This window comes from Priestia sp. 53B2 (assembly GCF_056099005.1).
The window spans coordinates 1-57,671 of record NZ_JBLZXA010000015.1 but is presented as its reverse complement, the minus strand read 5'-3'; the positions used below and the strand labels follow the sequence as shown (position 1 = coordinate 57,671).

Below are 57,671 nucleotides of genomic sequence, written 5' to 3'. Positions count from 1 at the left end.
ATTCGTGAGCTCTCAAACGCGTATATTTTATTCATAACAGCCAAAGTATCCGACTTGGATGTACTAACGGGTTTCGCCATGGGAGGAGACGACTACGTAACTAAGCCGTTTAATCCTTTAGAAATTGCAGCACGAATTAAAGCACGACTGCGCAGAAAGCAAGCGCTGACTGAAGGAACTTCTATAAGAACGGAACCACAATCGTCAAATCACTATGAGTTTGATCGTTTTACTGTAGATGAATCGGCTGGAGAACTCATTGTGAACGGTCAAACGGTTTCTTGCCCCGCACAAGTGTTTTTATTGCTTCTTCATTTTTGTAAAAATATGAATATTGTTCTTTCTAAATCACAGCTGCTTGAAGCCGTCTGGGGATATAATCAGTTTGTAGACGACAATACAGTAACCGTACATATTCGAAGAATTCGAGAACGAATTGAAGATAATCCTAGCAGTCCAAAGCATTTAGTTACGGTGCGCGGACTTGGATATAAATTAGTGAACGGCAAAGCGCTATGAAATCAATTAAAAGAAGGTTGACTTTTCATTTTTCATTTCAGTTTATTATGACTTCTATTTGCATTTGCTGTGTTATTTTTTGTTGCTTCATATTTATAGCTGTATATCTTACAAATCAAGATATAAGAAGAGACTTCCCTACAGGATCTCTAAGCATGTTAACGACTGATACAGTTATTGAAAATGGAAAAGCTACTATACCAAAAGATTTAACGAAACAAATTAAAAGTGAAAACTTATGGTATCAAGTAGTAAACAAGAAAGGAGATGTAATTGGAGAAGTCAATACTCCCAAGAATATCCCTAAGCATTATACAATCACTCAACTACTCGATATTGAAAAGCAGAAAAAATTTCGAGATTATCATATCGTCACAGAACTGGATACGTTTCTTGTACAACCTACATACTACATACTAGGCTATAAAAATGAATTAAAAGACCAGTTACACGATTTATATAAAAATTACAGCCAAGGCGGCCTTCCAATAAAAGAAAAAGTACCTCAATTGGAAAAGCAGTTATTAAGTAAGGATGCTTCTCTGCAAGTTATTAACAACCAAGGCGAAGTTGTTGCTTCCTTTCGAATGTCCAAAACAAAACAGCAGTATGAGCCTTTAGACATTATTTCCCGAAAAATTGAACAAGATAAATATGAATCTACAGCTACAATTTTTCATGATTCAAAGAAAAATTATTCATGGATTTTTCATACCCCTAACAAACATCAAACTATTTCTGACTACTCAATTATTAAAAAAATAGTAATTGGCGCAATTATCGTTACTGTTTCAGTTCTTTTAGCAACTATATCTATTTCAATTTGGAATGCTTTTAGATACGGGGGCCCTCTTCTCCTTTTCACAAGTTGGCTTGAACGTATGGGCAAAGGAAACTATTCAGAGGCCCTAACAGAAAAAGAGCGGAAACGGGTCTTTCGAAAGAATGGAAAAGTACGTTTTCAATATCGCCTGTATTCAGAAGTAATCACAGCTTTTTATGAGATGGCGGAGCAGCTTAGCTTAGCTGAAAAAGAACGAAAGCAGCTAGAAATCACTCGCGAAGAATGGATGACGGGAATATCACATGATTTGCGGACACCTCTTTCAACGATTCAAGGATATGGGCATATGCTGGAAAGCGGCCATTACAATTGGAACGAAGAAGAGCTAAAAGAAATTGGCCAAACGCTGCGTGACAAAAGTGAATACATGGTGGAGCTTGTGGAAGATTTTTCACTGGCCTTTAAGCTTAAAAATAATGTGGTTGTCTTAGAAACAAAAAAAGTGGACGTTCATCAATTGCTTCAGCATATTGTTTTAAAATTCGTTAACGATAGAACCATTGAAAATGTTCAATTCTCTTATGTGCCCGTTCACCTTCAACCTTTTATTCAAGCTGATCCGCGCTGGTTTGAACGAATGCTTGATAATTTAATTTTTAATGCCATTAAACATAACCCTGAGAATACTACTATTACAATTTCGACCGCGATAAAAAGTGACCGTGTCTTAATTAAGATTCAAGATGATGGGATTGGAATGGATAAAGAAACGCAGAAAAATTTATTTGACCGCTATTACCGCGGCACAAATACAACGGAAAAAACAGAAGGTGCTGGGCTTGGCATGAGCATCGCAAAAGCTATTTGTGAACTTCATAAAGGCCATATCGAAGTAAGATCTATTCTTCACGAAGGCACTGCCATTATCTTGCACCTTCCTCTTTCAGCAGATCAGCAGCCGGACTAACCTCCGGCTGTTTTTATACACCCCCAATCTCTTCGTGCTATAATGTACGCAACTATACATAGACACAAGGGGGAATTTTTGTTGAGTAAAGGCAGAATTTTAATAGTAGAAGATGAGCGCAAAATTGCTCGTTTAATTGAGCTCGAGCTTGAACATGAAGGGTACGAAACAGGCATGGCTTATACGGGGACAGAAGGATTGGCAGAGTTTCAAGAACACGATTGGGATTTGCTGCTTTTAGATGTGATGCTTCCTGAACTGAGCGGACTCGAAGTACTTCGTCGCATTCGAGCAAATGATGATCAAACGCCCGTTATCTTATTAACAGCTCGGGACGCCCTTCCTGATAAGGTAAGCGGACTAGATTTAGGAGCAAACGACTATATTACAAAGCCTTTTCAAATTGAAGAGCTTTTTGCACGCATTCGCGTATGGCTTCGCCATCCTGCATCAACATCGCCTGCTGAACAAGAAACGGCCACTCTGCAACTAGGCAATTTAGTCGTTAACGAAAAAACGCGAGAAGTCACGCGTGAAAATGAAGCTATTGAGCTGACTCCTAAAGAATATGATTTGCTTGTCTATATGCTTCAAAACAAAAATCAAGTGCTGAGCTTTGAACAGCTTCTTACAAACGTTTGGGGATTTGATTACTACGGAGACACAAATATTGTATACGTATACATTCGTTATTTACGTAAAAAGATTGATGCTTCATTCTCAACTCCTTACATTCAAACAGTGCGCGGCGTTGGCTACATGCTGAAGGAGTAGCTTATGAAACTACAAACAAAGATTATTCTTACATCAACTGCGCTGCTTTTTATTTTATTAGTGATTGCAAACAGTTCGATTTACTTCATTTTCAAGAAGACCATGGAAGACAATGCAATTGAACGTTTGCAAGCAGAAACAAGCAACGTAACAAACGGCTTAAAACAAACGAGTACGACGGTCAAACAAACCAATTTGCTTCGTGCCTATTTGCCTCCTAACGGAATGATTCGTATTTTACCTAAATCCGGCAGTCCTTTAGTTGTATCCGTTACGGATCAAACGAAAGAGCTTCAGGACTTACCTTATTCCTATTATTCAAATGAACAAACAAGCATCAAAGAAGATGACGGCCACCTATACGCGATTTCACACACCCCCGTCATTTGGACGAACGGTGAAGTTGTTTCTTTAGAAGTCACGGAACAACTGGCAGATGTGGAACAATCATTACAGACATTAAAATTTATCTTGCTAATTGCCTCTCTTGTTATATTAATTCCGACTATATTTGCTGGACGGCTTTTAAGTAAAATTATTTTGCGGCCTATCAAATCTCTTATTCATACTATGGAAGAAATTCAAGTGTCTCGCACATTCAAAAAAATTGACCTCTCTTCTCCTTCTAAAGATGAGTTAGATCAAATGGCCAACACCTTCAATAATATGATGGATTTATTAGAGGAAAACTATAAAAAACAAGAGCAGTTCGTATCCGATGCTTCTCATGAATTAAAAACACCCCTTACCGTTGTAGAAAGCTATGCCAATATGCTAAAACGATGGGGAATGAAGCGGCCGGATATTTTAGAAGAAGCCATCGAAGCTATTCACTCTGAGTCGTTACGCATGAAACAGCTTACGTCTCAAATGCTTGTGCTTGCGAAAGATGAGTCGCAGTGGAAGCTTCACATGGAACACGTAGATGTGGCGGCCGTCTGTAACCAAACAATCAAGCATCTAGAACAAGCCTTTGAACGAACCATTTATTTAAATATAAAAACGGATCATCCCGTCGTAACAGCGGATGAAAAACGCTTAAAGCAGCTGCTGTACATCCTCTTAGATAATGCCATTAAATATAGTGAAAAAGCAGTGGAAGTAACTATCACAAGAAGCAAAAGCTTTATGATTACGGTCACAGATCAAGGAATTGGTATTCCAAAAGAAGACTTATCAAACGTGTATGAACGCTTTTTTCGCGTAGATAAAGCAAGAAATCGAGAAACCGGTGGTTCTGGACTTGGATTATCCATTGCTCGAAAGATTGTAGAGGCTCATAGCGGGCGTATTGAGATTAGCAGCCAAGAAGGAAAAGGGACATCAGTAACCGTTTGCTTTCCTCTTTGATTTCTCGCCTTTTCTTAGAGATTTTTAAGAATTGCCTGCTATACTACTTTTTAAGATACTGGAGGTGAATGTATGAAGAAAACGGTGCTTTTTATACTTACTTTTCTTGCTGTTGGTTCAGCTTGCTTTTACGGAATAGCAAAAGCAGTGAATCGGCCTGATACAATTTTATCGGAATCGGACGTCAGCAGTATGATTCAGCAAAAATATGGCGGCACTATTGAAAATGCAAGCTTTTCCCAAAAAGATGATGAACCGATTTATCGAATCACTTTGCTTAATGATGATATTCCATACCACATCACAGTAAATGGAGAAAATGGAGAAGTCCAGTCATTAATCAAACAAAAAGTAGAGAAACAAACGTCTACTCAAACTAAAAATAATACAGAAGAAGAACAAAAAAAGAGCGAGCAGCCACCAGTTTCTCCTACATCCGACGAGCCTCTCATTTCAATGGAACAAGCAAGAGACATTGCTTTACAAAAAGTAAAAGGAACGTTTTCCTCAGTTGAAATAGAAGAGGAAGAAGACCAAACCTTCTACGAAGTCGAAATTGATCAGTCTAAAACAAGAGAAGCTAAAGTGATGATAAATGCTTACTCTGGACATGTAGATTCCATCACCTATGAAAATGACGATGATTAAAAGTGCAGCGGAAAGCTGTGCTTTTTTTATCCATTTTTATTTATTTCTAAGAAAATTTTAAACTTCTTCTTCTTTTCCTTTAAAGTTCATTGGCTAAGATAGTCTTAACAACAAATCGAGGAGGCCATAACATATGAAAGTTATTACAACCGTTTTAGCCAGTGCAGTACTAGTCGGTGGATTAGGTGCAAGCGCATATGCAATGACAGACCAGTCCAAAAGCAATGATAAGAAGCAAACCACAACGATTGAAGAAGCAAAGGCAAAAGACATTGCCCTTCAAAAAACAGACGGCGGCGACATTACAAATATCCAATTAGCCATAGATGACGGCGTTAAACAATATGAAGTAGACATCACAAAAGGTAATAAAGAATACGATGTAGACATTGACAGCAGCAGCGGTAAAATCGTTGAATTTGATGAAGAGCAAAAAGACGATGAAGATGAGAAAGAAGAGGAACTTCAAAACGTTTCCCCTGCTATTTCATTAGATCAAGCGATAAAAACAGCTTTAAAGAGTGCTAAAGGAACCGTCAATGAAACGGATCTAGACCAAGAAAATAACCGTTTAGTATATGAAATTGAAATTGACACAGCCGATAAACGTGAAGCAACTGTTTCAGTAGATGCCAAAAACGGCGGCGTGATCAGTGTAGAAATAGATGATTAATAGAAAAAGCACACTCCAAAAGGAGCGTGCTTCTTTTTTTATACCGCTAATTTAATAACCGTTAATACAATACCAATCAAGAATCCACATAGAGCTCCGTTCACTCGAATCCACTGCAAATCTTTTCCGACATTGTTTTCCATCATATCCACAAGTGTTTCATCATCTAATTTATCTAAGTTTTCTTGAACAAGCTGTCCAATTTTCGAATGATTCTCGTCTACAAAGCTCATGATTTGCTTTTGAATAGCCGTATCAATTGCTTCTTGACGCTGTGCATCCCCTTCAAGAGCATTCAGCCAGCTCTCTACGTAAGGAACGGCGTAGCTTTCCATAAATTCAGGGCTTTCAATGAATGCTGTCACTTTAGCTTTCATTTTATCGACGATTTTTGTTAATTTATTCGTTACATTTAATTCATTAATCGTTTTTTGTTTCCATGCTTCTAATTTTTCAAGAAGTTCTTCATTCTGCTCCAAGCCTTGCAGCTCTTTTCTAATTCCATTTACCAAAGCAAGGCGGTATTCATCCTCTTCGTTACGAAGACGCCCTGTAATAGAAAGCAATAAATTTTGCAAAATAGACCCTAGCTTCTCTTCATTAATCATGCTTTGAAATGATTTGAGAGCAAATTGTAAAATACCATCAAGCTCAATATTATCAAGAGCATTTTTAGCAATACTTCCGAGCTGATACTGTGTTTCTTCTTTTTTAATCCAGCTCTCCCCTTTATTTAAAAGAACATCAAGCGCTTTTTCATCATACTGATTTTTTACCACTTCTCCAACAATCGAATGCACAATAGGCTTTAACTCTATTGCTGAAAGCGATGATTTGAGCTCTTTTTCAATAATAGGAACGACTTTCTCTGTATCCACACGATTAATCGCATCAACAAGCAGTGCTGTTCCTTTTTGTTGAATCGTTTCCGAATGAACACCTTTTCGAACAATCGGAAGCAAACGCTTTGTAAACGCGATTCTTTTTACTTTTTCTTGAATACTTTCTTTTGACAGCCAGTCGTTTTCAAGCGTTGAGACTAGCCCTCTTGTAATACGCTGTCTGTTTTTAGGAAGCAGCGCAGTGTGTGGAATAGGAATGCCTAAAGGGTGACGAAAAAGAGCCGTAACGGCAAACCAATCCGCTAATCCGCCGACTAATCCAGCTTCGAATCCACCTTGAAGCAACCGACCCCAAATTGAATCACCAAAAGGCATTGTGGCAGCGAAGCCCACTCCCATAATCGCCAAAGAAATCATGGCTAAGTGCTTTGATTTCTTCTTTGGGTTTGTTGTAAATACATTATTTGATTCCATTGTAGTCCTCATCCTTTATTTATTTAACTAAACATTTTATCTAGAAATATGTAACGTGATACAGAAATTTCCGCAAAAAAAGAAAGACAAGCTTTTATCCTCGTCTTTCTAGTATATTGCCTTTTTGCTATACTTCAAACTTTTTTTCTTTTCGACTTTTATTAATAAATGAAAAAATGAGGAGTACGACCAAGATAACCGCACATACACTGGATCCAATCACATTGTTTTTGTTAAACATAAATGATACAAAAATAACAAGCAGTGCTGCTGTTGCAAAGAGCGTTGTATAAGGAAACCACTTTAATGCGAAAAACGGCTTTTCTTTGTACCCTTTACGCAGCTTTAATTGAGCTAAACAAATGCTTACCCAAATAAGAATAATCGTGAAGCCCGGAATGGTCATTAAATAACTAATTACATTATCCGGTGTTTTATAAGCTAAAAACACACCCATTAAAATACAAACAGCCGTAATCATTAAACCATTAATCGGAATACCGTTTTTTGAAACTTTCAAGAAGCGCTTAGATGCTTCTCCGCTTTGAGCCATAGCATAGAGCGTACGCGAAGTTGCATACATCCCTGAATTCGCTGCTGATAAAACGGCCGTTAATAAAACGAAGTTCATAATATGAGCCGCACCCGGCAATCCGGTGATACTAAACACTTGCACAAATGGACTGTCTTGTCCTGATACAGAATTCCAGGGCATAAGGCCGCAAATAATTAAAATAGGCAAAATATAAAAGCCAATCACTCGCCATACTGTGCCTTTGATCACTTTCGGTAACACGTTTTTCACATCTTTTGTTTCCGTTACGGCCACACCAATTAATTCAGCTCCGCCGTAAGAGAACATCACAATTAAAAAGGCACTCAGCACACCGCTCATGCCGTGAGGGAAAAAGCCTCCATGAGCCGTATAATTTGCCCAGGGGTTTTGCACATCACTTGGAATCACACCGAATAAAATGAAAGCTCCCAAAATGATAAAAGCGGTAAGAGCAATTACTTTAATACCGGCAAACCAAAACTCAATTTCTCCGTAATACTTAACTTGAAATAAATTCATCCCTACAATCAGCACTGCACATAGAAAGCTTAAGAGCCAAAGAGGTACAGAAGGGAACCAAAACTTCAAAAAGCTTCCTCCCGCAAGCAGTTCAACAACTGTCACGACAATCCAGTTCACCCAGTACAGCCACCCTACAATAAAAGAGGTTTGCGTACCGAATGCCTTATGCACTAAATTTTGTACGTTCATATTCGGATAGACAATTGCCATCTCCGCCAATGCTGTCATTACAATAAATAAGATAAGACCGCCAAATAAATATGCTAGTACAACACTTGGTCCTGCAATACCTAGCGTATCAGCGCTACCTTTAAAAATGCCTGTCCCAATCATGCCGGCAAGTGCAATGAGCTGCACATGACGAGGCAACAGACCTTTTTTTAAATTTTGATCTTGTTTTTCCATGATGCCCGTCCCTTCTGTTTATTTTACGCGTTAGTGTAACCAAATCATTTCTTGCTCAAAAACCCCTACCGGATATTCAGTAGGGGTTAGGCCAACACTGTTTTTTCTTCTATATAATGAATGAAAATGATCTGATTTAACCACTGTTACTTTAGTCATTTTATGCGTTGAATCAATGCATTGTCAATGTTATTTATTTTCCAAAAATAAAGTCAAAAGAGTCTCTATACCCTTTTGACTTCTAGTTTTCGCGCAATGATTGATAAAGCATAATTCACAATAAAATACATCATTGCGATGATTAAAAACATCGGCACCACATAACTTTGTTTCTGTCCGTAAATAATTTGAGCGTTATGCAGCAAATCAGGAAGTGCGATGACTACGGCAAGCGACGTATCTTTCAATAAGGAAATGAATTGACTAACCAAAGGAGGTACCATTCTTCGCAAAGCTTGTGGCAGTACAATAAAACGAAGCGTTTGGTAATAGTTTAAACCTGATGAACGCGCCGCTTCAATTTGTCCTTTTTCAACTGATTTTAATCCGCTTCGGATAATCTCTGAAATCATAGCAGATTCAAATACAGTGAGGGCCACAATCGCTGCTGACGTAATTTCCATATCAATTCCGATTTCAGGTAAAGCAAAGTATGTAAAAAAGATGATCAAAAGCAGCGGCAAATTCCGGATAATCTCTACGATAAAAGCAAGTGCATGAGACAGAACTGGAATGCGGGCATATCTAAAAATACCTACTATACTTCCAATAAGAAAACTTAATACAATCGAAATGAATGCTACTTTTAAAGTGACCCAAAATCCTTCCATTAAGAAGGAAAGATGATCAGGAGAATAAGCACCCATAAAATCCATCACTTTCACTCCTTTCAGCTCGTTTTACCAAGACGTTTCTCAAGATAACCAACTCCTAAACTCAACGGAATGGTTAGAACTAAATAGAACAAAGCCACAAAAATATACACATCAAAAACTACGTAAGTTCGAGAGGAAACAAGATCTGCCTGATACATTAAATCGAAGCCAGCAACAATCCCTAACACGGATGAGTTTTTTACTAAATTAATAAATTGATTCCCAAGAGGAGGAATGACGATTTTAATCGCTTGAGGCAATACAATGAATCGCATCGCCTGACCGTACGTAAGGCCAGATGAACGTGCCGCTTCAAGCTGCCCTTTTGGAACAGCCATAATTCCTGCCCGTATAGCTTCGGCTATAAAAGCTGCCGTATAAATAGTTAATCCCAGCACTCCGGCCGCTGTACCACTGATTCCTGCCACAATAAAAATAAAAAAGACGATAACCACAAGTGGAATATTACGAATGAACTCTACATAGACCGTACCAATTACATTCACGATTTTAAGAGGTGCTATTCGCATAACCGCAATGATTGTACCAAGTACAAAGCTGGCCACTAAAGCGATCAGACTGGCGATAATGGTGTACTTAAAACCTTCTAAATAAAGATCCATATTGTTCGTCAAAATTGAAAAATCCAATAATTTTCTTCCTCCTTTCAACTAAACAAGCAGGATGAGCATAATGCTGCTCATCCTGAGAAAAGAAAACTGTACGCTTATTGTTTGATCCACTTGTCGTGAATTTCATCATATTTTCCAGAGTCTTTTATCTTTTTAAGCGCATCGTTTAATGCATCTACAAGCTCTTTGTTTCCTTTTTTCACAGCAATGCCATAAGGCTCTTCTGTGAACGGCTTTCCTACCAATTCATAAGAAGGGTCTTCATCAGCCATTCCATAAAGAATAGCATCATCAGTTGTTAAAGCATCTCCTTGCTTAGATTTTAAAGCTGTAAATGCTTCCGCATAGTTTTCAAATTCTAATACCATTGTCTCTGGTGCTTTTTCGCGAATATTAATAGCTGAAGTTGATCCTTTAACAGCCAACACTTTAGTACCTTTCTTCAAATCATCAACGCTTTTAATTTTACTGCCTTTTTTCACAAGAAGAGACTGGCCAGCTTGGAAATACACATCCGTAAAATCCACTTCTTTTTTACGTTCGTCTGTAATAGTCATTGTCGCAACAACAGCGTCAATATCTCCTTTTTGAAGAAGAGGAACCCTTGTTTTAGACGTAACTTCTTTAAATTCTACCTTGTTTTCATCCCCTAAAATTTCTTTAGCCAGCTGCTTAGAAATATCAACATCAAAACCTTCCACTTCACCCGTCTTCGGATTTTTTAATCCGAACAAACGTGTATCATTTTTAACCCCAATGACGATTTTCCCTCGGTCTTTAATTTCAGTGAGCGCATCTTTTTTAGCTGAGGATCCACTCGTTTCTTCACTTTTCCCTCCGCAAGCTGCTAACATCATAGCCGCTGCTAATGAAAGCACAGCTGCCTTTAAAAACGTTTTTGATTTCTTCATATTACTCCCCCTAGTAAACAATTAATGATTTAAAATACGGCTAAGAAATAAACGTGCCCTTTCTTCTTGCGGGTTTTCGTAAAACTCAGCCGGAGTTGCCTCTTCCAAGATTTTTCCTTGATCCATAAATACAATGCGGTCCGCTACTTCTTTTGCAAACCCCATTTCATGAGTTACAACTACCATGGTCATTCCTTCTTTAGCCAATGTTTTCATGACATCCAGCACTTCTCCAATCATTTCTGGATCAAGAGCAGAGGTAGGCTCATCAAAAAGCATAATCTCTGGTTTCATCGCAAGTCCCCTCGCAATAGCTACACGCTGCTGCTGGCCGCCTGACAGCTGGGACGGGTAGGCGTTAGCTTTTTCACCGATTCCTACTTTATTTAAATAGTATAGGGCTGTTTTCTTAGCTTCTTTTGACGACTGTCCCAATACTTTCATAGGTGCTAAAGTGATATTTTCTAAAACCGTTTTATGCGGATATAAATAAAAATGCTGAAACACCATACCTATATTGCGGCGCAGTTTGTTAATATTTGTTTTTTTATCCGCGACCAATATATTATTTACGGTTAACTGTCCGTTAGATATTGTTTCTAAATAATTTATGCATCGCAGCATCGTGCTTTTACCTGAACCCGAAGGTCCAATTACGACGACAACTTCACCTTTTTCAATTGTTAAATTGATATCTTTTAATACGTGAAAATCACCGTAATATTTATTCACTCTGTCAAAAACAATCATTTTCCCCCTCCTAATCTGCGAACAATAATAAATATTTAAATTTTTAAAATATTTAAAATATGTTAAAAATTATATTCTTACCCTTAAAGCAAAGTCAACAGTTGACAAATTATCTCTTTTTTGTAATCTAAATGAACTATCTTCAAATAAAATATGCTAGAAAAATAAAAGGCTTTGTTGGCATTTGCCGATATGTAAGCATACGTTCGCTAGGCTGAAGGTACTTGTATAAGCTTAATCAATAGATTATATTAGTTAACGCATATCTTTATACGAATTGTCTTTCATTTTTAGGGGGCAGTTCTCTCTAATCACCCCTCTTTCTAATTATCTGTCTATATTTTTATTATATTAATATATATAATTCTCTTAACGGTAAATTAATAAAAAAAGAAACTACAAGCTTCTATTCGTGTTAGAGGTTCTGACATAAATATAGTAAAATTATATTATCCCTCTAAAAAAACACACGCTTTGTTAGCGTGTGTGGTCTTTTATATTTTCCGGACTCATTTGAAAATGAGGATAGTCTTTAAAACCTTGCCAATCTCCTCCCCATTCAAACCCTAAACTTTTTGCGATGTCTACAACTTCCATCCAATCAGACTGATTGTTGTTATTACCGTCATATTTCATGTCCCAAATAACTCGTCCGTCTTTTAACTGAATAGCAAAATCAATAGCTAGTCCATAGTTATGATAAGACTGACCGCCCTTTGAATAGGTAACAATGTTACCTTCTTCCGTCCTGCCTTTTGCATAAAGCTTATCTTGTTCTTCTTTTGAACGGAAACCTTCCGTAATTACAATCGAGATTCCTTGGTCACTTGCTTGTTGAACAAGTTTATTTTTCTTTTCTTCTACGACAGGATGCAACTCAGTTGCTCCTGAAAAATCTTCTAGCGTTGGACCTTGCTTTAACTCATCGAGAAACAAAAATACCAGGCTTACAGCTATCACAACTATCAAAGCTATTGCCAATTTTTTAAGAACGTTCATCTATATAAAGTCTCCATTCTTTTTTGCTGTTGCTTAGATAAAATCATATCGATTTTCATTTTGTTATCCAATAAAAGAGCTGTATAGTTCAACAAACGTCTATATTTTTTCGTTTTTTATCTATTTTCACCATTTTTTCACTATTGGTGGTTACATTAACAATTGTGGACGGCTCTGTACCACACCCCTATAACTTTTAAGGAGTGACAACAGCATGAAAAAGAAACTATTCGGTTATATCATGGCAAGCGGTTTAACACTAGGAGTTATGGCCGCTGCAAATTCCACGGCATTTGCAGCAAGCAAAGATGAAACAAGCTCTTCAACGGTTGTAGAGCGAACAAATGACAGTACAACAAATACAGATGATGCAACACAGCAAAAAGTGGATGATATTATGAAAAAAGCACGGGAAAAATTACAGAAACTCGGCGTAAGCTTGCCTCAGCACAAAGACGGCTCCTTCAGCAATCTAGATGCGGCTACGAAGAAAAAAGCGAAAGCTATTATGGATCAGCTCCGCGACGGCACGCTGACTAAGGAACAAGCGGAAGCCAAATTAAAGGAACTTGGCGTGAATTTTCCTGAACATAGAGGCGGTCCTTTTAACAATCTAGATGCGGCTACGAAGAAAAAAGCGAAAGCTATTATGGATCAGCTTCGCGACGGCACGCTGACTAAAGAACAAGCGGAAGCCAAATTAAAAGAACTTGGCGTGAATTTTCCTGCTAAAAAGAAAGATTTTCTAAGCGGGCTAGATGCTGAAACAAAAGCGAAAGCTGAAACCATTTTGGAAAATGCAAAAAAAGAAATTCAAAACCTTGGCGTTACAATGCCGTTTGAAAATCACGAGCACAAAGCTCAATAACTAAAAAAGCTACTTGGCTGTTGAAAAGCCAAGTAGCTTTTTTATGATGCAGTTTTCCTTCTCACTAACGTCATGTACACACCTAATGCTAATAAATCACAGACCATAATCACAATGCCCATCGGCAGAGCATTTTGCCCTCCTCCAAGACCAACAAGAGGAGCTACGGCTGCTCCGAGCAAGAACGGAAGCAACCCTAGAAGCGCTGAAGCACTTCCCGCGTTCGAAGCTTGATTTTCCATAGCGAGTGAAAAAACGGTTGTGTTCACAATTCCTACGCTCGATACTACAAAGAAAAGCAAGATGCAGACCAAAATAACGGACATGTGAGTAGCAATCACGGCCACTAAAAGCACGCTTCCAACGGCTGCTTGAAGCAATCCATACATAAGAAGAGTAGCTTCTTTTATTTTACCCGCTAAACGTCCTGTCACTTGAGTAGCTATAATGAGTCCAAAACCGTTAATCGCAAAAACAAAGCTGAACATCTGCGGAGACAGGCCATAAATGTCTTGAAGGACAAATGTAGAACCTGAAATATAAGCAAACATGGCACTCATAATAAAACCTTGCGCCAGCGCATATCCCACAAAGACACCATCTTTTAGCAATACGCCAAACGTGCGCAGTACTTCTGTTAATCCACCTTCTTTACGGCGTTCGGGCGGAAGCGTTTCTTTTAAACCAAATAAAACAGCAAAAAACATTAGTGCACCAATCACTGCTAGCACACTAAATACTCCTCGCCACGACATAATCGTCAGCAGCTGTCCACCAGCAACCGGAGCTAAAATAGGAGCTAATCCATTTACAAGCATAAGCATGGAGAAAAACTTTGTTAAATCCGAACCTGAAAACAAGTCTCGCACGCTCGCTCTTGAAATAACCATTCCTGCTGCTCCTGCCATACCTTGAATAAATCGCAAAACGATAAAAATCCAAATAGACGGTGCAAACACGCATAAAACAGATGCAACTGCATAGGTGATTAATGCTGCTACAAGCGGCTTTTTCCTGCCGCGAATATCACTGAATGGCCCCATGACCACTTGCCCAAATGCTAAGCCCAATAAGCAAGCTGTCAGACTGACCTGCGCTAAAGAAGCTGAAGTATGTAATTCTTTCGCAAGCGTCGGCAGCGCTGGCAAATACATATCGATTGATAACGGTCCAAATGCGCTCAGTGAACCCAAAATTAAAATAAATAAAATGCGATTTCCTCGGCTTAAAGACATTCCTTGGGAAATACTTTGCTGATTCATCTATTGTTGTCTCTCCCTTCAGCAGTTTTACAATAGTCTTATCTTAAACCCTCCAGCTACTGGATAGTCAAGACGTAATTCGAATTTGAATTTCCGTCAGTCGCTCTTCTTCATGATGAGAAATAAAGGAATCTACAATCCGCCGAATTAAGAAAGGACCTTCTGCTTTGTATCCTTCCGCTTTAATAAAGTTCAGTAACGCATCGTAATAGACTCCTGTGGTATCTCTCTTTTCTCTCATATAAATAGATGCGTAATCGCCTTCAGGTATTAACGTAACGAGTTCATGCTTAAAAGAAACATCACTTTCGACCAATAAAAAAATGCCATCGTAATCTGTAAATTGTTGTTTTTTCGTGTTTTCTACCGATAGCATAAACCCTACTTTCCCAATCATAATCGGGGTAATATGGCTAATTTTCTTTTTTAAATCACGCAGAACACTTTCAGTCCCGTCTAACGTGCCTACCTCCGCTTTTACTTGAACAACCTCACGAGAAGAAAGGTGTTTGATGAACGGGACTCCTATTTGGTTAATATGTCTCGTCTGTTCTAATTCCTTCATTCGAGTTGTTAACTGCGCATTCACTCTTTGAAGGTGACGAATTTTTTCTTTTGTTACCTTCTGATATTCCGCTAAAGTTTCAATAAATTCATCCAAGCTGCTGTGCTCCATCTTTCTTTTAATTTCTTTTAACGGAACTCCCATCAGCTTTAAATAAACAATGATATCTAATTTCTTAAATTGTTCTAACGTATAATATCGATAACCGGTTTGTGGATCAACTTCGTAAGGCTCGAACAGGCCAATTTCATCATAATAGCGAAGTGTTTTAACCGGAATATCATGCAGTCTGGCCATTTGTCCAATCGTAAATTTGTTTTGCACTATAAGTTCACCTTCTTTATGTAAAGCGGCTTGCGCTTAAAGCAAGCAACACCTTAATTCTCATCATTCATTTAGTTCTTGTACAAGCTCTTCCACAATAAGATGTGCAGGCAGTTCTTTTGCCAGCGTAAATCCAGTTCCTGCCCACAAAGAAGCATACTCTGAATTATTCATTTGTGTAGCTTTTGCTCGAATAGGCTTTGTCATGTAATGAATATGAGGGTAGGCGGATGGTGCTGATTTATCATAGGAAATAAAAAAGGCATTCACAAATCCTCTAGCACGTTTCCCTGTAAAAGCTCGTGTGACACCTGTTTCATTAAAACGCTTTTGAAGAATGCTTTCTTTATGAAGAGCACTCGCTCCGCTTTCTGGACAACAAATAAAAGCCGTACCTAACTGGGCAGCAGAAGCCCCTTCTTGGAACACACGTTTTATGGCAGACCCCGTCATCAATCCTCCCGCAGCAATCAATGGCTTTTTGGTGATTGAGCGAACTTCTTTCAGCAATTTCATAAGCGGGTAATCCACCGAACTCTCTAAAAAAGTAGATCGATGGCCGCCGGCTTCAATGCCTTGCAAACATAGCGCATCCGCTCCTGCTCTCAAAGCCACTTCGGCTTCTTGAGGTGTTGTAACCGTAACGAAAACACGGCTTCCATTTTCTTTTAATCGTTCTATAATCTCTCGATCTGGACACCCAAATGTAAAGCTCACAGCAGATATCTGATGTTTTTGAATGATGTCGAGCTTAGCACTCCATTCATCATCATCATTCTTTGGTATACCAACTTGACACTCCAAATATTCAGCTGCTTTTGACAGTTCTTTTTGGTAACATTCAAGTGCATCAACTGCTATTTTTTCATTTGTCGGAACGAACAGATTCACTCCAAAAGGTTTTTTCGTAAGAGAGTGCATCTCTATAATTTCCTGCTCCAATTCACGCGCGCTTTTATATCCCGCAGCTAAAAACCCTAGCCCTCCGCTATTAGATACTGCTGCAGCTAGTTTAGGCGTCGAAACTCCTCCTGCCATGGGAGCTTGTACAATTGGATACTCACATATATTTTCCACACTTATCACCTCAGCCTTTCATGCGTTCTCTCTTCATTCTACTATAATCCCAGAAAAAAAAAGCCCTCCAAAAGGGCTTTTCTTCCATATATAGATAGATTATAAATGATGCTAAGGAACGCGCACTACCTGACTATTCCCTCAAAGGTTCACCTATGCGGATGGCACTAACCCCGCAAGGGGAGTGACAGCCGCTTAGGTTTGAAAGCCAGACCTGATTGTTCTTTGATCAGATCTGGCTTTCTACATCGATTACTTATAGTAGAGGAACTTTACGCACACAGCTTCTGGAACCGTAACGTTAGATTGAAGAAGCGTTAGCTTTCCACTTTCTTGGTCTCTTTCAAACAGTACCAAGTTTCCTGTTTCTTGATTAGACGCTACAATAAATTGTTCCGTTGGATCCAAAACAAAATCGCGCGGCCAGTCGCCTTCAGTGCCTGTCCATTCTACGAATGTTAACTGTCCAGAATCCTGATCTACTTTGAATGTTGCAATCGAGTTATGTCCGCGGTTTCCTGCATAGACAAAGCGGCCATCTGAAGAAATGTGGATCGCACTCCCTTGATTATTTTCTGTAAAATCAGCCGGGATCGCTAAAGTAGCTTGTTGTTGAGTAAAGCTTCCTTTGGTTTCGTCATAAGTTAAAAATAAAACTTCAGAGCTGAATTCTGTCATTGCATAGGCATAGCGGCCATTTGGATGGAACGTTAAATGTCTAGGGCCCGAACCAACAGATGTAGAAAGACTGTTGACTTCCTTCAATTTATTCTCTTCCACTTCATATGTCACGATTTCATCAATACCTAAGTCCACAACAGCCACGTGCTTTTCTCCAGGAGTAAAATCGGCATAGTGTACGTGTGGTTTTCCTTTTTGTCCTTTTTTGAGGTCTGAATGAGGATGTTCCACTACGGATGCTACATATTCAATTTCTCCTGTTTCTTCATTAACAGAATACGTCTCAACGCTCCCTTTATGAAAATTAGCAGATAAAACAAGCGTATTATCTTCATTCACTGAAACATAGCAAGGAGGCGCGCCGTCTAGCAGCTGTTTGTTTACAAATTTCAATTGCCCTGTGTTTGGGTCAATCTTAAAAGCAGCTACTCCGCCTTTTTCTCCTTCTTTAATAACTGTATAAAGATGTTCGTTGTCTTTGCTTGCATTTAAGTATGTAGGATTTTCAATTTTAGCCACGGCTTTTACTTCTACAATTTTTTTAGCCTTCGTATCTAACGTAAATGTATAGACACCTTCACTGCCTGCTTTTGTATATGTACCTGCAAATCCAATAAATTTTCCATGTTCACTCATTTTCCTATACCCCTCCTAAAGAATTGTTTTGTTTCATTTATTTTACTATATCATACCGCATTTGTTATAGAGAATGCTCCAATTCAACGTTCATTTATCAGTTTTCCCTACATGCCTATCGTCAAACCCTTCCTTTTTAAGCCTGCATCTTGCATTTTCCTACCATTGGGCGTTATGATTAAGGATGATTTTATATCGCCCCATAGCAGACGGCTTCTGTATTTCTTGGATTTTCAAATAAAGAAGAATGAACTGATGAATAGTCGACTTTCATCCCTATAACCGCTGCTTAACTTTTTTCGTAAAGTTACATCAAAAAAGGAGTGAACAACAATGATCACATTAAAAAGTGAACGCGAAATTAATTTAATGCACGAAGCAGGTAAATTATTAGCTTCTTGTCATAAAGAAATCGCTAAAATGATCAAACCAGGCATAACAACAATGCAAATTGATAAATTTGTTGAAGAATACTTAGCAAAGCACGGAGCAACGCCGGAACAAAAAGGATACAAAGGATATCAATATGCAACGTGCGCTTCTTTAAATGATGAAATTTGCCATGGTTTCCCAACAACTAAACCCTTAAAAGACGGTGATATCGTAACCATTGATATGGTTGTAAATTTAAACGGAGGCTTAGCAGATTCCGCATGGACTCATACCGTTGGAGACATTTCAGACGAAGCACAGCGTCTAGTAGATGTTACATACGAAGCGCTTTTAAAAGGAATCGAGCAAGCACAGCCAGGAAATCGTACAGGTGACATTGGCCACGCTATTCAAAGCTATGTAGAAGGCGAAAAATTCTCTGTGGTACGCGACTTCACAGGACACGGAATTGGAAATACCATGCACGAAGCACCTACAATTCTTCACTATGGAAAAGCTGGCAAAGGTACACGTTTAAAAGAAGGTATGGTTATTACAATTGAGCCAATGGTAAACGCTGGTACATGGCATTCTAAAATGGATAAAAACGGTTGGACGGCTCGTACAACAGACGGTAAATTATCCGCTCAATTTGAACATACACTTGCGATTACGAAAAACGGTCCTCTTATTTTAACAGCACATTAAAAAACAGCCCTTTTGAGGCTGTTTTCTTAATGCAGAGGGAATTTAATAACAAAAACTGTGCCGCGGGAAGAAGTAGATAATAATTTAATCTGTCCTCCGTGGCTTTCTAGAATACGCTGAGCAATTGGCAGACCAAGACCTGTTCCGCTATCTTTTGAAGTGTAAAACGGCTGGTACAGAGACTGCTGCATATGCAAAGGAATTCCTTTTCCAGTATCTTCAATGTATAGACAGTAGCTATCTTCATGAACCTGCGAGGAGATTGTAATGACTCCTTCTCCATCCATGGCTTCCATACTGTTTCGAATTAAATTATGAAGAACTTGTTTGATTTGTTTTTCATCTACTTTTAATATATACGGCTGCAGTTTCACATCGAAGATAAGCTTATCTTTTTCTGTAAATTTGCTTGAGTGAGTAATCAAAGGCAATAGCTCATTAATAATCTCCTGCATGCTGACTTTTTTCATCACCGGAGTCCCTGGTTTTGATAACAACAGCATTTCTTCAATGATGTAGTTAATCCTCTCTAGCTCTTTCATAAGCAGAGGCAGGTATAAACGCTTTTTCTCCTCATCAGAAAGAGACTGATTCATAAGAGATATAAATCCATGAATCACGGCAAGAGGATTACGAATCTCATGAGCGGCTCCGGCTGCCACTTCTCCAACTAGAGCGAGTTTCTCAGACTGATGCATTCGCTTTTCTAATTCTTCGGTATCGGATATATCAATGAAATAAAAAATTCTTCCGATGCTTTCGTTCTGCTCGTTAAACAGCTGGGTTTGAGAGGCTAAAAAGCAATAGCACGTCTCTTTCGTTTCAAAAAATACTTTTTTATTTTCGTGAATTTCTCCCGAATTCAACATGCTCCAAAATTCAGTATTATATTCAGGACATTCCTCCATATACCTGCAAATATCCTTTTCTTCGAGATCTAAAAACTGCTTTGCTGAGGTATTGGCAAATATACTATTTGTCTCATCTTCCATTGTAATAATTCCAACGGGCAGTGAATTTAAGATCTGCTGGCGATAAGCTTTATCTTTAATGATTTTCCAAAATGAATCTTCTAAACTAACCGACATTTGATTGATAGAAGCCGAAAGCTGCTTCAGCTCGATTTGCTTTGTGTCTTGAAGAACAAGACCGTATTCTCCGTCTGCAATGTCATTCACTTTTTCAATCATTTGTTCAATTGGTTTCGTAAGGCTCGCACTCATGCGATAAGAAACATAAAGAGAAGCCACAATAGCACTTACTGTTAAAATTAATAATAAAATTAATGAATCTTTAATAATGACAGACAGTGTATCTGATAGTGTATCAAGTGAATCAACTGTCTCTTCTTTTGAACTATTAATATCTTTTTTTATCTGATGCAAATCCGGCAAATAATTTTCATTAAGATACTCTTTTGCTCCCTCTATATCCCCATACTTCAGCAGGCCTTGCACGTTATTAGAAATCTTAAAATCCAGCAGCTCAATTTTTTCCTTCAGTGGAATCAACGATTTTGGCACAGGCTGCTTATATCTTTCATTATTTTCGATAACTCGTTTATCATATGATTGATATTCTTCTATCAAAGAGACAGTGGGGTTCTTTAGATTATTTTTCACAATGTATTCTTTTATGTTCAGCTGCTCTTCCCAATAAGAAAGCCACACCATTTGAGGAACATCTTCATCTTTAATTTCGTTGCTTACATGATTCATTTTATCAACGGCATGCACTAAAACTAAAGAGAACCCGCTTAACATGAATGTAATCAAAAGAAGAATCGTTAATATTTGGCTACGGAATGACATGTTGCGAAATAATTGATTCATAATCATCTCTTTCTTTTTCATAGTTACTTCGGCTGTGTAGACATTCTAACTTTCGAATATAAAATTTGTTTTTCCCGTTTACTGTACATCGGTCCAAAAGGTGCTAGTTTATAAACACTGTCCTTGGCGTCAAGTTTGACTTCTCCAGTTGGAAGACCCTTTTTACTGAAATAGTCTTTCATAATCACGTTGTAAGCTTGGGGAACATCATTGATCACACTTGTTAAAATAACAGACCTACCCATGTACGCCTGATCATCTAAATATCCTATTACGTATATTCCTTGTGCTTTCGCTTCTTGAATAACTTCTTGATTATACGAATTCCCTTTAGCATAGACGACATCGACGCCTTCATCTTTTAACTCACGGAGCAGCTTTACTGCTTTTGCTCCATCGTCTCGGCTGTTTACAACTCGATAATAAAAAGCAATCGATGGATTATACGCTTTAATTCCTTGTTCAAATCCTAGATTCTTTTCTTTGGCAAATGTATCAATTAATCCAATTTTTTTCGTTTGTGTCTTCATGGCAGCTGCCGTACCTGCCAGATACTCTATTTTGGTTTGATCAAATGTATATACCGTTTGGTTTTTATAAGTTGAAGTACCGTGAATGGTGACGAAATGAACATGAGGATACTTAGGAGCGAGTTCTGTAAAAACGGTAGAAAATTCTCTTCCATGTCCAATTACCACTTTTGTTCCACTTTGAATAACTTTTTCAGCAGCTTCCTTCATTTTTTGGTTCGTATTTACTTCGCTAATAACTTGAGCCGAAACAGGGTACTGCTGCTCGATGTTGATTTTTCCTTTATAAGCTAGACTGCCCCAGCTTTGATCTGTAAGTACATCAGAAGTGAGAATTGCAACGCTTGTGTTTTCTACTTTTTTTGTCGTTTGCTGACTTATAATCCCTTGTGTTTTCGAAATAATAATAATTAAAAACGCAGCCACAACAATCAGGGCAAGCAATAAAATCAGCCTTAACTGTCTTGATCGTTGCATAGACCTTCTCCTTTTTGTTTAGCATACTTTCATTATATAAAAAAAGCATCTAAAAAGACTACATCTTTAACGAAATTCCAACTTTTTTCGACATTTCTTTCATATCTTACCTTTTTTAACACTTTCATTCCAAAAGAAAAAAGCAGAAAACATCTGTTTTCTACTTCTGCCTTCAATCTTCATCTTTTACGTCCATATCTTCAGGGATAGGCTCATTTAGGTATTCTTCAATTTGTTTTTTGTACTTTTCCATTTGCTCTAAATGGGTGTTGAACTGCTCTTTATTTAATAAGTAGTTTTCACCATCAAATATAGCTCGTACTTTTCCTTCTTGAATCAATTTCTGCACATATTCTTCAGGAAAAGATAGATACTCTGCTGCTTCTTTTATCGTTAAATACATCCTGCTCCACCTTTTATACGTTGTAGTGTACTTCTTCTGTAGCTTTAACCATTAGCTCATACTGACGCAAGCTCAGCTGGAATAATGTTAAAGGATCATAGTAAGCTTCAGGATTGGCTTTCATATGACTTAACACGTCTTGATTTTCATTAATATGCGCCTGTGTTTCTTCAATCGTCTCTTTTAAAACCTCTTTTGGCTTTTCAAAGAATAGTTCAATATCAACTTCTAAATTTTTCTCAAATAAATTAAATTGCATAAAAAACTTTGCCAGCATTGATTCTGTAATATCTTGATAGTCTTGACTTTCAATGTACTTTTTATATTGGTTATAAAGCAGCGTTTGGTTTTGAAGAATGGAAGAAAACAGTTTTCCTGCTCCTTTTAACAAGAGCTGCGTTGGATTAACGCGAAGTAAAATATTTTCTTCATCCAGCTGAACCCGATTAGCCATACGATTAACGTCGCGTCGCCAGTCGTCCAGCACTTTAAAATCGCAGTCTAACGTTAATTTTTGCTCATTGTACATCTTATTTAATGACTCTGCTACTTCTTCAATATCTACTTGACTCGCAATCAGCTCTTCATTTGATGTAGCAATCCAGTCCTTTAAAGAAATGCGGAACTTGGGCAGGACATCTTGCTGCAAGTGCTCTTCCACGCGCATATTCATTTGTTTATTCAGCTCAATATGAACCGTACTAAAATCACTGTCTTCCTTCACTAATTCTGAAGACTTTTTGAGTAAACGAGGAATTTTATTTTTTAGCTTTTTGCTAATATCCTCTTTGATGCCGTGATAAGCCGAAACAATACTACTCGCTTTTTCTTGTTCTAAGTCATCCACTCGATGCAAGAAGCCATTTAATCGCACAAGCATATCTTCGTTCCATTTAATGCTTTCAATCAAATGATTTTCTGTTTGATTTCTCTTCTCCACTAAGCTCTTTAGCATGCTTTGAATGAAGAACAGCAGTCTGCGCGCACGCTCTTCTACTCCAACGTCGTTTGGATCGTAATAGAAATTAGCTTTAATAAACTGAGCCAAGTCTCCGTGGTGCTGACTCGATACGTAGTGAGGCGTATAGGCTAATACATGTGCCTGCGGGAAATCAGCTCCAATGCTTGCTTCAAATTCTTTTGTAATTCGCTCAATCGTTGCTTGATTATAAAGACTGTCCATATTGTTGATGACAAAATGAACTGGCGTATTTGGCGCATGCTCTTTAATCTCCAGCAATAATTCTCTTTCTTCATCAAGCAGCGATTCTTTTGCATCAAGCACAAACAGTAAACCATCTGCTAAAGGAGCATATTTAAATGCATCCTGCTCACGTGCCTCTTGTTCTGTAAAGCTTGGCGTAACAATGCATGAACAATTATGCTTATCAAGGAACACAAAAGGTTTTTTCACTTCTACAAGCGCCTGGTGAGGAGATTGCTCCGCTCCGTCAATCGTTTCCATCGGAATGATTTCTTGATCAGCGATTTGCTGGATAGATTCTTCCTCATCATGAATGAACACAAAGGTTGTTTCGTGATTTTGCGGTACCTTTTCTTCTGTAATCGATCCCACAAATGAAGACGTTGCAGCATTTGTTCCTGTAATTAATAAGTGTGTCGTATGAGCATCTAATAAAAAATCTACCCACCATTTAAAGGTGTGCCCCACTTCTAAACCATTTTCATTAGCCCATTTAATAATGCCATGGCAAAGCTTGTAGTGATATTCAAGACCATCAATGTCGTTACGCGCCTCAAAAATTAATCTGCCTGCATTTTCGATTGTAATGGTATCAATAGTTGACGGAAACTTTTCATTCCATGAAAGCACGGCCGCAGACGGAAATAACGCACGTGACTTATTGGTAATTTTAAGCCAGTTTGTTAATACGTTTGGAATGACTTCATGCAATTCCTTTACAGAATGATCACTTTCCATTAGGTCGGTGTACGTCTCTTGATATAGAGTGGAAATCTCCTGCCAATAATCATAGAGGCCCACTTCAATATTCAAGAAAATATCATTGATGGTTTTAATCCAAGCAAGATAAGGAGGCTGGCTCTTATATTGTTTCCATAAAGCTGAGACAAGCTGTTTGAAATACACTTGATCCACTTTGTAAAATGCAATCATCACTTGATAAAAATAGTTAGGGATAAAGTTTGCTGTATATCCTTTATCTACGTAAGTCTTTAATACCGCAAACCAATTTAACGATTCTGTCCGAATACACTCATCTACCGCAAGCTCCACTGCGCTGTTAAAGTCCTCTTGCTCTTCATAAAATCTGCGTGCAATCGCCGTGACGTTTGGATAATCCGGCTGAGAAGCAACCAACTCGTTAATGACTTCATAAGCTCGTTCAATATTGTTATGGTCCGTATAAAGCGAAAACAGCTTTAGCGCTATTTCAGCTTTTAATACTTTTGAATCCGTTTCGATGGATAGGTAAAGCTCTTCAGCTAGCGTAGACAACCCCAATTCATAATGCGCGTCGGCTGTATTTTTCTTCGCCCACAGCTTAAATTCACCATTTACATTCTCCCACTTAAAAATCGCGGACTCAAAATCTTGATTATGGAAGTACACTTCTCCCTGGGCTAAGCGAACGAGAGATAAGTCGTACCACTCTTTTTGCTGCTCTTCGTAATAAGCTTGTCCAAGGACCTTTACAGGCGGCTGATTTTCATTTTCTTGCATAAACGTTTCGTAATATTTCTTTTTCGTTAACTGATATTCTACCGTCATATAGTCTCTCCTTTTTGATGTCAATATTTTATGTACTCTATCAAATTCCCGTTTTTATACTTTTTATACACGATATTTTCTTACTCATATTTTACGCAAAAAAAGCCTCAAGAACTACTCTTAAGGCTTTTTTTATAACTTTTATACTATAAAAATGGCTATTTATCATAAATCAGCGCTGAAATAACAGATAAATTAATAAGCATCCCGTCGAAACAGCCCCATTACTTCTACCGTTTCTGTAATATTTACGAAAGCTTCAGGATCCACCGATTGAATTAACTGCTTGAGGTTTGCAAGCTCATAGCGTGAAATAACCGTCATTAATATTTTACGGTCTTCTCTTGAATAAGCTCCTTCACCGTTCATTAACGTCACGCCGCGCACCAAATTCGTAAGAAGCTGCTGCTTCATTTCTTCGCCTTTTCTCGTAATAATGGTTAACGTGAGCTTAATATGGCGAGTATGAATCGCATCCACTACTTTTCCTGTGACGAAAATCGAAAGCATCGTATATAAAGCCGCGTCCCAATTCACAAAAAAACCTGAAACAAATACAACCACGGCATTCATCGCTGATAATATAGCGCCAAGCGGAAATTCTTTTTTATGCGTAAGAAGCATCGCAATAATATCAAATCCACCTGTCGAAGCCGACTGACGAAAAACAAACCCTACGCCAATTCCAGTTAAAACTCCTCCAAAAACAGCTGACAGAATAGGATCTGTACTAACAGCTCTCAAGGGAATCACGTATAAAGCAATTGATAAAGCCACAACGGACAGCAGCGTATGTAAAACAAACCGCTTTCCTAACTTCATAAAACCAATAATTAAAAGGGGTAAATTCAACAAAAAATTCATTGTTCCCGTACTTGCAGGCGTTAAAATTCCTATAATCATAGCAATACCGCTAATACCGCTGCTTAGTACTTTATGGGGGATTAAAAACCAATTGTATGCAAATCCAATTAACACAGAACCTGCTATAATAGCAATTGCTCTATACATGATGTCCCTTCACCTCTTACCACAAATATAATGTTTTCATTTATTGCTTCTTTATTATAATTCCTAAAATATTGAAAACCTTAAAAAAAGTATATTCAGAAATTTGCTGTGTTGGTGAGGTGGACAAATGGCAAAATAAAACGGACATATAAGCAGTTAATGCTTTTAGTATAGAAATTCTGACTTTACTTTTTTCATACTTGTTTAAGCAAAAAAAAGCTGCTACCTTTACTAAGATAGCAGCTTTGATGAAGAGTTATTTTAATTTTAATACCGCCACATTCTCCACATGCGTCGTATGCGGAAACATATCAACAGGCTGAACTTCAACCGTCTCATATCCGCCTTTTTCTAAAATAGCTAGGTCACGTGCAAGAGTTGCTGGTCCGCATGAAACATAGACAACTTTTTTCGGTTTCATGTCAATGATGGTATTCAAAAGAGCTTCGTCGCATCCTTTTCGCGGCGGATCTACGACGATGACGTCCGCTTTGATGCCTTGTTTGTACCAGTTTGGAATGACGACTTCTGCTTCGCCTACTTCAAATTCAGCGTTGTGAATACCGTTTAGCTCAGCGTTGCGCTTTGCATCCTCAATCGCTTCAGGCACGATTTCAACGCCATATACTTTTTTCGCTTTTTGAGCGAGAAATAATGAGATTGTTCCGATTCCACAGTAGGCGTCAATTACCGTTTCTTCTCCTGTTAAATCTGCATACTCAAGCGCTTTGTCATAAAGCACTTTCGTTTGCTCAGGGTTTACTTGGTAGAATGATTTTGCTGAAATGGCAAATTTAATGTCGCCGATATAGTCGTAAATATATTCTTCTCCCCAAAGTACGTTCGTTTGGTTCCCTAAAATGACGTTAGTGCGCTTGCTGTTTACGTTTTGAACAATTGATTTCACGCTGGGTACGGCTTCGATAATGTCTTCTATAATACGCTTTTTGTTTGGCAGCTCAGCTGTACGAGTCACAATGACAACCATAATTTCACCCGTTACAAGTCCGTAGCGCGCCATGATATGACGAAGCGAGCCTTTATGTTTTTGTTCTTGATAAGCAGAAACGCCATGCTTTTCACAGATTGATTTGACAGCTTGAACAACATCATCATTTGCCTGCTGCTGAATCAAACAGGCATCCATGTTAATGATGTCGTGGCTTCGCTGCTGATAAAACCCAGCGACCAAACCGCCTTCTCGTTCTGCTACGGGAACTTGAGCTTTGTTTCGATAGCGCCAAGGATCGTTCATTCCTAGCGTCGAATGTACCGGAACGTCAGGTAAATGACCAATTCGCGCCATGACGTCTTTTACTTGCTTTTGTTTAAATTGCAGCTGTCCTTCATAGCTTACATGCTGCAGCTGACAGCCTCCGCACTGCTTGTAGACCGGACAGGGTGCTTCAACACGCTGTTCACTAATTGTATGGTGTTTGATAAGCTTGCCAAACGCATAGCCTTTTTTTACTTTAATGACTTTTACTTGGCCGCTTTCGCCGGGCAACGCATTTTGAACGAAAACAGGAAATCCGTTCACTTTCGCTACACCCGCTCCGTCATGCGTTAAATCTTCAAACGCAACATCTATATATTCATTTTTTTCTACAGGTGGTTTTAATTTTTCCATTTATCGTTACATCCTTTTAGTCATTTGAAAATGCTGAACTGATTGTACCATAAGAGCGAAAGCCAAACAAAGAAAAGCATGAAAAAAGATCGCAATTAGGCGATCTCATTTTTTTCCATCAATTCAGCTGTTGCTTTTGGAACAAAGATTTCTACATGGCGATATAAGTTTACAAATTCCCCAGGCAATAACCCTCCGTACTCGCCATCTAGATTTAGCTGCATTTTATCATTCGTATGAATTTTAACACGGTTCGCTTTTGTATAAATAATATGAGGATCATTGATATGTTCTCCTCGCAGCGCAAGTGTCGCAATTCGAATAAATTCAGCTAAATTTGCTTTCTTTAAAATAATCAAATCAAACATACCGTCATCTAAAGAAGAATCTGGTGCCAGCTTTTCAAAGCCGCCGACTGAGTTCGTTAAGGAAACGAGGAAGAACATAATCTCGCCGCCAAAGAATTTTCCGTCATACTCAATTTCAACAGATGTTGGTTTAATAGAAGGAAGCATTTCCATGCCTTTTAAATAGTAAGCTAGCTGTCCAAGCATTGTTTTTAACTTGCTTGGCACTTCATATGTTAATTCAGTTAAACGGCCGCCTCCGGCGATATTTACAAAGTAATGCGTTTCTCCGTCGTTTGTTACACAGCCCAAGTCAATTGGCTTTGTTACGCCTTCTACAATGACATCAATAGCGCCTTCAATCGTGCGCGGCACATTAATGGCACGAGCAAAGTCATTGGTTGTTCCAACAGGAATAATACCTAGCTGCGGGCGATAGTCTTGTCCGGCAATACCGTTTACGACTTCATTGATGGTACCGTCTCCACCGGCTGCAATTACAACGTCAAAACGACGTTCTACCGCTACTTTAGCAGCTTCTGTTGCATCACCAGCACAAGTTGTAGCATGACAAGATGTTTCGTAGCCTGCTTGCTCTAGCTTTTGCAAGACTTCCGGTAAGTTTTTCTTAAAAATTTCACGGCCCGATGTCGGGTTATAAATAATTCTCGCTCTTTTCATATTCATCATCCTAATAATGATAATTTGTCACAAATCTTTGCCTACTTTTATCAGTGAAAGAATGCCCCCTCACATTACATCATCAACAAGAGGGGGCATGAACAAACATATTATAAAGAAATTAACCTTGATATACAATATTCACGTTTCGGTTTTTATTCATACCTTCAGCGCGATCGCCCTTACTCATAATAAATGTGAGATGGATATCCACCTCACATTTAGTTATCAAATTTAGCGTTTATTAATTTCTTCTAAAAGAATTTTATTAACCATCGGTGGGTTCGCTTGGCCTTTTGAAGCTTTCATAATTTGACCAACTAAGAAGCCAATTGCACGATCCTTACCGTTTTTGAAATCTTCAATAGATTGAGGGTTTGCATCTAATGCATCTGTTACAAATTTACGTAAAGTTGCATCATCTGAAATTTGTACAAGACCTTTTTCTTTTACAATTTTCTTTGCATCTCCGCCATTTTCAATTAATTCTTTGAATACTTTTTTCGCAATTTTAGACGAAATTGTACCTTCTTGAATTAATTGAATCATACCAGCTAGACCTTCAGGTGTTAAGGCTACATCTGAAAGTTCTTTTTGGTTTGAGTTTAAGTAAGCAGAAACTTCACCCATTAACCAGTTAGAAGATAGCTTCGCGTCTCCGCCCGCAGCAAGCGTTGCTTCAAAGAAATCAGACATTTCTTTTGTTAGCGTTAATACCATTGCATCATAAGCAGGTAAACCAAGCTCTTCTACATAGCGCTTTTTACGAGCATCTGGAAGTTCAGGAATCGAAGCACGAACGCGTTCTTTCCACTCTTCGTCAATGTGTAATTCTAATAAGTCAGGCTCTGGGAAGTAGCGGTAGTCGTCAGATCCTTCTTTTACACGCATTAGAATTGTTTCGCCCGTAGACTCGTCAAAACGGCGTGTTTCTTGCTCGATTAAACCACCAGACAATAACACTTTTTCTTGACGAATTTCTTCGTGTTCAAGACCGCGGCGCACATAGTTAAATGAGTTTAAGTTCTTTAACTCAGCTTTTGTACCGAACTCTTCTTGTCCAACTGGACGTAAAGAAATATTGGCATCACAGCGAAGTGAACCTTCTTCCATTTTACAGTCAGATACGCCTGTATATTGAATAATTGATTTTAATTTTTCTAAATAAGCATATGCTTCTTCAGGAGAACGCATATCTGCTTCTGATACAATCTCAATTAGAGGTGTACCTTGACGGTTGAAGTCTACTAGTGAATAGCCATCGCCTGTATGCGTTAACTTACCAGCATCTTCTTCTAAATGAAGTCGGTTGATACGAATACGCTTCGTTTCACCTTTAACTTCTACTTCAATCCAACCGTTCTCGCCAATTGGTTTATCAAATTGAGAGATTTGATAAGCTTTTGGGTTATCCGGATAGAAATAGTTTTTACGGTCAAACTTTGTATCTGTTGCGATTTCACAGTTTAGCGCAAGCGCTGCTTTCATTGCAAAATCAACTGCTTCTTTGTTTAACACAGGTAATACGCCAGGATAACCTAAGTCAATTACACTTGTGTTAGCATTTGGAGCCGCACCAAATGCGTTTGGACTTGCTGAGAAAATTTTAGATTTTGTCTTAAGCTCAACGTGTACTTCAAGACCAATAATCGTTTCAAAGTTCATCTTTATCTCACCCCTTACAGTGCTGGTTTCGCTTTATGATGCTCAGTTGCTTGTTCGAATGCATGAGCAACACGATAGATTGTGCTTTCGTCGAAATGCTTACCGATAATTTGTAACCCTAATGGCAATCCATTTGATAAGCCGCAAGGCACAGAAATACCAGGTACTCCAGCAAGGTTTACTGGGATTGTTAAAATATCGTTTGCATACATTGTTAATGGATCGTCTGTTTTCTCACCAATTTTGAATGATGGAGTTGGTGTAGTCGGTCCAATGATAACGTCATAGTTTTCAAATACAGACTCAAAGTCTTGCTTAATTAACGTACGTACTTGCTGTGCTTTTTTGTAGTAAGCATCATAATAACCAGAGCTTAACGCAAATGTTCCAAGCATGATACGGCGTTTTACTTCGTTTCCAAAGCCTTCGCTTCGAGACTGCTTGTACATTTCGATTAAGTTCTCAGCATTATCTGTACGATATCCGTAGCGAACGCCGTCAAAACGAGATAAGTTAGCAGAAGCTTCAGAAGAAGATAATAGATAATACGTAGCTAATGCGTATTTAGAGTGTGGAAGCGATACTTCTTCCCAAGTTGCGCCTAGTCCTTCTAACACTTTTAGTGCATCTAGAACAGACTGGCGAGCTTCTTCGCCCACACCTTCGCCTAAGTATTCTTTTGGAACAGCAATTTTAAGACCTTTTACGTCACCTGTTAAAGCAGATACATAATCCGGTACATCAACATTAGCAGAAGTAGAATCCATTGGGTCTACGCCTGAAATTGCTTGAAGTAAGTATGCATTATCTTCAACAGAATTTGTGATTGGTCCGATTTGATCTAAAGAAGATGCAAATGCCACTAATCCGTAACGAGATACGCGACCATACGTTGGTTTTAATCCGACAACACCGCAATAAGCAGCCGGCTGACGAATTGAACCACCTGTATCAGAACCTAAAGAAAACGGAACTTCGCCTGCTGCTACAGCTGCAGCTGAACCACCGCTAGATCCACCTGGTACGTAATCTAAATTCCATGGGTTGCGCGTTAACTGAAGACCTGAGTTTTCAGTTGAAGAACCCATTGCGAATTCATCCATATTTAATTTACCGATGGTTACCGCTTCAGCTGCCTGCAATTTTTGAACAACTGTTGCATCATAAATCGGATCAAAGTTTGCTAGAATTTTACTAGAACAAGTTGTACGTAAATCTTTTGTGACAATATTATCTTTTACACCGATTGGCATACCAAATAATAGGCCAAATTCATCTTTTGTTTGTAGTGCTTCATCTAGCTCTTTTGCATAAGCACGAGCATTGTCTTCATTAAGCGCTAAGAACGCACCTACTTTATCATCTACTTCATTAATACGTTTATATGATTCGTCTACTAAATCTTGTACACGTACTTCTTTCTTGTGTAAAAGGCTATGTAGTTCTGAAAGTTTACGATCGAATAAAGACATCGTAAAGCCTCCTTCCTTATTCTAAAATAGTTGGTACTCGAATGTAGCCATCCTTATGGTCTGGCGCATTTTTTACTACGTCTTCAATTGGTAAACCTTTAGCTGGCTTATCTTCACGCATTACGTTTTTCATATCCAATACGTGAGAAGTTGGTTTTACATTTGTAGTATCTAACTCATCTAATTGTTCTGCATATGTAATAATAGCATCTAATTGTTTTGTAAATAGTTCTGCTTCGTCATCCGTCACCGCAAGTCTCGCTAAGTTTGCAACGTGTTTTACTTGATCAACAGAAATTCTTGACATGTTCCTTCACCTCCGAATATTCGTCCCACTACAATATACTGATAATACCAAACTTCACTAGCAACAGGCAACATTTCTGAGACTAGTTCCTAAAATATTAAAAACCCCGCCAGGCAAGACAGGGCTTACATTTATCACTTCTATTTTATACCAAATCTATTTCATTCAAACAACATTCCATACTTTTCCTTCGTCATAAAATATTTCTCTCTTGCATAGGTATAAAATAACCTTCTTTTTAGAAAAGATAGATAGAAAGAGAAACATGCTTCAGATGAACACACCACCATGTTTTAATTTCACTAGTCTTTGGGAAAGTAAAGAAAACGAATAACTACTTTACCGTAAAAGAGGTGCTATAAAAATTGAATAAAATACTTATACAGTCAGTCATCCACCAGCGCCCTGTGTATCAGCAAAGCGGAAGATGGTTTGTATTAGATGAAGAATTCAAGTGGGATTTGTCCACCTTGCAAAAAGATGTTTTTGCTTGTTTAAATAAAGCCTTTCATATTCCTATAATTTTTTGTGATTCATGCGAAGCCAATAAAATTGTCTCCGCTCTTGGAGAAGAAGAAGCGGAATACCTGCAGTTTGCATCAGGCGTTTACTGGCGAGAAGTCGGCATTATATTTATTTTTAAATTTGATGACTATCTTCCGCTTATTGAAACGATCTTTCATGAGCTGCGCCACTATATTCAAGATCACATCCCTTATTATCAAAAAGAATTTGAGCTTGATAAAAAGCGCCCGTATGAAGAGCGGACAACCGAACAAGATGCGTTTGCATTTGCTGCTTATTATCTTTCTAAGTTTACAAGACAAAGTTCTCATGCCATTCCTTCATAGGAGGCAATTTCATAGAATTAGAAAAAGACACTGCTTGAGCAGTGTCTTTTTTGCTTACTCTTCGTAAATATGAACGAACGGCTTGTCCTCATCTGCTTTTCTAACAATGAGAGCTTCCGGTCCGCTTACTGAGTTAATAGAGATACTCGTTTCCATATATGAAGGGAAATGATCAAGCATTAAACCAGCAACATACTGAGTAAATCCTACAATTTCACCTTTTCCGTAAAATTGGACGGGAATATCAATCGTCATTTTTTGAAGCTGTCCATCTTTGTAATACCCTTTCCCTACTACGCTTGTAAAGTTCGGGAAGTAGTCTTCGATTTGCGCTTTGAACTCATCAAATTTCATCGCATCATCTCGGTGATCTTTTGTTGCATCTGATGATGGGAATAAATAATATTTCTCGTCTAAATCATCCCAGCTGCCAACGGCCGTATCATTTGAACCTGCATTTCCGACAGCCATAAAGTTACCTGGCGTTAAAGAAGCCTTAGCACTTTGTTTAAATAACGCTACTCGAATTGGAACGTTTTCTAAGCCCTTGATATTACGCATTCGCTGCACAATTTCATCGGCCATCTTTTTGCCTTGCTCTTCAATATTTTTATCAGTTAGTTGTTTTTCACGAGCATAACCATTTTCTTCTGTATAATAATGAACAGAATTCATCGCCAGGCCAATTGTGACGCCTCCAAGTTTGACCTTGTCGTCTCCGTCTTGAATAAGGTAGTCTTGCTCAGTAATGTTCGCTAAGTACATTGGGCTTGTTTCGTTACGAGTTTTCAAATCGCCTTTTTCCGTATCGATTGGATTTAACCCATTGTTTTTAAGCTTCTTTTTCGCCGTAGCATCTTTTGTTTTGCTTTGAAGATCTTTAAACTGTTTATCGCTCAGCTTACGGCTTAACCATGAGCGAATAGTATCTTTATCAAGGTACTGGCCTTCTTGATACACATATTTTTTCGGAGAATAGCTATCTGTCGATAAGCGCATTAAGCCTGTTTCAAATTCTTGCGCATCCAAGCGGTTGTTTAAGTTTGCTGCGACTAAGCCTCTTGCCACTCCCGCTTTAAATGGAAGAATTGTTCGGTAATAATCATCTGAAATACTATACTTCGGAATAACTGCTTTTTCTTTCTTGTTGTTGGTTTGTTGAACAGTCTCTTTATCGTCCGAAAGGTTCGGTGCACACGCTGAAGTTACAAGCATGACCGCAAGAGAAAGTAACAATATCTTTTTCAACTACACACACCTCTTATTTATTTAATTCCGTAAGTAGCCTTGCCTCATCCCATACTTCAATTTCAAGCTCGTTAGCTTTTGTCAGTTTGGAACCAGCCTCTTCCCCTGCCACAACAAGGTCTGTCTTTTTACTTACGCTTCCTGTGACTTTACCGCCAAGTGCTTCAATTTGTGCTTTTGCATCATTGCGAGATAGCTGTTCAAGCTTACCTGTTAATACAACGGTTTTACCAGCAAAAACAGAATCTACATTTTCTACACTTACAAGCTTGGGTCCTTTGTATGTAAGGTTTACTCCATACTCTTTTAATTCATGTATAAGTTCTTGAACCTCTTCTTGTGTAAAGTAAGCGACAATAGCATCAGCCATTTTGGCACCAATTTCATTAATTGCCACTAATTCATCATACGTTGCTTTTGTTAACTTGTCTATGGTTTCAAAGTGCTGAGCTAACGTCTTTGCAGCTTTTGCTCCAACATGGCGAATGCCCAAACCAAAAAGCAAACGCTCAAGCGAATTTTCTTTCGATGCTTCGATGGCTGCAATCAAATTATCAGCAGATTTCTCACCCATGCGCTCAAGCTCGATTAACTGCTGTTTTGTCAGCGTATAAATGTCCGCTACATCTTTAATTAACTGTTCGCGAAATAATTGTGCTATAACTTTTTCACCAAGTCCATCAATGTTCATCGCATTGCGGGACACGAAATGAATAAGTCCTTCACGAATTTGAGCAGGACAGCTTGGATTAATGCAGCGAAGCGCAACTTCTCCTTCTAAACGCACCAGTTCACTTTCACATTCCGGGCAGTGAGTAGGCATCGTAAACTCTTGCTCTTCTCCCGTTCGCTTCTCTTCAATCACATTCACTACTTCAGGAATAATATCTCCTGCTTTTTTCACCACGACATAATCTCCGATGCGAATGTCTTTTTCACGAATCAAATCTTCATTGTGAAGAGACGCACGCTGTACCGTCGTACCTGCTACTTGAACCGGCTCCAAAATAGCTGTTGGCGTAATGACACCTGTCCGGCCTACCGTCAGCTCAATATTTACAAGCTTGGTTACAACTTCTTCAGCAGGAAACTTATAAGCAATAGCCCAGCGTGGACTTTTGGCCGTTGTTCCAAGCTCAGCCTGCTGATCAAATGAATCTACTTTTACAACAATGCCATCAATATCATAAGATAGTTCTGGACGTTGCGTCTGCCAGCTTTCGATGTAAGCAATCACATCATCAATGGTTTCACACGTCTGCCTTTCCTTATTTGTTTTAAAGCCAAGCTCATCAAGTAAATTCAAACTTTCGCTGTGAGAGTCGATTTCTAATTCTCCTGTATCAGTCATGGCATATACAAAGATATCTAAATTACGTTTTGCCGCAATTTTAGGATCTAGCTGACGCAGTGAGCCTGCAGCTGCGTTACGCGGGTTAGCAAACGGAACTTCATCCCTTTCCATTTTTGCTTCATTAAGTGCTTCGAATGATTTTCTCGGCATAAATGCTTCTCCGCGAACTTCCATTGATAACGCTTCTTTAATTCGCAGTGGAATAGAGCGAATTGTTTTTAAGTTTTCAGTAATATTTTCACCAGTCGTACCGTCTCCGCGCGTAGCCCCCAGTACTAGGTATCCATCTTCATAGCGAAGAGATACAGCAAGGCCGTCAATTTTAAGTTCGCATACATAAGAAAACTCATCTCCAACGGCTTGGCGCACTCGGCGATCAAAATCCCGAAGGTCTTCTTCATTAAATGCATTTCCTAAACTTAGCATAGACGTTTGATGCTGAACCTTCTCAAACGCATCAAGCACTTGGCCGCCAATGCGCTGAGTAGGTGAGTCAGCTGTTTTTAATTCTGGAAATGATTCTTCTATCTCAATTAACTCATTCATTAATTTATCGTATTCTGCATCTGGAACAGATGGCTGATCTAACACATAATATTCATAGCCATATTGATTTAATAAGTCACGTAATTCTTGAACGCGTGATTTTGCTGTCTCAAACTCCATATTCTAGCTCCTTTTCACGATTACACTTTCGTAACCGGGGCAAATTTAGCAAGCAGTCTTTTTACACCTGTAGGACTAGGAAAAGCAATGTCTAATTCTTTTGAATCTCCTTCTCCTTTTACACTTACAACTGTACCAATTCCCCATTTTTTATGCTCGGCCTTGTCTCCAACGCTCCATCCAATTGATTCACTTCCTGTTGACACAAGCTTCGTTTTTGCCACGGCCGCTTGTCGGCGCGCTGCAAACGGCGAAGCTGAAGCCCCTGCACGACCAGTAGCAGGTTTGCGCATTGCTTCATTTAAAGATTCCACAAGCTCGCTTGGGATTTCTCCAATGAAGCGCGATTTTGGATTGACGTTTGTTTTACCAAATAGTGTGCGCATTTGAGCATTTAATAAATACAATTCTTGTTCAGCACGTGTAATCCCTACGTAGGCTAAGCGTCGTTCCTCTTCCATTTCATTATCTTCGAATAACGAGCGGCTATGAGGGAATACGCCTTCTTCCATACCCATTAGAAAAACAACCGGGAACTCTAGACCTTTTGCCGAGTGAAGCGTCATCAGAATCACTTGTTCGTTCTCTTCTTCTTCCTCGTCGTCAAGCTTATCAATATCAGCAACAAGTGCTAAATCCGTTAAAAATGCTACTAAGCTTTTATCTTCGCTTGCTTCTTCAAACGTTTTTGTGACAGATAAAAACTCATCAATATTCTCTAAGCGGCTTTGTGCTTCAATTGTTTTTTCCACTTTAAGCGCTTCACGGTATCCTGTTCTTTCTAATACTTGTTCCACAAGCTCTGTAACAGACATATAGTCTTGCATTTGAGCTAAGTTCGAAATCATCGACTGGAAATCACGAAGGGCTTTTGTTGCTTTGCCTGTTAACCCCATTAATTCTACTTCATCCAGCGCTTTGAAAATCGAAATGTCATGAACGTTTCCGTAATTGGCCACTTTATCTACTGAAGTAGCTCCAACTCCGCGCTTTGGAACGTTCACAATACGAGCTAAGCTAATGTCATCATCTTGGTTGGCAATTAAGCGCAAGTACGCAAGCAAATCTTTAATCTCTTTGCGGTCGTAGAACTTAATGCCGCCGACAATTGTATAATTAATATTGGATTTTAACAGCACTTCCTCCATCACACGAGACTGTGCATTTGTGCGATACAAAATGGCAAAATCACTGTATTTACGCTTTCCGCTGTCTACTGCTTCTTTAATTTTACGTGCTACAAACTGTGCCTCATCATGCTCACTCATTGCTTGGTAATGATAAATCTTCTGACCTTCATCGTTTTCCGTCCATAAGTTTTTCACTTTACGATTCATATTGTTTGCGATGACGCCGTTTGCCGCAGCCAAAATCGTTTTAGTTGAACGATAATTTTGTTCAAGCAAAATGGTTTTGGCTTTTGGGTAATCTTTTTCAAATGACAAGATATTTGTAATATCAGCCCCGCGCCAGCGGTAAATAGACTGATCTGAATCCCCTACTACGCATACATTTTCAAATCTTGCAGCTAGCAAGCGAACCAGCATATACTGTGCATGGTTTGTATCTTGATACTCGTCCACATGAATATATTGAAACTTGCGCTGATAGTAAGTTAACACTTCAGGAACTCGTTTAAATAGCTGAATCGTTGTCATAATCAAATCATCAAAATCGAGCGCTTGGTTTTTCTTTAAACGCTTTTCATACTCTTTGTAGACTTTGCTTACAACTTCTTCATATGGTCCCGCTGCTGTTTTATCAAATTCTTCCGCTACTTTCAGTTCATTTTTAGCTGAACTAATGCTTCCTAATAACGAGCGCGGATCGAATTTTTTTGGATCGATGTTTTGATCTTTTAAAATATTTTTAATAACGGACAGCTGATCCGTTGAATCTAAAATCGTAAAGTTACGATTAAAGCCAATACGATCAATATCTCTTCGTAAAATACGCACGCACATCGAGTGGAACGTTGAAATCCAGATATCTTCTGCCACTCCTCCAACGATACTTGCCACACGCTCTCTCATTTCACGAGCTGCTTTGTTTGTAAAGGTAATGGCTAAAATATTCCAAGGTGCAACTTCTTTTTCTGCCATTAAAAACGCAATTCGATGCGTTAATACACGTGTTTTTCCACTTCCTGCACCGGCCATAAGTAATAGTGGTCCGTCTGTTGTTTTAACTGCCTCTTGCTGCTGAGGGTTTAATCCTGTTAATAATTTTTCACTTAAAAAATTCACGTTTTCACCGCCTATATCGAACATATATTCTCTATTCTACTTTATTTATTTTTCACTGTGCAATATTCTTTTTTACTGCTTTTACAGTTTTTAACGCTTCGGCTAAATTTGTATAAATAACATTTCCTACAATAACCGTATCGGCTAGCTCTCCCATCTCACTCGCTTGCTCTTTTGTCTCAATACCTCCGCCGTAAAATAACTTCGTCTCATTTAGCGAATTTTTTACTTCTGCCACTAATTCAGGATCTCCATACGTTCCGCTGTATTCTAGATAAAAAACGGGCAAATGAAACATGCGTTCAGCCATACGAGCATACGCTACAACGTCTTCTGCATCCAAATCTGTTTTCGCTTCCGTTAGCCCAGCTACTTTTGCTTCGGGGTTAAGTACGCAGTATCCTTCTACAAAAATTTCATCCCAGTCCATGATCTCTCCGTATTCCTTCATCGCCGCGTGATGTAAATCAACAATCCACTTTGGATTCTTGCTGTTTAAAACGGTCGGAATAAAATAAGAATCAAAACCAGGTGTTACAGAGTCAATTGTGGATACTTCCAGCGCACACGGCACCGTGTAGCGTCGAATACGCATTAATAGCTGCAGTACATTGTCTAGAGTTACTCCGTCAGATCCTCCGACAAGAACCGCATCCGTTCCTGATTCGCAAATTTTTTCTAAATCTGCATCTGAAATCTCTTTATTAGGATCTAATTTAAAGACATGTCTCCACTCTTTAATATCATACATATATGTTCCTCCATTTCTTTACACTTAAAAGTTCGCGCTCATCCATTTGTTCATTATAACAAAACTAAGAGGGTGAAATGAAAGGAAAACCGAACTTTTCATCACGTTTTTTGTTTTCAAAAAATATGTATAAAAGATATGGTTTTACCCTCAAATTCAGGAAGAACGCATCACAAAAAAAGCCCATTTTGCACAAGGTTATTGTTTCTCTGCATAGGATATGCTAATATATAGCTACTAAAATTTATATGATATACGCTGAAGGATCAATAGTACTTAAATCCTCTTCACAAAGCGAACTAGGGACGGTGGGAGCCTAGAGAATGGTTTAAGGAAAAGGCAATCTGGAGTATATACAGACGAAGGTGGATACATTTTGTATCAACCAGGGTGGAACCGCGGGAAAAACTCTCGTCCCTGGGCATATTGCTGATATGCCCAGGGACGAGAGTTTTTTTGTACCCGCTCTTTTTGTTTCGCTTGAATCACTACCATTTACAGGAGGAATTAGAATGTCAAAAACAATGGATCAAATCGTATCTCACGCTAAACACCGCGGCTTTGTATTTCAAGGTTCTGAAATTTACGGCGGTCTTGCAAATACATGGGATTACGGCCCGCTTGGCGTAGAATTAAAAAACAATATTAAAAAAGCATGGTGGAAAAAATTCATTCAAGAATCTCCATACAACGTTGGTTTAGACGCTGCGATTTTAATGAATCCAAAAACATGGGAAGCTTCTGGTCACTTAGGAAACTTTAATGACCCAATGATCGACTGTAAGGATTGTAAAGCCCGTCATCGTGCTGATAAATTAATTGAAGAAAAACTTCAAGAAAAAGGCATTGAAATGATCGTAGACGGCCTTTCATTTGATGCAATGGCTGACTTAATTAAAGAACATGAAATTACATGTCCTGAGTGTAGTTCAGCTAACTTTACTGAAATTCGTCAATTTAACTTAATGTTCAAAACACACCAAGGTGTAACTGAAACATCAACAAATGAAATTTACCTTCGTCCTGAAACAGCTCAAGGTATTTTTGTAAACTTTAAAAACGTTCAGCGCTCAATGCGTAAAAAGCTTCCGTTCGGTATCGGCCAAGTGGGTAAAAGCTTCCGTAACGAAATTACACCTGGTAACTTCACATTCCGTACGCGTGAATTTGAACAAATGGAACTTGAATTCTTCTGTAAACCAGGCACTGAATTAGAGTGGTTTAACTACTGGAAAGAAACATGTAACCAATGGCTTCTTTCTCTTGGTATGAAAGAAGAAAACGTTCGTCTTCGCGACCATGATGATGATGAACTTTCTCACTACAGCAATGCAACAACAGACTTTGAATACAAGTTCCCATTCGGCTGGGGAGAACTATGGGGCGTAGCTTCTCGTACAGACTATGACTTAAAGCAGCATATGGAACACTCTGGAGAAGACTTCCAATATGTTGATCAAGAAACAAACGAACGCTATGTACCTTACTGCATCGAGCCTTCTTTAGGCGCTGACCGTGTAACATTAGCTTATATGATTGATGCATATGAAGAAGAAACGTTAGAAGATGGCTCTTCTCGTACAGTTATGCAGCTGCACCCTGCTTTAGCACCATTTAAAGCTGCTGTATTGCCACTTTCTAAAAAGCTTTCTAACGAAGCTCGCGCTGTCTTTGAAGATTTAGCAAAATACTTTATGATTGACTATGATGATGCTGGTTCAATCGGTAAACGTTACCGTCGCCATGATGAAATCGGTACGCCGTTCTGTATTACATTCGACTTCGATTCATTAGAAGACAATCAAGTAACAATCCGTAACCGCGACACAATGGAACAAAAACGTGTAGCAATTAGCGACCTTAAAAATATCATTGAAGAAGCAACTCAATTTTAATTAAAAAATAAGCGTATGGCTGCTTCAGCCATACGCTTTACTTTTGATTTGAATCTTCTTGAAGGCGTTCTAACACCATTTGATACGCATCGCTTCCATAATTCAAGCAGCGTTTAACACGGGAAATAGTCGCTGTGCTTGCTCCAGTTTCCGTCTCAATTTTATGGTACGTGTTGCCTTCTCTCAGCATTCTTGCCACTTCTAAGCGCTGTGCTAATGATTGAATTTCATTAACTGTACATAGGTCATCAAAAAATTGATAGCATTCTTCAATGTTTTCTAATGATAAAATCGCTTGAAATAGCTGATCTAATTCTTTTCCTCGTAGTTTGTTGATTTGCATCGTATCGAACTCCTTTATCATTGGCTTTCTTTACTGGTTGTTTCTATCTATAAAATACAGTTTCTATATTTATTTGCACATACATTCATTCTGTATGAAGACAGCCAATTTCATACAAATTTCAAATTCCTTTGATACTTTTATATTTTAACGCATTATAGACGGAAAAAGTACTTTTTTATTCATAACATCATAAATTCCTACTGGCGTGATACGAATATAAGGCAAATGTGTAGACGAAAAGAACAGCAGTGAATAGACAGGATCATCATGCTTGTATCCTCGCTCACCCAGCACTTTCTTGAGTTCTACCTCTCGTTTACTTAACTCCTCCATTGGCAGATTCGACATGACTCCTTTCAACGGAAGATCCAGTTCATATACTACTTTCTCATCTTCTGTAATGACAATACCGCCTCCAATTTCTTTCATACGTTTAAATGCACACATCATATCTTTTTTCGATTTTCCAATTAAAATAAAATCACCTGTATTTGAAAATGAACTCGCCAGTCCCGATACATTTGTCGCAAATCCTTTTAACAGCGTATTGATCCGCCACTTGCCTTCTCGGTCCACCAGCACTAAAAAACTTTCATCATGATCAGAGGCTAATACATCTCCGCTCACATTCAAGTGAATTGAATACGGCTCCATAATAACAGCATTTTTCATTTTTACGCCTACTGGCATTGAAAATTGAAAATCGTCCATCGTTAAATCAAAGTCCAACTTTAACGGTGAAAAACCAAACTTTCCCCAAGGGAATTCTACTGAGGCTAATGCTTGTTCTTTGCCTTCTTTTTTCATCCACTTTCCTTTTGCTAGCACAGAGACCGGAGTAGGCCGCATAGGATCTTCTAAAATATTAATATTAGCCACACAGCCTGTTGCTACATGCCCGTGCAAATGTTCCATGTTATAATAGCGAGCAATATTTACAGACACCATATTATAAGCATCTAACACGGGAACCCCTTCTGAAATAGCTAATGTAATTAACATATCTGACACGCCATTTTGGTAAAAAGAAGGCGGAGAACCGTCTGTATTCATCGTAATATGGTCAAAATAATCTACCTGCAGCTCTTTTAACTCCTGCAGTAATTTTGGCAAATCTGGCCGAATTGAAGAGTGGCGCAAAGCAACGTCATAGCCTTGTGTTAACCGAGCAACAACATCTTTCCCTGTCATAGACTCATGATCGCTGTCTGCCCCGAGCAATTTCATTTTTGCCAAGGTAAATGCTGATGCCCCCGGAAAATGTCCTTCAATATGCTTTCTCATCCGTTTTGTCTCTTGAACCCAGTGGAGCATTAAATCATCTCCGTCTAAAAGCTTCGGCCAACTTGTCAGTTCGCCTCCTTGTAAGACAGCTTCATTTTGTAGCCAAGAAGTAATGTTCGTATGTGAGAAGATGTCAGCCTCTTCATCAATTTCCGTCTGCGAATCAAATCTGCACCACCAATACAGTGATTGTGGTAACGTTTTCATTTCTTCAATCAATGAAAATGCCGTTTTTTGTTCAAGCTGTAAAGCGAGAATTAAATTATCATTAAATAAAGTCGTTGTTCCGTGCTTGGCTGCATATTGGGAAAAAGTCTGGGGATTATATAACTGAAACGGGTGAACATGCGGCTCAATATACCCAGGAACCACATATTTCTCACTGCAGTCTATAATCTCTGTAGAAACGTCTGTGTGCTTAGGCATCTCTGAGCCAACGTATACAATACGATCTTGGTAAACCCAAATATGTGCTTTTTTCCACTGCTTCATTCGAGCGTTCAAATATGTTGCATCTTTTAAGACAATAGTTGGTGCTTTTTGACCGTTTAATACTAAGAGCTGCTGTCTAATATGTTTGCTTTTCCAGCGGTATCTTTGTTCCGGCATGCTAAATTCCCCCTAATTTACTATGTATTTTTATCGTAACACATCCGTGATGTAAACGCATTCAGAAACTGTTATTAATTTTATGAATAAAGGTGATAAAACATGAAACCAAATATCGGCATTGTTAACGCATTAATTCGACTTACATTGGGCTTTACCCTTCTTTCTTGGACAACATCTCGTTTATCTCGCAGACCGTACAAAGATTCATACATCTTCTTAGGGTTAATGGGAGCTTTAAAAGTTGCAGAAGGCATCACGCGTTTTTGCCCCCTTACGTACGCATATGATTCATGTCAAAAACATGATGAACATGAACACCATCCAAATGGAAATGAAGAAACGTATAATCCTTCATAAGGTAAAAAGGAGAGCCGAAGCTCTCCTTTTTTATTTTAAAGCTGCTTTTGTTAATGCACGATGGCCGATGTCTTTGCGATAGAAAAAGCCTTTTTCTACATCAATATGAGCCATTTGTTTGTATACTTCTTGCTGCGCTTCTTGAAGAGTTGCTCCTTTAGCACCTACTAATAGAACACGGCCGCCGTTTGAAACGTATGTGTCGTTTTCTAAAGCTGTACCAGCGTGGAAAACAAGCGCGTCTTCACTAATCGCATCCAACCCGTTAATTGGCGCACCTTTTTGATAATCTTCTGGGTAGCCTGCTGCTGCTAATACGATTCCGATAGCCGCTTCATCATCCCATTCAATTTCTACTTTTTCTTCTTTCAAAATGCGAAGAAGCACATCGACTAAATCGCTTTTCATACGCGGCAGTACGACCTGTGTTTCAGGATCTCCAAAACGCGCATTAAATTCAATCACTTTTGGTCCTTTTTGTGTTTGAATCAGACCAGCATATAGAATTCCTGTATACTCACAGCCTTCTTCAGCTAATCCTTTAGCCATTGGAAGTAAGATGTTTTCTACAGCCTCTTGTACTTCTGCATCACTGATTTGCGGAACAGGAGAGTAAGCTCCCATGCCTCCTGTGTTCGGTCCTTGATCGCCGTCAAAAGCACGCTTATGATCTTGTGCAATTACCATTGGATATACATTTGTACCGCGTACAAATGCCATTAATGAAAATTCTTCACCATCCAAAAATTCTTCTACAACTACTTTTGCACTTGCTTCTTTAAATTTTTGGTCAACTAGAAAATCACGTAATGTATCTACAGCTTCTTCCACTGTTAAAGCAACAGTTACACCTTTACCAGCCGCTAAGCCGTCTGCTTTAATAACAATTGGAGCGCCTTGCTTTTCCACATATGCTTTTGCTTCCTCGTAAGACGTAAATGTTTCATACGCTGCGGTTGGAATATCATACTTTTTCATGAGCTCTTTTGCAAAGCTTTTGCTTCCTTCAATCATCGCTGCTTGTTTGCGCGGTCCAAAGACTGGAAGACCTTCTTGTTCAAATCGATCAACAATGCCTTCAATTAGCGGATTTTCTGGTCCAACAATTGTTAATTCAATCTTGTTTTCTTTTGCAAATAGCACAAGCTCTTCTTGGCTGCTTTCATCGATTGGTACAATCGTTGCCACATCTCTCATGCCCGGATTTCCTGGTGCTACAAACACTTCGTTAACAAGTGGACTTTTTGAAGCTTTCCATGCAATTGTATGTTCTCTTCCGCCTTTTCCAATAACTAAAACATTCACGTTCATCACCTCATTAATGTTTAAAATGTCTTACGCCTGTAAATACCATTGCAATGCCGTATTCATCTGCTTTTGCAATTGACTCTTCATCACGAATTGATCCGCCTGGCTGAATAATAGCTGTGATTCCTGCTTTAGCTGCTGCTTCTACTGTATCGCCCATTGGGAAGAACGCATCTGAACCTAAAGCTGAACCTTGTGCTTTTTCACCAGCTTGTTCAATAGCAATTTTTGCAGCGCCTACGCGATTCATTTGACCAGCCCCTACGCCGATTGTCATGTCATCTTTTGCAAGTACAATAGCATTAGACTTAACATTTTTAACAACTTTCCATGCTAATTTTAAATCTGCCCACTCTTTTTCTGTTGGCTCGCGTTTCGTTGGAACAGTAATCGTTGCATCATCAAATCCGAACACGTCTTCATCCTGAACAAGAACGCCGCCTTTTACAGATGTTAAGAAAGCTTCTTTTTCTGCTTTTTCATCAAGCTCTATCGTTAGTAAACGAAGGTTTTTCTTAGCTGTTAATACATCTAATGCTTCTTGATCGAACGCAGGAGCAATGATGATTTCTAAGAAAATTTCTTTTAACTGAATAGCCGTTTCACGGTCGATAGGGCGGTTAGCTGCTACGATACCGCCAAAGATAGATGTAGGATCTGCTTCGTATGCTTTTTGATAAGCTTGAGCAATTGTTTCACCCACACCTACACCGCAAGGATTCATATGTTTGATCGCTACGATAGCCGGCTCTTTGAATTCTTTTACGATTTGAAGAGCTGCATTTGCATCGTTGATATTATTGTATGATAACTCTTTTCCATGCAGCTGCGTAGCCGTTGCAATAGAACCTTTTTGTGTTAACGGCTTTTTATAGAAAGAAGCTTGTTGGTGAGGGTTTTCTCCGTATCGTAAGCCTTGAACACGCTCATACGTTACTGTTAATTTCTCGGGAGTTGTTTCACCTGTAATGTTTGTTAAGTATTCAGCGATTAATGCATCATAAGCTGCCGTATGACGGAATACTTTTGCTGCTAATCGTTGATTGGTTTCAAATGAAACATTGCCATCAGCTTTTAACTCTTCTACTACGGTTGCGTAATCGCTTGGATCTACTACAACTGAGACAGAACGATAGTTTTTCGCAGCTGAACGAAGCATTGTAGGTCCACCGATGTCAATATTCTCAATCGCTTCAGCAAGCGTTACATCCTCTTTTTCAATTGTCTTTTTAAATGGATATAAGTTTACAACTACAAAGTCGATTGGCGAGATATTATGCTCTTTCATTTGTGCTTGATGCTCTTCATTATCGCGTAACGCTAATAAAGCACCGTGAACGTTAGGATGCAATGTTTTTAAACGGCCGTCTAAAATTTCTGGGAAATCAGTTACTTCAGAAATTCCGATAACGTCAATGCCGTTTTCTTCTAGGGTACGCTTTGTACCGCCAGTTGAAATAATTTCTACTCCTAAGTCCTTTAATTCTTGTGCAAATGAAACAATACCTTCTTTATCAGATACGCTAATAAGTGCGCGTTTTGCTGTCATTTTGTAAACTCCTCCTGATCCGATCTCTCATTTAAAATCTTTCTTTCACTACTACTCTACCATAGTAAAGGATTAAAACTTTTTTGACAAGGTTACATCCTATTTATTTAACTGCGGCTTGTTCAAATAATTCATTTAGTACCGCGGGATAAAATTGATGTTCAATTTCATGAATACGGGCCTCAACTGTTTCTCTTGTATCGCCTTTTTCAATGCGAATAGCCTGCTGATCAATAATTGGTCCTGTATCCATTCCTTCATCTACAAAATGCACGGTAATTCCAATCACTTTTACTCCTGCATCAAAAGCTTGACCAATAGCATCAATCCCAGGAAATGCAGGTAAAAGCGACGGATGAATATTAACAATACGATTTTTGTATGGCTTAAGCAACGTCGAACCAACTAATCGCATATATCCTGCTAAAACAAGAAATTCTACTTTAGCTGATGTAAGCTCTGCAAGAATTGCTGCTTCATACGCTTCTTTATTTTCATAGTTTTTAGGCGAACAAACAAAGCATGGTATTCCACATGCTTTTGCTCGTTCAATTACGTATGCATCCGGTTTATTACAAACAACAAGCGCAATATTTGCTTTTAATCGACCTGACTGAGTTGCTTCGTAGATGGATTGAAAGTTACTGCCGTTTCCAGAAGCAAACACTGCAATATTTATCATGCAAACGTCCCTCCAGCAAATTTAACACCTGTTCCTTCTTTTACACGTCCGATAACAAATGCTTTTTCGCCTTCGTTTTCAATTGCTTCAATGACTTTATTCATATCTTCGGGTTCAACAGCTAAAACAAATCCGATTCCCATGTTGAATACTTCAAACATTTCTTTACGGTCCAGCTTGCCTTGCTCTTCAAGGAAATCAAACACGTATGGAATTGGCCAAGAACCGTAATCGATTTCTACACCTAAACCTTCAGGAAGCATACGAGGGATATTTTCAACAAATCCGCCTCCAGTAATATGAGCCATACCTGCAATCTTAGCTGCATGTAATGCTTTTAGGACCGGCTTCACGTATATTTTTGTTGGCGTTAATAACTCAACTCCGAGCTTTTCATTAAAACCAGCGTAAGTTTCGTGAAGATTTAATCCTTGATCATCAACGATTTTACGTACAAGAGAGTAGCCGTTGCTGTGAATACCGCTAGATGAAATGCCGATCAACAGCTGTCCAGCTTTAATCTCATCTCCGGTAATAATTTCTGACTTTTCTACTGCTCCTACTGTAAACCCTGCAAGATCATATTCATCTTCTTCGTATAAACCTGGCATTTCAGCTGTTTCTCCGCCAATTAACGCACAGTTGGATTGTTCACAGCCGTCTGCAATTCCTTTTACAATCGATTCAATTTTTTCAGGAACTGCTTTCCCGCAAGCAATATAATCTAAGAAGTAAAGAGGCTCTGCTCCTTGTGCTAAAACGTCGTTTACACACATGGCCACTGCATCCACACCGATTGTGTCATGCTTATCCATTTGAAAAGCAAGTTTCAATTTTGTTCCTACTCCATCTGTACCAGAAACAAGAACAGGCTCTTTTAAATTCAATGTAGATAAATCGAACATTCCGCCAAAGCCGCCGACTGTTCCCATAATACCTGCACGAGCAGTGCGTTCTACGTGCTTTTTAATACGTGAAACAGCTTCATATCCTGCTTCTAAGTCAACTCCAGCTTGTTTATATGAATATGACATGTTGTCACTCCTTTTTTACGTTAAAACTAACAAGTTACCTTTTCATGAGGGTGTACAGTATCTGGATAAATTTCAGTTGGATACTTTCCAGTGAAACATGCCATACACTGTCCGCCGTTGCCTTCATACTGTCTGCCGATTGCATCTACTAACCCTTCGTTGCTTAAGAAAACAAGTGAATCAGCTTCAATCAATTCACGAATTTCTTCAACAGAGCGCGTAGCAGCAATTAGCTCAGAGGATGACGACGTGTCAATTCCATAAAAACATGGATTTTTGATAGGTGGTGAACTGATGCGTACATGTACTTCAGTTGCTCCTGCTTCTCGAAGCATACGAACAATGCGACGGCTTGTTGTGCCGCGAACGATAGAATCATCTACCATGACAACACGTTTACCCTCTACAATTTTACGTACAGGAGACAGCTTCATTTTTACACCTTGTTCACGCAATTCTTGTGAAGGCTGAATGAATGTACGGCCTACGTATCGATTCTTAATTAAACCTAATTCGTATGGAATTCCTGACTGTTCTGCAAAACCGATAGCTGCTGAAATACTTGAATCCGGAACGCCTGTTACAACGTCTGCTTCAATCGGTGACTCAACTGCAAGTTGTTTCCCAAGGTTTTTACGAGCAGAGTGAACATTGATTCCATCAATATTGCTATCTGGTCTTGAGAAATAAATATATTCCATACTGCAAATGGCGCGGTTTACGTTTAATGTGAAACGTTCTGATTGAATACCTTCATCGTTAATAATGAGTAATTCACCCGGCTCTACATCACGCTCATGAACTGCTCCAACAATATCAAATGCACATGTTTCAGAAGCTACTACATAAGCATCACCTAATCGTCCAATTGATAACGGACGCAATCCGTGAGGGTCAAGTGCAACCATCATCGTATCTTCTGTTAAGATAACGAATGCGTATGCGCCTTTAACCATTGATAAAGCATTTTTTACTTTATCTTTCATATCTTCATAGCCGCTTCGTTTAATTAAATGAGCAAGTACTTCTGTATCCGATGTTGATTGAAAAATACTCCCTTGGTTTTCCAGCTGATGCTTTAATGCATTTGCATTAACCAAGTTTCCATTATGAGCTAACGCAAGGCTTCCGCTATGAGAGCGGAAGTGAAGGGGTTGAACATTTTCAAACCCTCCGCCTCCAGCTGTTGCATAACGAACGTGTCCAATTGCTGCTTTACCGTTTAGTTGCTCTAACTCTCCGTGGCCAAATACTTCGTTAACAAGACCGACACCTTTCATTACTGTCACTTTTTCTCCGTCTGTTACAGCAATACCAGCGCCTTCTTGTCCGCGGTGCTGCAAGCTATGCAAACCGTAATAAGCAATCTGGCTTGCATTTTCATGTCCCCATACACCGAATACGCCACATTCTTCGTTTAAGCCTTTGATTTCAGCAAGCATGGAAGCGCTCCTTTCCAAGCAGTAGTTAATTCTTCAACTGATAATTGAACAAGAACATTTTCTTGATGTTTAACAGTTAATGTTGCGTCTTCTGTTACGCGTCCTACTAATGTTACATCTTGTACAAGCATTTCGAATTTTTCTTTATTCTCTGGAGAAACCGTTACGATAAAACGTGATTGTGTTTCACTGAATAGCTCTGCTGTTGCTTCGCCGTCTACCGTTACGTTCACACCTAATCCGCTGCCGTTCATCACTTTTTCAGCTAGGGCTACCGCGAATCCTCCTTCTGCAATATCGTGAGCAGATTGAACTGCACCTTCACGAATTGCTTGAAGAAGCTGATCTTGACGTGTTTTTTCAACTGCTAAATCTAATTTAGGTGAATGCCCAAATACCGTACCGTTTTCTAGTACTTTTTGAAGCTCAGTACCTGCGAATTCTGCTTCAGCTTTACCAATAACATAGATTAAGTCATCGTTTTGCTTCGCATACTGAGTTGTAATATGGTTGATATCGTCGATCAAACCAACCATTCCGATAACAGGAGTTGGGTAAATTGCTTCACCTTTTGTTTCATTGTAAAGAGATACGTTACCGCCGATAACCGGAGTCGATAGCTTACGGCAAGCGTCGCTCATACCGTCTGTTGCTTTTTCAATTTGCCAGAAGATTTCTGGTTTTTCAGGGTTACCGAAGTTTAAGCAGTCTGTAATTGCAAGAGGCTGTGCACCTGAACATACAAGGTTACGAGCAGCTTCTGCTACTGCAATACGGCCGCCTACTTCTGGGTCTAGGTATAAATAGCGAGAGTTACAGTCTGTTGTCATCGCTAATGCTTTATTTGTATCACGTACACGAACAACCGCCGCGTCAGATCCAGGAGATACAACTGTGTTTGTACGTACTTGATAGTCATATTGGTTGTAAACCCACTCTTTGTTTGCAATAGTAGGCTGTTTTAAAAGTGTTACTAACATATCACTGTGATTTTCAACAGTAGGAGCATATGCTGATTGCTCTTGGAACTCACGATAGTATGCTGGTTCTTGAGATGGCTTGTGGTATACCGGTGCATCTTCTGCTAATGCATCTACAGGAACATCTGCTACTACTTCTCCGTTATGAGTTAAACGAAGGCGCTTATCGTCGGTTACGTGACCAACTGAAACAGCTTCTAATCCGTATTTTTCTACGATTTCTACGATTTCATTTTCACGGCCTTTTTCAACAACGATGAGCATGCGCTCTTGAGATTCTGAAAGCATCATTTCATATGGTGTCATACCTGTTTCACGCTGAGGTACAAGATCAAGGTTCATTTCAATACCAGAACCTGCTTTACTTGCCATCTCTGCTGAAGAACTTGTTAAGCCCGCAGCACCCATATCTTGAATACCGACTAAAGCGTCACACTTGATAAGTTCTAAGCACGCTTCAAGAAGAAGTTTTTCCATAAATGGATCTCCTACTTGTACAGCAGGACGTTTTTCATCTGACTGATCAGATAGTTCTTCAGAAGCAAATGTTGCGCCGTGGATGCCGTCGCGGCCCGTTTTTGCTCCTACGTACATAACCGTGTTGCCAACGCCTTTAGCTTGACCTTTTTGAATGTCTTCGTGATTAATTAAACCCACACACATAGCGTTAACAAGCGGATTTCCTTCATATGAAGCTTCAAACTGAATTTCTCCGCCTACTGTTGGGATTCCTACACAGTTACCGTAACCTGCGATTCCCGCTACTACTTCCTCAAACAAATGACGAACCTTTGGAGATGTTAATTCACCAAAACGCAAAGAGTTTAAAAGTGCAATCGGTCTTGCTCCCATTGAAAAGACGTCACGAATGATACCACCTACACCAGTTGCTGCTCCTTGATAAGGTTCAATCGCTGATGGATGGTTATGACTTTCGATTTTAAATACAACGGCTTGGTTGTCACCAATATCAACGATACCAGCTCCTTCACCAGGACCTTGTAATACTTTTTCACCCGTGATAGGGAATTTTTTCAGTACAGGCTTAGAGTTTTTATAACTGCAGTGCTCTGACCACATAACAGAGAATAAGCCTGTTTCTGTATAATTAGGAGTACGACCAAGCAGTTGCTCTACATTCGCAAACTCTTCGTCTGTTAATCCCATGTCTCGATATAACTTTTGTTCTTTAATTTGCTCTACATTTGGTTCAAGAAGTAACGACATTTTGTTCCCTCCACTGCTTTACGATTGATTGAAATAATTTAAGTCCGTCCGCGCTTCCTAAAAGATCGCTTACCGCTCTTTCTGGGTGAGGCATCATTCCTAATACGTTGCCTGTTTCGTTCGTAATCCCTGCAATATCTTGAAGACTTCCGTTTGGATTATCATCTGCGTATTGGAAAAGAATCTGGTTGTTTTCAATCAATTTTTGTAACGTGTGTTCATCACAATAGTAGTTGCCTTCACCATGTGCCACTGGAATAGCAATTACTTCATCTTTGCCATAAGCATTTGTAAACATTGTTTCGTTATTAGCTACTTTCAAATTCACTGTTTTACAGATGAATTTTAAGTTTTCATTACGGCGCATAGCACCTGGCAGTAATCCTGCTTCTAATAAAATTTGGAATCCATTACATACACCTAGTACTGGCTTTCCTTGGCTTGCTGCTTTTTTTACAGCGTCCATTACATTTGAGAAGCGAGCGATAGCACCTGAACGAAGGTAATCTCCATATGAGAAACCACCTGGAAGCAAGATACCATCATATTGATCTAATGATTCTGTATCGTGCCAAACGTAATCTACTTCTTCACCAAGCTCATCTTTGATAGCATGATACATATCGACGTCACAGTTTGATCCTGGAAAAACAATTACAGCAAATTTCACTGTACGACAACCTCCTCAACCTCGTAACGGTAATCTTCAATTACTGTATTAACTAAAAGCTTTTCACACATTTCTTTTACGCGTTCATCTAATGAATCTGTGCTGTCGATTGTTAGTTCTAAAAATTTACCGATGCGTACTTCTTCTACTTCTTCATAAGACATACGGTGCAATGAATTTTTAACGGCTACTCCTTGAGGGTCTAATACACTTTCTCTTAATGTGACAAATACTTTTACTTTATACATGGTTGGGTTATCCTCCGATTCGCTGTAAGATTTTTTCGTATGCTTCTGTTAAACCGCCTAAATCTCTGCGGAATACATCTTTATCTAATTTTTCGTTCGTATGAACATCCCAGAAGCGGCAAGTGTCAGGTGAAATTTCATCCGCTAAAATAATGTCGCCTTGAGAAGTACGGCCGAATTCTAATTTAAAATCCACTAAGAAAATATCTTTATCTTTGAAGAATTTCGATAATATTTCGTTAATTTGAAGTGCTTGTGCCTTTAAACTATCAATCTCTTCTTGAGTTGCAGCTTTAAGGAAAATCGCATGTTCTGCAAGAATTAATGGATCACCAAGCGCATCGTCTTTGTAGTAAAGTTCAACGATTGGCTGTTCAAAACGAATACCTTCTTCTACGCCAATTCGCTTCGCAAGGCTTCCTGCTGTAGCATTTCGTACAACAACTTCAAGCGGGACAATTTCTACTTTCTTAACCGCTTGTTCATGATCTGAAAGCTGCTTCACAAAGTGAGTTGTAATCCCTTGCTCATGTAACATTGAAAATAGTAAACTACTAATTTGATTGTTCAACTGTGCTTTTCCGCTAATCTCCGCTTTTTTCTGACCGTTGAATGCTGTAGCTTCATTTTTATAAGCAACCCACAATACATCTTGCTCATCAGTAGCGTAAATCTTTTTCGCTTTTCCTTCATAAAGTAACTCTTGCTTTTCCATGCTGTCACCTCTACATACAGAATATTCAGATACACTTTCTTAGATAAAGGCAAGGACGTGCCTTGCCTTTTTTATTAAAGACCTAAACGTTCAAAAATCATATCTACATTTTTTAAATGGTGCTTATGATCGAAACAATCTTCAATCTCTTCTGGTGATAAGTGGCGAGTAATGCGCTCTTCGCCTTCAATTAAAGAACGGAAAGGAACTTGCGTTTCCCATGCTTCCATTGCTTTTGGCTGTACTAAGTCGTATGCTTCTTCGCGTACCATGCCTTTATTGATTAGTGTTAACAGTACACGCTGTGAGTAAATTAATCCTAGTGTACGATCCATGTTGCGCTTCATGTTGTCAGGGAATACTGTTAAGTTTTTAACAATGTTTGCAAAACGATTTAACATGTAATTTAAAGCAATCGTTGCATCAGGTAAGATGACACGCTCTGCCGATGAATGAGAGATGTCACGCTCATGCCAAAGCGGTACATTATCATAAGCCGTAACCATATAGCCGCGAATTAAACGAGCAAGTCCCGTTACGTTCTCAGAACCGATTGGATTACGTTTATGAGGCATTGCAGATGATCCTTTTTGACCTTTTGCAAAGTACTCTTCAACCTCACGTGTTTCACTCTTTTGAAGACCGCGAACTTCTACTGCAAATTTCTCAATAGATGTCGCAATTAACGCTAGTACTGACATATAGTGTGCATGACGGTCACGCTGTAATGTTTGCGTAGAGATTGGTGCTGGTGAAATTCCCAACTTCTCACATACGTATTTTTCAACGAAAGGATCGATGTTAGCGAACGTTCCAACTGCTCCTGACATTTTACCGAATTCCACTTCAGCTGCAGCACGTTTTAAACGCTCTAGGTTACGCTTCATTTCTTCGTACCATAATCCCATTTTCAAACCAAATGTCGTTGGCTCAGCGTGTACACCGTGCGTACGTCCCATCATAACCGTATACTTATGTTCTTGAGCTTTTTCCTTTAGTACTTCTACAAAGCGCTCTACGTCACTTAGCAAGATTTCATTAGCTTGCTTTAATAAATAAGATAGAGCTGTATCAACTACGTCAGTTGAAGTCAAACCGTAGTGTACCCACTTGCGCTCTTCACCAAGCGTTTCAGATACTGCACGAGTGAAAGCTACTACGTCATGACGCGTTTCTAGTTCAATTTCATTGATGCGGTTAATATCAAAAGATGCATTTTGACGAATTAACTTCACATCTTCTTTCGGAATATGTCCTAATTCTGACCATGCTTCGCAAGCTAGAATTTCAACTTCTAACCAAGCTTTAAATTTATTTTCTTCTGTCCAAATAGCTGCCATTTCTGGTCTTGTATAACGTTCAATCATGTTGTTACTTCCTCCGTTCTTTCCCAAATTCCTAGAGATTCGGCTTTTTCTATCGCCTCATCTATCTTATCAGCTAATACCGTGATATGTCCCATTTTTCTCTTCTCTTTTGCAACTTTTTTTCCGTACAAATGCAAGTGCATATCATCTAAACATTCGATTTTTGCCATTGTGTTCTCAATATGTTCCCCTAATAGGTTAACCATAACAGCAGGTTTTAATAAAGTCGGCTGTGCTAGGGTCCAGTTACAAATGGCTCTTACATGCTGTTGAAATTGAGAAAGATCACAAGCATTGATTGAATAATGACCTGAATTATGAGGTCTAGGCGCCATTTCATTTATATAAAGCTGACCTTCTTCAGTTAGGAACATCTCAACTGCTAATGTACCAACTAAATCTAATCCTTTTGCTATTTCTTGCGCATATTGAAGAGCTTTCGCTTCTTGATCTGCTGTAATACGTGCCGGAACAATCGTTTGGTGCAAAATATGATGCTTATGAATGTTCTCAGCTACTGGTAAACATACCGTTTCGCCTTTTGCATTGCGGTGTACGATAACTGATACTTCTTTATCTAAGTTCATCCACTGTTCTACAATGCATTCCGACTGTGCTAATAGCTCAGCTGCTTCACGAATATTATTCTCATTTTTCACTAGAACTTGCCCTTTACCGTCATATCCGCCTCGGCAAGTTTTTACGACACATGGATAACCAATTGTTTCGACAGCTTTTAAAAGTTCTTCTTCAGTCGTAACGATTGCGTAATCAGGAACGTCTAGATTAAGCTTTGTAATCATTTCTTTTTCTAAACGACGATTTTGTGTAACGGCTAGTAAATGACTGCCTTGTGGCACGTAGCATTTTGTTTCTAGCCATTTCATCATCTCAACATCAACGTTTTCAAATTCATAGGTGATGACATCTGACACTTCAGCAAGCTGTTCAACCGCTTTTCTATCATCATAGTTGCCAATGACTTTAATATCTGCTACTTGACCGCAAGGAGAATCTTTTGTTGGTTCAAGCACTGCAATGTAATAACCCATTTCTTTAGCAGATAGTGCAATCATTCTTCCTAGCTGTCCACCGCCTACGATCCCAATTGTTTTACCAGGAGGTATAAGTAAATTAGACAAGTTGATCACTACTTTCTAACACAGATGATTTAATAGACTCTCTACGATTTTCAAGTTGATCACTTAACGTTGGATCCTGTGTTGCTAAGATTTGTGCTGCTAGCAGGCCAGCGTTCGTAGAACCTGCTTTTCCAATAGCTACTGTAGCTACCGGTACGCCGCCTGGCATTTGAACAATCGATAAAAGTGAATCTAAACCGTTTAAGTTACTTGATTTAACCGGTACACCTATTACAGGTAAAATTGTTTTTGCAGCAATCATACCAGGTAAGTGAGCAGCGCCACCAGCGCCAGCAATAATAACTTTAATCCCTCGTTCTTTAGCAGTTTCAGCGTACTCAAACATATAATCCGGCGTTCGATGTGCTGATACAACTTTCTTTTCATATTCAATATTTAATTCATCTAAAATGTCACACGCATATTTCATAGTGCTCCAGTCTGACTGACTGCCCATTACAACAGCAACTTTTACATTCATGAATAAAAGCTCCTTTTTCACGTTATAAAAAAACCTAGGGTACGTTATGGCTCACTAAAGGAAAGCCACAACTACCCTAGGTTTCATGTATCAACATTCCTTTTGAAAAGGAATCATGTTTACCTATTTAGTAATTGTACTCTCCTCATAGTCCAATGATTTACGGTCATCGGGTAGAAACTCGTGGGCCATATTCCCACTATTATATGAGGTTTCGGATATCTCAATTGACAACTTAATAATAACAGCCAAACCAGAAAAAAGTCAACCCAAAAATCGAATGTTTACTATTTTTATCATTAAAATGTTCGTATTTAGAGACTTTTGCCCTCGAAAACAATCTGTTGTCTTACTGGAACGTACTCTTTTTTACCATTTATTTCTTTTTCTTCAAAGATAGGCTTTTCCATGCGTCGAACGGGCATATACCCATCTTTTTTCATCCGATCTAAACAACTTGCGATTGTTTCATTTTCCTGTAATTCGTATAGTACTTTTTTTGATTTCTTACCCAAAATGCAGCCTCCAGTTCGAAAGAAGTTTCTTACAACGTCAAAAAGAACTTTTATAATAAAAAATTAAATGAATCCACTATAGTGTAACATAATTTAAAAGTTAAATTCACGCTGTAATTTTTAGAAACAAAAAAGACTAGTCATTGAATGACTAGTCTTTTTATTGGCCTGGCAACGTCCTACTCTCACAGGGACAAAGTCCCAACTACCATTGGCGCTAAAGAGCTTAACTTCCGTGTTCGGTATGGGAACGGGTGTGACCTCTTCGCTATCGCCACCAGACAAGAGATTGTTCTCTCAAAACTAGGTAACAGTTTGCTGAGTAAAGCTTACGCTTTTAAAGTTTTGGTTAAGTCCTCGATCGATTAGTATCAGTCAGCTACACATGTCGCCACGCTTCCACCTCTGACCTATCAACCT

General features: G+C 38.9%; 51 protein-coding genes, 1 rRNA gene and 1 riboswitch (1 of these 53 running past the window's edge). Of the genes, 11 read left to right on the top strand and 41 right to left on the bottom strand.

Annotation, left to right across the window (positions count from 1 at the left end; all coding sequences use genetic code 11):
- The 6 genes from ACN6NE_RS12515 to ACN6NE_RS12490 form a co-directional block, all read left to right on the top strand.
- Positions 1-519 carry the 3' portion of a response regulator transcription factor gene (locus tag ACN6NE_RS12515; protein ID WP_474325424.1) on the top strand. It extends 207 nt beyond the left edge of the window, so only the last 519 of its 726 coding nucleotides appear in the window; its start codon lies off the left edge, out of view; its stop codon occupies positions 517-519.
- Between the two features lie 155 nt (positions 520-674).
- Positions 675-2,270 (top strand): sensor histidine kinase, encoded by a 1,596-nt coding sequence (locus ACN6NE_RS12510; protein WP_474325422.1) that lies wholly within the window; start codon positions 675-677, stop codon positions 2,268-2,270.
- Positions 2,271-2,351: 81 nt separating this feature from the next.
- Positions 2,352-3,044, top strand: coding sequence for a response regulator transcription factor (locus ACN6NE_RS12505; protein ID WP_057240186.1), 693 nt, complete (start codon positions 2,352-2,354; stop codon positions 3,042-3,044).
- A 3-nt stretch (positions 3,045-3,047) separates the two neighbouring features.
- Positions 3,048-4,394: a HAMP domain-containing sensor histidine kinase gene (locus tag ACN6NE_RS12500; protein ID WP_474325420.1), complete on the top strand. Its 1,347-nt coding sequence runs from the start codon at positions 3,048-3,050 to the stop codon at positions 4,392-4,394.
- A gap of 72 nt (positions 4,395-4,466) precedes the next feature.
- Complete coding sequence (locus ACN6NE_RS12495) at positions 4,467-5,042, top strand: PepSY domain-containing protein (RefSeq protein WP_474325418.1); 576 nt, start codon at positions 4,467-4,469, stop codon at positions 5,040-5,042.
- 133 nt (positions 5,043-5,175) lie between these two features.
- On the top strand, positions 5,176-5,715 hold the full coding sequence (locus ACN6NE_RS12490) for a PepSY domain-containing protein (protein WP_129705798.1): 540 nt from the start codon (positions 5,176-5,178) through the stop codon (positions 5,713-5,715).
- Positions 5,716-5,753: 38 nt separating this feature from the next.
- Here the strand turns inward: ACN6NE_RS12490 and ACN6NE_RS12485 are convergent, their stop codons facing one another.
- The 7 genes from ACN6NE_RS12485 to ACN6NE_RS12455 all read right to left on the bottom strand — a co-directional run bounded on the left by ACN6NE_RS12485 (position 5,754) and on the right by ACN6NE_RS12455 (position 12,681).
- Entirely contained in the window at positions 5,754-7,031 is a 1,278-nt protein-coding gene (locus tag ACN6NE_RS12485; RefSeq protein ID WP_474325416.1) for a DUF445 domain-containing protein, read from the bottom strand.
- A gap of 127 nt (positions 7,032-7,158) precedes the next feature.
- Positions 7,159-8,514 (bottom strand): amino acid permease, encoded by a 1,356-nt coding sequence (locus ACN6NE_RS12480; protein ID WP_013055076.1) that lies wholly within the window; start codon positions 8,512-8,514, stop codon positions 7,159-7,161.
- A 224-nt stretch (positions 8,515-8,738) separates the two neighbouring features.
- A complete protein-coding gene (locus tag ACN6NE_RS12475; RefSeq protein ID WP_129705794.1) occupies positions 8,739-9,389 on the bottom strand; it encodes an amino acid ABC transporter permease in 651 nt (216 codons plus the stop codon).
- Between the two features lie 14 nt (positions 9,390-9,403).
- The gene (locus ACN6NE_RS12470; protein ID WP_129705926.1) at positions 9,404-10,012 is read right to left on the bottom strand and encodes an amino acid ABC transporter permease; all 609 of its coding nucleotides are present in this window, start codon (positions 10,010-10,012) and stop codon (positions 9,404-9,406) included.
- 104 nt (positions 10,013-10,116) lie between these two features.
- A complete protein-coding gene (locus ACN6NE_RS12465; protein ID WP_129705792.1) occupies positions 10,117-10,932 on the bottom strand; it encodes a transporter substrate-binding domain-containing protein in 816 nt (271 codons plus the stop codon).
- A 21-nt stretch (positions 10,933-10,953) separates the two neighbouring features.
- Positions 10,954-11,682, bottom strand: coding sequence for an amino acid ABC transporter ATP-binding protein (locus ACN6NE_RS12460; RefSeq protein ID WP_129705790.1), 729 nt, complete (start codon positions 11,680-11,682; stop codon positions 10,954-10,956).
- Positions 11,683-12,159: 477 nt separating this feature from the next.
- Positions 12,160-12,681 (bottom strand): M15 family metallopeptidase, encoded by a 522-nt coding sequence (locus ACN6NE_RS12455; RefSeq protein WP_129705788.1) that lies wholly within the window; start codon positions 12,679-12,681, stop codon positions 12,160-12,162.
- Positions 12,682-12,895: 214 nt separating this feature from the next.
- On the opposite strand from ACN6NE_RS12455, the gene ACN6NE_RS12450 reads away from it, so the two are divergent.
- On the top strand, positions 12,896-13,549 hold the full coding sequence (locus ACN6NE_RS12450; protein ID WP_129705786.1) for a hypothetical protein: 654 nt from the start codon (positions 12,896-12,898) through the stop codon (positions 13,547-13,549).
- Between the two features lie 41 nt (positions 13,550-13,590).
- Here the strand turns inward: ACN6NE_RS12450 and ACN6NE_RS12445 are convergent, their stop codons facing one another.
- From ACN6NE_RS12445 to ACN6NE_RS12430, 4 genes are all read right to left on the bottom strand, one after another.
- Positions 13,591-14,811 carry a multidrug effflux MFS transporter gene (locus tag ACN6NE_RS12445; RefSeq protein WP_474325413.1) on the bottom strand — a complete coding sequence of 407 codons (1,221 nt, stop codon included), beginning with the start codon at positions 14,809-14,811 and terminating at the stop codon, positions 13,591-13,593.
- 67 nt (positions 14,812-14,878) lie between these two features.
- Positions 14,879-15,700 (bottom strand): MerR family transcriptional regulator, encoded by an 822-nt coding sequence (locus ACN6NE_RS12440; protein WP_474325411.1) that lies wholly within the window; start codon positions 15,698-15,700, stop codon positions 14,879-14,881.
- A gap of 63 nt (positions 15,701-15,763) precedes the next feature.
- Positions 15,764-16,777 carry an NAD(P)H-dependent flavin oxidoreductase gene (locus ACN6NE_RS12435; RefSeq protein ID WP_129705782.1) on the bottom strand — a complete coding sequence of 338 codons (1,014 nt, stop codon included), beginning with the start codon at positions 16,775-16,777 and terminating at the stop codon, positions 15,764-15,766.
- 252 nt (positions 16,778-17,029) lie between these two features.
- Positions 17,030-18,094, bottom strand: coding sequence for a lactonase family protein (locus ACN6NE_RS12430; RefSeq protein ID WP_474325410.1), 1,065 nt, complete (start codon positions 18,092-18,094; stop codon positions 17,030-17,032).
- Positions 18,095-18,427: 333 nt separating this feature from the next.
- Here ACN6NE_RS12430 and map point away from each other — a divergent pair, with 333 nt between their 5' ends.
- On the top strand, positions 18,428-19,174 hold the full coding sequence (map, locus tag ACN6NE_RS12425; protein ID WP_025752900.1) for a type I methionyl aminopeptidase: 747 nt from the start codon (positions 18,428-18,430) through the stop codon (positions 19,172-19,174).
- A 26-nt stretch (positions 19,175-19,200) separates the two neighbouring features.
- Here the strand turns inward: map and ACN6NE_RS12420 are convergent, their stop codons facing one another.
- The 10 genes from ACN6NE_RS12420 to gatC form a co-directional block, all read right to left on the bottom strand.
- Positions 19,201-21,006, bottom strand: a complete 1,806-nt coding sequence (locus tag ACN6NE_RS12420) for an ATP-binding protein (RefSeq protein WP_474325408.1) — start codon at positions 21,004-21,006, stop codon at positions 19,201-19,203.
- A 23-nt stretch (positions 21,007-21,029) separates the two neighbouring features.
- A complete protein-coding gene (locus ACN6NE_RS12415) occupies positions 21,030-22,013 on the bottom strand; it encodes a BMP family ABC transporter substrate-binding protein (protein WP_129705776.1) in 984 nt (327 codons plus the stop codon).
- A 172-nt stretch (positions 22,014-22,185) separates the two neighbouring features.
- Positions 22,186-22,416, bottom strand: a complete 231-nt coding sequence (locus ACN6NE_RS12410; protein ID WP_013055062.1) for a helix-turn-helix domain-containing protein — start codon at positions 22,414-22,416, stop codon at positions 22,186-22,188.
- 13 nt (positions 22,417-22,429) lie between these two features.
- The gene (locus ACN6NE_RS12405) at positions 22,430-25,168 is read right to left on the bottom strand and encodes a GTPase domain-containing protein (RefSeq protein ID WP_129705774.1); all 2,739 of its coding nucleotides are present in this window, start codon (positions 25,166-25,168) and stop codon (positions 22,430-22,432) included.
- A gap of 195 nt (positions 25,169-25,363) precedes the next feature.
- A complete protein-coding gene (locus tag ACN6NE_RS12400) occupies positions 25,364-26,179 on the bottom strand; it encodes a YitT family protein (protein WP_013055060.1) in 816 nt (271 codons plus the stop codon).
- A 256-nt stretch (positions 26,180-26,435) separates the two neighbouring features.
- Positions 26,436-27,809 carry a 23S rRNA (uracil(1939)-C(5))-methyltransferase RlmD gene (rlmD, locus tag ACN6NE_RS12395; RefSeq protein ID WP_129705772.1) on the bottom strand — a complete coding sequence of 458 codons (1,374 nt, stop codon included), beginning with the start codon at positions 27,807-27,809 and terminating at the stop codon, positions 26,436-26,438.
- A 95-nt stretch (positions 27,810-27,904) separates the two neighbouring features.
- Entirely contained in the window at positions 27,905-28,837 is a 933-nt protein-coding gene (locus ACN6NE_RS12390; protein WP_016762783.1) for a diacylglycerol kinase, read from the bottom strand.
- A 234-nt stretch (positions 28,838-29,071) separates the two neighbouring features.
- Positions 29,072-30,502 carry an Asp-tRNA(Asn)/Glu-tRNA(Gln) amidotransferase subunit GatB gene (gene gatB / locus ACN6NE_RS12385; protein WP_013055057.1) on the bottom strand — a complete coding sequence of 477 codons (1,431 nt, stop codon included), beginning with the start codon at positions 30,500-30,502 and terminating at the stop codon, positions 29,072-29,074.
- 14 nt (positions 30,503-30,516) lie between these two features.
- Positions 30,517-31,974 carry an Asp-tRNA(Asn)/Glu-tRNA(Gln) amidotransferase subunit GatA gene (gene gatA, locus ACN6NE_RS12380; RefSeq protein ID WP_013055056.1) on the bottom strand — a complete coding sequence of 486 codons (1,458 nt, stop codon included), beginning with the start codon at positions 31,972-31,974 and terminating at the stop codon, positions 30,517-30,519.
- A gap of 16 nt (positions 31,975-31,990) precedes the next feature.
- Positions 31,991-32,281: an Asp-tRNA(Asn)/Glu-tRNA(Gln) amidotransferase subunit GatC gene (gene gatC / locus ACN6NE_RS12375; protein WP_013055055.1), complete on the bottom strand. Its 291-nt coding sequence runs from the start codon at positions 32,279-32,281 to the stop codon at positions 31,991-31,993.
- A 365-nt stretch (positions 32,282-32,646) separates the two neighbouring features.
- On the opposite strand from gatC, the gene ACN6NE_RS12370 reads away from it, so the two are divergent.
- A complete protein-coding gene (locus ACN6NE_RS12370) occupies positions 32,647-33,132 on the top strand; it encodes a DUF3920 family protein (RefSeq protein WP_129705769.1) in 486 nt (161 codons plus the stop codon).
- 54 nt (positions 33,133-33,186) lie between these two features.
- Here the strand turns inward: ACN6NE_RS12370 and ACN6NE_RS12365 are convergent, their stop codons facing one another.
- Genes ACN6NE_RS12365 through pcrB form a run of 4 tightly spaced genes read right to left on the bottom strand, consistent with a single transcriptional unit; the run spans position 33,187 to position 39,397 of the window.
- A complete protein-coding gene (locus ACN6NE_RS12365) occupies positions 33,187-34,380 on the bottom strand; it encodes a CamS family sex pheromone protein (protein ID WP_013055053.1) in 1,194 nt (397 codons plus the stop codon).
- A 13-nt stretch (positions 34,381-34,393) separates the two neighbouring features.
- Complete coding sequence (ligA, locus tag ACN6NE_RS12360) at positions 34,394-36,400, bottom strand: NAD-dependent DNA ligase LigA (protein ID WP_129705767.1); 2,007 nt, start codon at positions 36,398-36,400, stop codon at positions 34,394-34,396.
- 20 nt (positions 36,401-36,420) lie between these two features.
- Positions 36,421-38,646, bottom strand: a complete 2,226-nt coding sequence (gene pcrA, locus ACN6NE_RS12355) for a DNA helicase PcrA (RefSeq protein WP_474325404.1) — start codon at positions 38,644-38,646, stop codon at positions 36,421-36,423.
- A 52-nt stretch (positions 38,647-38,698) separates the two neighbouring features.
- Positions 38,699-39,397, bottom strand: coding sequence for a heptaprenylglyceryl phosphate synthase (pcrB, locus tag ACN6NE_RS12350; RefSeq protein WP_474325402.1), 699 nt, complete (start codon positions 39,395-39,397; stop codon positions 38,699-38,701).
- A 512-nt stretch (positions 39,398-39,909) separates the two neighbouring features.
- Here pcrB and ACN6NE_RS12345 point away from each other — a divergent pair.
- Positions 39,910-41,292, top strand: coding sequence for a glycine--tRNA ligase (locus ACN6NE_RS12345; protein WP_474325401.1), 1,383 nt, complete (start codon positions 39,910-39,912; stop codon positions 41,290-41,292).
- Positions 41,293-41,329: 37 nt separating this feature from the next.
- On the opposite strand, the gene ACN6NE_RS12340 is transcribed toward ACN6NE_RS12345, so the two are convergent.
- Together ACN6NE_RS12340 and ACN6NE_RS12335 are read right to left on the bottom strand one after the other, a co-directional pair.
- The gene (locus tag ACN6NE_RS12340; protein WP_013055048.1) at positions 41,330-41,635 is read right to left on the bottom strand and encodes a YerC/YecD family TrpR-related protein; all 306 of its coding nucleotides are present in this window, start codon (positions 41,633-41,635) and stop codon (positions 41,330-41,332) included.
- A 147-nt stretch (positions 41,636-41,782) separates the two neighbouring features.
- The gene (locus ACN6NE_RS12335) at positions 41,783-43,531 is read right to left on the bottom strand and encodes an adenine deaminase C-terminal domain-containing protein (RefSeq protein ID WP_474325398.1); all 1,749 of its coding nucleotides are present in this window, start codon (positions 43,529-43,531) and stop codon (positions 41,783-41,785) included.
- A gap of 102 nt (positions 43,532-43,633) precedes the next feature.
- On the opposite strand from ACN6NE_RS12335, the gene ACN6NE_RS12330 reads away from it, so the two are divergent.
- Positions 43,634-43,891: a YgaP family membrane protein gene (locus tag ACN6NE_RS12330; protein WP_016762773.1), complete on the top strand. Its 258-nt coding sequence runs from the start codon at positions 43,634-43,636 to the stop codon at positions 43,889-43,891.
- Between the two features lie 30 nt (positions 43,892-43,921).
- On the opposite strand, the gene purD is transcribed toward ACN6NE_RS12330, so the two are convergent.
- From purD to rrf, 14 genes are all read right to left on the bottom strand, one after another.
- The gene (gene purD, locus ACN6NE_RS12325; RefSeq protein WP_474325396.1) at positions 43,922-45,196 is read right to left on the bottom strand and encodes a phosphoribosylamine--glycine ligase; all 1,275 of its coding nucleotides are present in this window, start codon (positions 45,194-45,196) and stop codon (positions 43,922-43,924) included.
- 13 nt (positions 45,197-45,209) lie between these two features.
- Positions 45,210-46,748 (bottom strand): bifunctional phosphoribosylaminoimidazolecarboxamide formyltransferase/IMP cyclohydrolase, encoded by a 1,539-nt coding sequence (gene purH / locus ACN6NE_RS12320; protein WP_013081443.1) that lies wholly within the window; start codon positions 46,746-46,748, stop codon positions 45,210-45,212.
- Between the two features lie 103 nt (positions 46,749-46,851).
- On the bottom strand, positions 46,852-47,430 hold the full coding sequence (gene purN, locus ACN6NE_RS12315) for a phosphoribosylglycinamide formyltransferase (protein WP_014461934.1): 579 nt from the start codon (positions 47,428-47,430) through the stop codon (positions 46,852-46,854).
- Positions 47,427-48,464, bottom strand: coding sequence for a phosphoribosylformylglycinamidine cyclo-ligase (gene purM / locus ACN6NE_RS12310; protein ID WP_474325394.1), 1,038 nt, complete (start codon positions 48,462-48,464; stop codon positions 47,427-47,429). Before purM ends, purN begins: the two co-directional genes overlap by 4 nt.
- Positions 48,465-48,490: 26 nt before the next feature.
- Positions 48,491-49,906, bottom strand: coding sequence for an amidophosphoribosyltransferase (gene purF / locus ACN6NE_RS12305; RefSeq protein WP_013055041.1), 1,416 nt, complete (start codon positions 49,904-49,906; stop codon positions 48,491-48,493).
- Positions 49,882-52,113 carry a phosphoribosylformylglycinamidine synthase subunit PurL gene (gene purL, locus ACN6NE_RS12300; protein ID WP_129705754.1) on the bottom strand — a complete coding sequence of 744 codons (2,232 nt, stop codon included), beginning with the start codon at positions 52,111-52,113 and terminating at the stop codon, positions 49,882-49,884. Before purL ends, purF begins: the two co-directional genes overlap by 25 nt.
- Positions 52,097-52,783: a phosphoribosylformylglycinamidine synthase subunit PurQ gene (gene purQ / locus ACN6NE_RS12295; RefSeq protein ID WP_474325392.1), complete on the bottom strand. Its 687-nt coding sequence runs from the start codon at positions 52,781-52,783 to the stop codon at positions 52,097-52,099. Before purQ ends, purL begins: the two co-directional genes overlap by 17 nt.
- Positions 52,780-53,031, bottom strand: coding sequence for a phosphoribosylformylglycinamidine synthase subunit PurS (gene purS, locus ACN6NE_RS12290; RefSeq protein ID WP_013055038.1), 252 nt, complete (start codon positions 53,029-53,031; stop codon positions 52,780-52,782). The genes purQ and purS overlap by 4 nt, the downstream gene beginning before the upstream one ends.
- A 7-nt stretch (positions 53,032-53,038) precedes the next feature.
- Positions 53,039-53,746, bottom strand: coding sequence for a phosphoribosylaminoimidazolesuccinocarboxamide synthase (purC, locus tag ACN6NE_RS12285; RefSeq protein ID WP_013055037.1), 708 nt, complete (start codon positions 53,744-53,746; stop codon positions 53,039-53,041).
- A 74-nt stretch (positions 53,747-53,820) separates the two neighbouring features.
- Positions 53,821-55,113 (bottom strand): adenylosuccinate lyase, encoded by a 1,293-nt coding sequence (purB, locus tag ACN6NE_RS12280; protein WP_013055036.1) that lies wholly within the window; start codon positions 55,111-55,113, stop codon positions 53,821-53,823.
- Positions 55,110-56,255, bottom strand: a complete 1,146-nt coding sequence (gene purK / locus ACN6NE_RS12275) for a 5-(carboxyamino)imidazole ribonucleotide synthase (RefSeq protein WP_474325390.1) — start codon at positions 56,253-56,255, stop codon at positions 55,110-55,112. Before purK ends, purB begins: the two co-directional genes overlap by 4 nt.
- A complete protein-coding gene (purE, locus tag ACN6NE_RS12270; RefSeq protein WP_013055034.1) occupies positions 56,248-56,736 on the bottom strand; it encodes a 5-(carboxyamino)imidazole ribonucleotide mutase in 489 nt (162 codons plus the stop codon). Before purE ends, purK begins: the two co-directional genes overlap by 8 nt.
- Before the next feature lie 128 nt (positions 56,737-56,864).
- A riboswitch (purine riboswitch) is annotated at positions 56,865-56,966 on the bottom strand.
- A gap of 84 nt (positions 56,967-57,050) precedes the next feature.
- Positions 57,051-57,251 carry an NETI motif-containing protein gene (locus ACN6NE_RS12265; RefSeq protein ID WP_057240125.1) on the bottom strand — a complete coding sequence of 67 codons (201 nt, stop codon included), beginning with the start codon at positions 57,249-57,251 and terminating at the stop codon, positions 57,051-57,053.
- A 166-nt stretch (positions 57,252-57,417) separates the two neighbouring features.
- Positions 57,418-57,533: ribosomal RNA gene (gene rrf, locus ACN6NE_RS12260) — 5S ribosomal RNA — on the bottom strand.
- Positions 57,534-57,671 lie beyond the last annotated feature (138 nt).

Coding starts and splice junctions, on each gene's coding strand:
- ACN6NE_RS12510 (WP_474325422.1), top strand. CDS start 675: ATGTTAACGACTGATACAGTTATTGAAAATGGAAAAGCTACTATACCA.
- ACN6NE_RS12500 (WP_474325420.1), top strand. CDS start 3,048: ATGAAACTACAAACAAAGATTATTCTTACATCAACTGCGCTGCTTTTT.
- ACN6NE_RS12495 (WP_474325418.1), top strand. CDS start 4,467: ATGAAGAAAACGGTGCTTTTTATACTTACTTTTCTTGCTGTTGGTTCA.
- ACN6NE_RS12490 (WP_129705798.1), top strand. CDS start 5,176: ATGAAAGTTATTACAACCGTTTTAGCCAGTGCAGTACTAGTCGGTGGA.
- ACN6NE_RS12485 (WP_474325416.1), bottom strand. CDS start 7,031: ATGGAATCAAATAATGTATTTACAACAAACCCAAAGAAGAAATCAAAG.
- ACN6NE_RS12480 (WP_013055076.1), bottom strand. CDS start 8,514: ATGGAAAAACAAGATCAAAATTTAAAAAAAGGTCTGTTGCCTCGTCAT.
- ACN6NE_RS12475 (WP_129705794.1), bottom strand. CDS start 9,389: ATGGATTTTATGGGTGCTTATTCTCCTGATCATCTTTCCTTCTTAATG.
- ACN6NE_RS12470 (WP_129705926.1), bottom strand. CDS start 10,012: ATGGATCTTTATTTAGAAGGTTTTAAGTACACCATTATCGCCAGTCTG.
- ACN6NE_RS12465 (WP_129705792.1), bottom strand. CDS start 10,932: ATGAAGAAATCAAAAACGTTTTTAAAGGCAGCTGTGCTTTCATTAGCA.
- ACN6NE_RS12460 (WP_129705790.1), bottom strand. CDS start 11,682: ATGATTGTTTTTGACAGAGTGAATAAATATTACGGTGATTTTCACGTA.
- ACN6NE_RS12455 (WP_129705788.1), bottom strand. CDS start 12,681: ATGAACGTTCTTAAAAAATTGGCAATAGCTTTGATAGTTGTGATAGCT.
- ACN6NE_RS12450 (WP_129705786.1), top strand. CDS start 12,896: ATGAAAAAGAAACTATTCGGTTATATCATGGCAAGCGGTTTAACACTA.
- ACN6NE_RS12445 (WP_474325413.1), bottom strand. CDS start 14,811: ATGAATCAGCAAAGTATTTCCCAAGGAATGTCTTTAAGCCGAGGAAAT.
- ACN6NE_RS12430 (WP_474325410.1), bottom strand. CDS start 18,094: ATGAGTGAACATGGAAAATTTATTGGATTTGCAGGTACATATACAAAA.
- map (WP_025752900.1), top strand. CDS start 18,428: ATGATCACATTAAAAAGTGAACGCGAAATTAATTTAATGCACGAAGCA.
- ACN6NE_RS12420 (WP_474325408.1), bottom strand. CDS start 21,006: ATGAATCAATTATTTCGCAACATGTCATTCCGTAGCCAAATATTAACG.
- ACN6NE_RS12415 (WP_129705776.1), bottom strand. CDS start 22,013: ATGCAACGATCAAGACAGTTAAGGCTGATTTTATTGCTTGCCCTGATT.
- ACN6NE_RS12410 (WP_013055062.1), bottom strand. CDS start 22,416: ATGTATTTAACGATAAAAGAAGCAGCAGAGTATCTATCTTTTCCTGAA.
- ACN6NE_RS12405 (WP_129705774.1), bottom strand. CDS start 25,168: ATGACGGTAGAATATCAGTTAACGAAAAAGAAATATTACGAAACGTTT.
- ACN6NE_RS12400 (WP_013055060.1), bottom strand. CDS start 26,179: ATGTATAGAGCAATTGCTATTATAGCAGGTTCTGTGTTAATTGGATTT.
- rlmD (WP_129705772.1), bottom strand. CDS start 27,809: ATGGAAAAATTAAAACCACCTGTAGAAAAAAATGAATATATAGATGTT.
- ACN6NE_RS12390 (WP_016762783.1), bottom strand. CDS start 28,837: ATGAAAAGAGCGAGAATTATTTATAACCCGACATCGGGCCGTGAAATT.
- gatB (WP_013055057.1), bottom strand. CDS start 30,502: ATGAACTTTGAAACGATTATTGGTCTTGAAGTACACGTTGAGCTTAAG.
- gatA (WP_013055056.1), bottom strand. CDS start 31,974: ATGTCTTTATTCGATCGTAAACTTTCAGAACTACATAGCCTTTTACAC.
- gatC (WP_013055055.1), bottom strand. CDS start 32,281: ATGTCAAGAATTTCTGTTGATCAAGTAAAACACGTTGCAAACTTAGCG.
- ligA (WP_129705767.1), bottom strand. CDS start 36,400: ATGGAGTTTGAGACAGCAAAATCACGCGTTCAAGAATTACGTGACTTA.
- pcrB (WP_474325402.1), bottom strand. CDS start 39,397: ATGTATGATATTAAAGAGTGGAGACATGTCTTTAAATTAGATCCTAAT.
- ACN6NE_RS12345 (WP_474325401.1), top strand. CDS start 39,910: ATGTCAAAAACAATGGATCAAATCGTATCTCACGCTAAACACCGCGGC.
- ACN6NE_RS12340 (WP_013055048.1), bottom strand. CDS start 41,635: ATGCAAATCAACAAACTACGAGGAAAAGAATTAGATCAGCTATTTCAA.
- ACN6NE_RS12335 (WP_474325398.1), bottom strand. CDS start 43,531: ATGCCGGAACAAAGATACCGCTGGAAAAGCAAACATATTAGACAGCAG.
- ACN6NE_RS12330 (WP_016762773.1), top strand. CDS start 43,634: ATGAAACCAAATATCGGCATTGTTAACGCATTAATTCGACTTACATTG.
- purH (WP_013081443.1), bottom strand. CDS start 46,748: ATGACAGCAAAACGCGCACTTATTAGCGTATCTGATAAAGAAGGTATT.
- purN (WP_014461934.1), bottom strand. CDS start 47,430: ATGATAAATATTGCAGTGTTTGCTTCTGGAAACGGCAGTAACTTTCAA.
- purM (WP_474325394.1), bottom strand. CDS start 48,464: ATGTCATATTCATATAAACAAGCTGGAGTTGACTTAGAAGCAGGATAT.
- purF (WP_013055041.1), bottom strand. CDS start 49,906: ATGCTTGCTGAAATCAAAGGCTTAAACGAAGAATGTGGCGTATTCGGT.
- purL (WP_129705754.1), bottom strand. CDS start 52,113: ATGTCGTTACTTCTTGAACCAAATGTAGAGCAAATTAAAGAACAAAAG.
- purS (WP_013055038.1), bottom strand. CDS start 53,031: ATGTATAAAGTAAAAGTATTTGTCACATTAAGAGAAAGTGTATTAGAC.
- purC (WP_013055037.1), bottom strand. CDS start 53,746: ATGGAAAAGCAAGAGTTACTTTATGAAGGAAAAGCGAAAAAGATTTAC.
- purB (WP_013055036.1), bottom strand. CDS start 55,113: ATGATTGAACGTTATACAAGACCAGAAATGGCAGCTATTTGGACAGAA.
- purE (WP_013055034.1), bottom strand. CDS start 56,736: ATGAATGTAAAAGTTGCTGTTGTAATGGGCAGTCAGTCAGACTGGAGC.